Annotated in this window: 43 protein-coding genes, 1 tRNA gene and 1 other RNA gene; 10 read left to right on the top strand and 35 right to left on the bottom strand. The window is 42.0% G+C overall.

All coding sequences use genetic code 11. From position 1 onward, the window contains the following. Window positions 1-369: 369 nt before the first annotated feature. The 3 genes from ACTQWB_RS16820 to ACTQWB_RS16810 form a co-directional block, all read right to left on the bottom strand. A complete protein-coding gene (locus tag ACTQWB_RS16820; protein WP_441502584.1) occupies window positions 370-1,083 on the bottom strand; it encodes a CvpA family protein in 714 nt (237 codons plus the stop codon). A 10-nt stretch (window positions 1,084-1,093) separates the two neighbouring features. Continuing rightward, window positions 1,094-2,338 (bottom strand): DUF5711 family protein, encoded by a 1,245-nt coding sequence (locus ACTQWB_RS16815; protein WP_441502583.1) that lies wholly within the window; start codon window positions 2,336-2,338, stop codon window positions 1,094-1,096. A gap of 102 nt (window positions 2,339-2,440) precedes the next feature. Further along, complete coding sequence (locus ACTQWB_RS16810) at window positions 2,441-3,949, bottom strand: LysM peptidoglycan-binding domain-containing protein (protein ID WP_441502582.1); 1,509 nt, start codon at window positions 3,947-3,949, stop codon at window positions 2,441-2,443. 230 nt (window positions 3,950-4,179) lie between these two features. Here ACTQWB_RS16810 and yyaC point away from each other — a divergent pair, with 230 nt between their 5' ends. Continuing rightward, entirely contained in the window at window positions 4,180-4,713 is a 534-nt protein-coding gene (gene yyaC, locus ACTQWB_RS16805) for a spore protease YyaC (RefSeq protein WP_441502581.1), read from the top strand. A gap of 90 nt (window positions 4,714-4,803) precedes the next feature. On the opposite strand, the gene ACTQWB_RS16800 is transcribed toward yyaC, so the two are convergent. The 8 genes from ACTQWB_RS16800 to ACTQWB_RS16765 form a co-directional block, all read right to left on the bottom strand. After that, on the bottom strand, window positions 4,804-5,742 hold the full coding sequence (locus ACTQWB_RS16800; RefSeq protein ID WP_441502580.1) for a transketolase family protein: 939 nt from the start codon (window positions 5,740-5,742) through the stop codon (window positions 4,804-4,806). Next, entirely contained in the window at window positions 5,730-6,569 is an 840-nt protein-coding gene (locus ACTQWB_RS16795) for a transketolase (protein ID WP_441502579.1), read from the bottom strand. The genes ACTQWB_RS16800 and ACTQWB_RS16795 overlap by 13 nt, the downstream gene beginning before the upstream one ends. A gap of 74 nt (window positions 6,570-6,643) precedes the next feature. After that, the gene (fsa, locus tag ACTQWB_RS16790) at window positions 6,644-7,297 is read right to left on the bottom strand and encodes a fructose-6-phosphate aldolase (protein WP_441502578.1); all 654 of its coding nucleotides are present in this window, start codon (window positions 7,295-7,297) and stop codon (window positions 6,644-6,646) included. A 242-nt stretch (window positions 7,298-7,539) separates the two neighbouring features. Continuing rightward, window positions 7,540-8,673 carry a LacI family DNA-binding transcriptional regulator gene (locus ACTQWB_RS16785; protein WP_441502577.1) on the bottom strand — a complete coding sequence of 378 codons (1,134 nt, stop codon included), beginning with the start codon at window positions 8,671-8,673 and terminating at the stop codon, window positions 7,540-7,542. A gap of 124 nt (window positions 8,674-8,797) precedes the next feature. Continuing rightward, window positions 8,798-9,394 (bottom strand): recombination mediator RecR, encoded by a 597-nt coding sequence (recR, locus tag ACTQWB_RS16780; RefSeq protein WP_441502576.1) that lies wholly within the window; start codon window positions 9,392-9,394, stop codon window positions 8,798-8,800. Continuing rightward, a complete protein-coding gene (locus tag ACTQWB_RS16775; protein WP_021924790.1) occupies window positions 9,394-9,750 on the bottom strand; it encodes a YbaB/EbfC family nucleoid-associated protein in 357 nt (118 codons plus the stop codon). Before ACTQWB_RS16775 ends, recR begins: the two co-directional genes overlap by 1 nt. 45 nt (window positions 9,751-9,795) lie before the next feature. Continuing rightward, window positions 9,796-11,421: a DNA polymerase III subunit gamma/tau gene (dnaX, locus tag ACTQWB_RS16770; RefSeq protein ID WP_441502575.1), complete on the bottom strand. Its 1,626-nt coding sequence runs from the start codon at window positions 11,419-11,421 to the stop codon at window positions 9,796-9,798. 28 nt (window positions 11,422-11,449) lie between these two features. Further along, on the bottom strand, window positions 11,450-12,532 hold the full coding sequence (locus tag ACTQWB_RS16765; protein ID WP_441502574.1) for a 6-phosphofructokinase: 1,083 nt from the start codon (window positions 12,530-12,532) through the stop codon (window positions 11,450-11,452). A gap of 192 nt (window positions 12,533-12,724) precedes the next feature. Here ACTQWB_RS16765 and ffs point away from each other — a divergent pair. After that, an RNA gene (gene ffs, locus ACTQWB_RS16760) (signal recognition particle sRNA large type) lies at window positions 12,725-12,986 on the top strand. Window positions 12,987-13,180: 194 nt separating this feature from the next. On the opposite strand, the gene ACTQWB_RS16755 is transcribed toward ffs, so the two are convergent. The 4 genes from ACTQWB_RS16755 to ACTQWB_RS16740 all read right to left on the bottom strand — a co-directional run bounded on the left by ACTQWB_RS16755 (window position 13,181) and on the right by ACTQWB_RS16740 (window position 16,888). Next, window positions 13,181-13,618 carry a GatB/YqeY domain-containing protein gene (locus ACTQWB_RS16755; protein WP_441502573.1) on the bottom strand — a complete coding sequence of 146 codons (438 nt, stop codon included), beginning with the start codon at window positions 13,616-13,618 and terminating at the stop codon, window positions 13,181-13,183. Window positions 13,619-13,725: 107 nt separating this feature from the next. Next, entirely contained in the window at window positions 13,726-14,235 is a 510-nt protein-coding gene (gene tadA / locus ACTQWB_RS16750) for a tRNA adenosine(34) deaminase TadA (protein WP_441502572.1), read from the bottom strand. A 91-nt stretch (window positions 14,236-14,326) separates the two neighbouring features. Then, window positions 14,327-15,670 (bottom strand): MATE family efflux transporter, encoded by a 1,344-nt coding sequence (locus ACTQWB_RS16745; RefSeq protein ID WP_441502571.1) that lies wholly within the window; start codon window positions 15,668-15,670, stop codon window positions 14,327-14,329. 93 nt (window positions 15,671-15,763) lie between these two features. After that, on the bottom strand, window positions 15,764-16,888 hold the full coding sequence (locus ACTQWB_RS16740; RefSeq protein ID WP_441502570.1) for a DUF6128 domain-containing protein: 1,125 nt from the start codon (window positions 16,886-16,888) through the stop codon (window positions 15,764-15,766). A 222-nt stretch (window positions 16,889-17,110) separates the two neighbouring features. Between ACTQWB_RS16740 and ACTQWB_RS16735 the strand changes: the two genes are divergently transcribed. Then, window positions 17,111-17,184: transfer RNA gene (locus ACTQWB_RS16735), tRNA-Pro, on the top strand. Between the two features lie 287 nt (window positions 17,185-17,471). Here the strand turns inward: ACTQWB_RS16735 and ACTQWB_RS16730 are convergent. The 5 genes from ACTQWB_RS16730 to ACTQWB_RS16710 form a co-directional block, all read right to left on the bottom strand. Further along, window positions 17,472-17,963 carry a hypothetical protein gene (locus ACTQWB_RS16730; RefSeq protein WP_441502569.1) on the bottom strand — a complete coding sequence of 164 codons (492 nt, stop codon included), beginning with the start codon at window positions 17,961-17,963 and terminating at the stop codon, window positions 17,472-17,474. 71 nt (window positions 17,964-18,034) lie between these two features. Further along, a complete protein-coding gene (locus ACTQWB_RS16725) occupies window positions 18,035-18,739 on the bottom strand; it encodes an Ig-like domain-containing protein (protein WP_441502568.1) in 705 nt (234 codons plus the stop codon). A gap of 284 nt (window positions 18,740-19,023) precedes the next feature. Continuing rightward, entirely contained in the window at window positions 19,024-19,443 is a 420-nt protein-coding gene (locus tag ACTQWB_RS16720; RefSeq protein ID WP_441502567.1) for a DUF1284 domain-containing protein, read from the bottom strand. After that, complete coding sequence (locus ACTQWB_RS16715) at window positions 19,427-19,984, bottom strand: biotin transporter BioY (RefSeq protein WP_441502566.1); 558 nt, start codon at window positions 19,982-19,984, stop codon at window positions 19,427-19,429. Before ACTQWB_RS16715 ends, ACTQWB_RS16720 begins: the two co-directional genes overlap by 17 nt. Before the next feature lie 282 nt (window positions 19,985-20,266). Beyond that, window positions 20,267-21,259, bottom strand: a complete 993-nt coding sequence (locus ACTQWB_RS16710) for an Rpn family recombination-promoting nuclease/putative transposase (protein WP_441502565.1) — start codon at window positions 21,257-21,259, stop codon at window positions 20,267-20,269. Window positions 21,260-21,432: 173 nt separating this feature from the next. On the opposite strand from ACTQWB_RS16710, the gene pduB reads away from it, so the two are divergent. Next, on the top strand, window positions 21,433-22,146 hold the full coding sequence (pduB, locus tag ACTQWB_RS16705; protein WP_441502564.1) for a microcompartment protein PduB: 714 nt from the start codon (window positions 21,433-21,435) through the stop codon (window positions 22,144-22,146). Window positions 22,147-22,246: 100 nt separating this feature from the next. On the opposite strand, the gene ACTQWB_RS16700 is transcribed toward pduB, so the two are convergent. The 4 genes from ACTQWB_RS16700 to ACTQWB_RS16685 form a co-directional block, all read right to left on the bottom strand. Beyond that, window positions 22,247-23,509 carry a PcsB-like coiled-coil domain-containing protein gene (locus ACTQWB_RS16700; RefSeq protein ID WP_441502563.1) on the bottom strand — a complete coding sequence of 421 codons (1,263 nt, stop codon included), beginning with the start codon at window positions 23,507-23,509 and terminating at the stop codon, window positions 22,247-22,249. A gap of 278 nt (window positions 23,510-23,787) precedes the next feature. Then, window positions 23,788-24,060, bottom strand: a complete 273-nt coding sequence (spoVG, locus tag ACTQWB_RS16695) for a septation regulator SpoVG (RefSeq protein ID WP_441502562.1) — start codon at window positions 24,058-24,060, stop codon at window positions 23,788-23,790. Window positions 24,061-24,116: 56 nt separating this feature from the next. Then, a complete protein-coding gene (gene glgD / locus ACTQWB_RS16690; protein ID WP_441502561.1) occupies window positions 24,117-25,235 on the bottom strand; it encodes a glucose-1-phosphate adenylyltransferase subunit GlgD in 1,119 nt (372 codons plus the stop codon). Next, window positions 25,232-26,509 (bottom strand): glucose-1-phosphate adenylyltransferase, encoded by a 1,278-nt coding sequence (locus ACTQWB_RS16685; RefSeq protein WP_441502560.1) that lies wholly within the window; start codon window positions 26,507-26,509, stop codon window positions 25,232-25,234. Before ACTQWB_RS16685 ends, glgD begins: the two co-directional genes overlap by 4 nt. 291 nt (window positions 26,510-26,800) lie before the next feature. On the opposite strand from ACTQWB_RS16685, the gene murC reads away from it, so the two are divergent. The 5 genes from murC (at window position 26,801) to ACTQWB_RS16660 (ending at window position 32,203) form a co-directional block, all read left to right on the top strand. Then, complete coding sequence (murC, locus tag ACTQWB_RS16680; protein WP_441502559.1) at window positions 26,801-28,180, top strand: UDP-N-acetylmuramate--L-alanine ligase; 1,380 nt, start codon at window positions 26,801-26,803, stop codon at window positions 28,178-28,180. Window positions 28,181-28,710: 530 nt separating this feature from the next. Further along, entirely contained in the window at window positions 28,711-29,787 is a 1,077-nt protein-coding gene (locus ACTQWB_RS16675; RefSeq protein WP_441502558.1) for a DnaD domain protein, read from the top strand. A 49-nt stretch (window positions 29,788-29,836) separates the two neighbouring features. Next, on the top strand, window positions 29,837-30,823 hold the full coding sequence (locus ACTQWB_RS16670) for an ATP-binding protein (protein WP_441502557.1): 987 nt from the start codon (window positions 29,837-29,839) through the stop codon (window positions 30,821-30,823). Window positions 30,824-30,826: 3 nt separating this feature from the next. Beyond that, window positions 30,827-32,002 (top strand): ribose-phosphate pyrophosphokinase, encoded by a 1,176-nt coding sequence (locus ACTQWB_RS16665; protein ID WP_441502556.1) that lies wholly within the window; start codon window positions 30,827-30,829, stop codon window positions 32,000-32,002. Between the two features lie 153 nt (window positions 32,003-32,155). Next, window positions 32,156-32,203: a hypothetical protein gene (locus ACTQWB_RS16660; RefSeq protein ID WP_441502586.1), complete on the top strand. Its 48-nt coding sequence runs from the start codon at window positions 32,156-32,158 to the stop codon at window positions 32,201-32,203. Here ACTQWB_RS16660 and ACTQWB_RS16655 read toward each other — a convergent pair. The 9 genes from ACTQWB_RS16655 to ACTQWB_RS16615 form a co-directional block, all read right to left on the bottom strand. After that, window positions 32,190-33,677, bottom strand: a complete 1,488-nt coding sequence (locus ACTQWB_RS16655; RefSeq protein WP_441502555.1) for an ATP-binding protein — start codon at window positions 33,675-33,677, stop codon at window positions 32,190-32,192. The two genes, ACTQWB_RS16660 and ACTQWB_RS16655, sit on opposite strands and share 14 nt — an antisense overlap. Before the next feature lie 19 nt (window positions 33,678-33,696). Further along, window positions 33,697-34,755 carry a metallophosphoesterase family protein gene (locus ACTQWB_RS16650; protein ID WP_441502554.1) on the bottom strand — a complete coding sequence of 353 codons (1,059 nt, stop codon included), beginning with the start codon at window positions 34,753-34,755 and terminating at the stop codon, window positions 33,697-33,699. Between the two features lie 14 nt (window positions 34,756-34,769). Beyond that, window positions 34,770-36,161: an asparagine--tRNA ligase gene (gene asnS / locus ACTQWB_RS16645; protein ID WP_441502553.1), complete on the bottom strand. Its 1,392-nt coding sequence runs from the start codon at window positions 36,159-36,161 to the stop codon at window positions 34,770-34,772. A gap of 256 nt (window positions 36,162-36,417) precedes the next feature. After that, window positions 36,418-37,917: an InlB B-repeat-containing protein gene (locus ACTQWB_RS16640; protein WP_441502552.1), complete on the bottom strand. Its 1,500-nt coding sequence runs from the start codon at window positions 37,915-37,917 to the stop codon at window positions 36,418-36,420. A 152-nt stretch (window positions 37,918-38,069) separates the two neighbouring features. Then, window positions 38,070-39,560, bottom strand: a complete 1,491-nt coding sequence (gene galT, locus ACTQWB_RS16635) for a UDP-glucose--hexose-1-phosphate uridylyltransferase (protein WP_441502551.1) — start codon at window positions 39,558-39,560, stop codon at window positions 38,070-38,072. Between the two features lie 49 nt (window positions 39,561-39,609). Continuing rightward, a complete protein-coding gene (locus ACTQWB_RS16630) occupies window positions 39,610-42,069 on the bottom strand; it encodes a hypothetical protein (protein WP_441502550.1) in 2,460 nt (819 codons plus the stop codon). An 11-nt stretch (window positions 42,070-42,080) separates the two neighbouring features. Beyond that, window positions 42,081-43,292: a class I SAM-dependent methyltransferase gene (locus ACTQWB_RS16625; RefSeq protein WP_441502549.1), complete on the bottom strand. Its 1,212-nt coding sequence runs from the start codon at window positions 43,290-43,292 to the stop codon at window positions 42,081-42,083. Between the two features lie 145 nt (window positions 43,293-43,437). Beyond that, entirely contained in the window at window positions 43,438-43,812 is a 375-nt protein-coding gene (locus ACTQWB_RS16620; RefSeq protein ID WP_441502548.1) for a hypothetical protein, read from the bottom strand. A 64-nt stretch (window positions 43,813-43,876) separates the two neighbouring features. After that, entirely contained in the window at window positions 43,877-44,578 is a 702-nt protein-coding gene (locus ACTQWB_RS16615) for a 5'-methylthioadenosine/adenosylhomocysteine nucleosidase (protein WP_441502547.1), read from the bottom strand. A 185-nt stretch (window positions 44,579-44,763) separates the two neighbouring features. Here ACTQWB_RS16615 and ACTQWB_RS16610 point away from each other — a divergent pair, with 185 nt between their 5' ends. Then, on the top strand, window positions 44,764-45,006 hold the full coding sequence (locus tag ACTQWB_RS16610) for a TIGR03905 family TSCPD domain-containing protein (RefSeq protein ID WP_021925966.1): 243 nt from the start codon (window positions 44,764-44,766) through the stop codon (window positions 45,004-45,006). A gap of 117 nt (window positions 45,007-45,123) precedes the next feature. On the opposite strand, the gene ACTQWB_RS16605 is transcribed toward ACTQWB_RS16610, so the two are convergent. Together ACTQWB_RS16605 and ACTQWB_RS16600 are read right to left on the bottom strand one after the other, a co-directional pair. After that, window positions 45,124-46,740, bottom strand: coding sequence for an MBL fold metallo-hydrolase RNA specificity domain-containing protein (locus ACTQWB_RS16605; RefSeq protein ID WP_441502546.1), 1,617 nt, complete (start codon window positions 46,738-46,740; stop codon window positions 45,124-45,126). A gap of 78 nt (window positions 46,741-46,818) precedes the next feature. Continuing rightward, the gene (locus ACTQWB_RS16600) at window positions 46,819-47,364 is read right to left on the bottom strand and encodes a hypothetical protein (RefSeq protein ID WP_441502545.1); all 546 of its coding nucleotides are present in this window, start codon (window positions 47,362-47,364) and stop codon (window positions 46,819-46,821) included. Between the last annotated feature and the right edge of the window lie 132 nt (window positions 47,365-47,496).

The following is a 47,496-nucleotide window of genomic DNA, read 5'->3' as shown; positions in this document are numbered from 1 at the left end:
AGCTTAGTTATCTCTCGTCATTACTGTTTTAAAAGTTTCATTCGAAAATGAATTGTATAAAGAAATTTTCGAGAATCGTATGTGTTTCACTGTTTAGTTATCAAGGTTGTTTATCTGTTGTTGTCTGTTCGACAGCTTGTTTATATTACCATAAGCTTTTTCGTTTGTCAACAACTTTTTTTATTTTCTTTTGATTTCTTTTTCATTTTCCCAAAAAGAAATCCCGCTTCCTTTGAAGCGAGATTTAGTATATCATTGGATTTTATATTCGTCAACCCTTTTTTTAATATTTTTTTAATTTTCTGCACTTTTTTCACGTTTTCACATTTTTTCAATTCAACACACCCTACGGGCAAACCATTTATTATACTACATTCCGTAAAACACACTCATAAATACCTTCACAAATATATTTTGGTCATACAGGAAATTCAAAAATGTATCCTGCTGTACCAGTACCATTCCCTGCTTTCCCAGTGAAGTATCACATAATAGAGTTAATATAAGAAGGGCAATCCAGATAAAGATCACACATTTCAGCCCGCCTACTGCTCCTCCTGCGATTTTGTTAATCCCATGGATGACAGGAAGTTTGGTCAAAACATTTAATATATATCCTAATAATCTAATCACAATCACTGATAAAATATAAGAAAAAAGGAAGGATATACCATTTACCGCCATTACTGCCAAAGAATGCGCAATATATTCCGAAAAAGTGCTTACAGCAAGATAGCGATACGTTTCAACAGTGTTATCCTTTTCCAGGGTAGTCTTTAATAGTTCTGGAATTTCCATATTTTCCAGAATCTGTGTCTGTTCTTCTTTGTCCGGAGTTTTCTTTCCTTCTGTCTGCTCCGTTACCATATCCTTGCATTTTTCCTGGATCACGGTATAAACAGGTGTATACTCTTTCACAAATGTATTCACATACGGATTAATCACCCAGACCAGAAGAAAGGATAAGATCATAAAAAATGCAGACACCACTTCTTTCACAAATCCTTTTCTGAATCCTATAATACAAGCAGCGCAGATCAGTACAATTCCAACAATCCCAAGCCAGGTCCAGCTTATATTCATTTTCTTCTCCTTAACTGAGCTTTATCACATTTACACCTGTATCCAGGACAAGCAGATACTTATTCCATCCTAATTTGAAGAAATCCTTCACAGTTCCATCAACGCTTCCAAAATATTTTTCCGTACCATTCTGATTCAGGACGCAAAGCTGGGAGCTATTATACATGATTATATAATCATCGCTCATTCTGATCGTAGAATATGGAATATTAAAATCCTTACTAAATTTCAGCTTGCCATCAGAAGAATACACCTCCATAGTGTACTGCTTATCCTTACTGTCATTTTTAAATACCAGGCCTATATTATTTTCATCACAAAATGTACTGACAATTTCCTTTTCAACCTGGATAGTCTTTAGTTCCTTCGGAATCTGACGGCCGGAATATAATGTAAATCCATCATCTCTAAGCGCAACAGCATTGCTTCCAAGGTATTGAATCTGCGGAACAACCACACCATCATATGTATAACCGCTTACGATCCTGTCATCTTCGTTCTGTCCCACTTCGCCAAAGTTATAAAAGGCCACATAACTGGTAGTCTCACTGCTATCTACAAATTGATACGCTACCATCATTACCACGCCATTATCAGCCACGGCAACATCCATAGGATAGCCAGGATCCTGTATATTTGTCTGATTCTCAGCAATCAGGCTTCCATCAAGATTATAAAAATTGATCCAGGTATGGTCTCCCCCATCCAGAATTGCTGCTGCCATTCCATTTTTGGATACTTTTGCTTTGACAATGCTATATGAAGTTGAAACAGTTCCTGTAATACCGTTTTTATCCAGAAAAACCATGGATGTACCATCTTTATCCGCTATAACCGCGCAGTCACCACACACGTCAGCTACCGGATTCTGCATATCATAAGTCTGGCTCCATACAGTCTCCAATTTATTATTTACAAGAGAAACCTCGTCTGAACTATAGCGCAGGATTTTTCCTGAAAGATTTATATACTGTGTCGATACTGTATCCTCCTGCTCACTGGAGACCTGTATCTTGTAACTGCGATAGCTTCTTTTTTCCATGAAAAGAAAGCCTGCCAAAACAACAATCGCAGCTGCCAGTATCACAGCAACTGGTTTCAGCACAGCTTTCCTTTTATGCATTGCTACTTTAATCTTTTTTCTTACAGCTTCATTTCCCTGTGCACCTGTCTGAGCTTTTTCCAGGCGGTGTTTCTCTGCCAGCAGACGTTTCCGCCGCAGTTTCTTTTTGATATTTTTAAATGTGTTTGCCATATTTTACCTTGCCTTGTATTTATTATGATAGTCAGCACTACGCGCTAGAATGCTATCCATATTCGCCCTATCATTCTGTTTGTTCGATTATACCACATTCAATCAAGGTAATACAATCATTTGCCCCGGATAAATCACCTGGTTTTCCGTTAAATTGTTTAAACGACAGATTTCTTCGATGGCATCCATATTTCCATAATGTGACAGGCTGATCTGATACAAGGTATCGCCTGGCTTGATCACATAAGTTTCATGTACAGAATCTGAGGATGCCTGTGTCGTATCCTGTTTTCTTATTTTTCTTTCGTCTGCCTCTTGCGGAAAATTTTCTGCTGTTTCATTCTGAAGTGCACTATCATTTGAATTGTTATTTTCCTGGCTACTGTCTGAATTATCGTTTCCCCAGTTCGTATTTTCTGCGTTTGTATTTTCCGAGTTGACACTTTCCAATGCAGTATTTTCTGAATCAGTGTTTTTTGAATTAGCGCCCTCTGCATTAGCACTTTCCAAACTACCATTTTCCGAACTAGCACTTTCTAAACTATCGTTTTCCAAACTACCGCTTTCTTCCTGGCCGCCATTTCCCATATTGTCATTTTCTGAATCTGTCATTTCTGTTGCCCCTGCATTTTCATCAGATCCGCTATTATCCAGCTGAAGCGAAGCATTCTTATTGTTATCTGCTATTTCGTTTTTCTTTGTCCCTTCTGCCTCTTCCTGCATTATTTCCGGCGTTACCGAAATATTTTTTTCAGACATAACAGTGACCGCATAATCTTGTTCTGGTATTCCCCCTGTATCTTTGTAATTCCTGTAAAAACCTGCGCCTACCGCAAGCACAGCAAGCACCAGACTGGCAGTTGCTGCATATGAAAAAACAGAGGTATGCTCCATCTCTTCCTGGGGCTTTTCCTCTGTCTTCTCTGGTTTCTTTGTTTTCTTGTTTTTAATGATCTTCCGGAAAGAAACGACAGCCTCATCCGTTACCTTTTCCGTAAGTTCCGGCGCAAACTCTTTATTTTTTTCAATCATGTACTCCTGCATAAGAGGATTCTTTTCGTAGTAAATGTAATACCCTCTCTGTCTGATCATCAGGCCATTCTCATAGAAGAAAAAGGCTTCTTCTTTTTCTGCAGGTTCCATGAGCATAAGCACTTTCTCGCCTCCAAAATATCGAAGATGTATTTTGCTCAGCAATTCATCCATTTCCATATACATCTGAGGACGTGAAAAAAACCAGCCTGTTATTTCCTGTCCTGGAAAATATTTTGCCTGGTTTTCCTGTATTTTCATCCAAACCTTTTCCGAAAAATCAATGTGATCCGGTGCAGCTTCCATATCTTCTACCTGAAGCGCTCCCCTGATAAAAAGATAGGTGATTCCGTCATTCCATTTCGTTTCACCGGTAAAAACAGCCGCACAGCCTTGTTCTTTTTTTAAACTGATCTCACTTTGGGTCAGACGTATCAGAAATGTATAAACATAATCTTCTATATAGATGCGTATATTCCCAGTTGTCAGCCCGACCTGACGTATATTTCTCGGTAAAGTAAATACATTTTCCCCATTTTCAGTCTCTTTTTTCTCATCCTTGTAAATAATTTCAATCATACTCACTCCCCCTTCGGGTATGAGAATAGCACACTGGAAATGCAGATTTTAGCGTAATATAAGACCTGTTTCACAGAATTTAACGACAGTTTCTGCAAAAAAGTGCCTGTCTGTCAAGCAATACGTTTTCCTTTTTTCAGATAACAACATCGGTGCATATTTTACCAAGATATGGGATAAGATGGATTATAGCAGTTCATCATATTGTAAAACAAAACAGGAGAAAGCTTATGCCCTTTTATGTGAATACGAAAAATCCTGATTCATCTAAAGAAATCGCACGGCTTCTGGAGAAATGCATAAAGCGTCATAAAAAGGACTGGTCAGAAATTGTATTTTTGTGTATTGGAAGCGATAGGGTAACCGGCGATTGTCTCGGCCCCTATGTTGGATACCGTTTAAGCAAATACCAGCTTCCCGGAGTCTTCGTCTACGGAACCTTAAATCAACCTGTTCACGCTGTCAATCTGTACGATATAACGGATTTTATTGCAAAAGAGCATCCATTTGCCCTTGTAATTGCCATTGATGCATCCTTGGGAGACAAAAAACATTTAGGATATGTAACTATTGGAAATGGGGCTCTTTATCCTGGTGCTGCAGTCCAGAAGGATTTACCGCCAGTTGGGGATATTTATATTACTGGAATCGTAAATATTGCCGGAATTCTGGAATACCTGACTTTACAGACAACAAGACTGTCAACTGTGATTTCTCTGGCAGATATTATTACCCAGGGAATACTTGGAAATTTTTCCGCTTAAAAAATACAGCAGCCGGAAATAGAAATTTCCAACTGCTGCACATTTTATCGTTTATACAATCTTAATATTCAGACAATACCACGATTCAGATCAGATAAATGCTTTGATCTGTTTGTAGATTCCAGCCGCATCAAGGCCATATTTCTCAAGAAGAGCAACAGCCGGGCCGGACTCGCCATAAACATCATTAATACCAATACGTTTAACCGGTACCGGAGCCTTCTCAGCAAGGCACTCGCATACAGCGCCGCCAAGACCACCAATAATGGAATGCTCTTCAACTGTGACAACTTTGCCTGTTTCTTTGGCTGCTGCCACTACCAGTTCCTCATCAAGAGGTTTGATCGTATGGATATTGATAACTTTTGCTTCAATTCCTTCCTCAGCAAGCTTAGCAGCTGCTTCCAGGGATGGAGCTACGCAAAGTCCGTTTGCAATAATAGTAAGGTCCTTGCCCTCGCGGAGAACGATACCTTTACCGAGTTCAAATTTATAATCTGGATTATCATTAATAACCGGAACAGCAAGACGGCCAAATCTCATGTAAACAGGTCCTACGTGCTCGTAAGCTGCTTCTACCATTGCTTTTGCTTCAATATCATCAGACGGGCATGCAACAACCATTCCAGGAATTGTACGCATAAGCGCAAAATCCTCACAGCACTGATGCGTCGCACCATCCTCACCAACGGAAATTCCGCCGTGGGTAGCACCGATCTTAACGTTCAGTTTCGGATATCCAACAGAGTTACGAACCTGCTCAAAAGCACGTCCTGCAGCAAACATTGCAAATGTACTTGCAAATGGTACTTTACCTGTTGTTGCAAGTCCGGCTGCAATTCCCATCATGTTGCACTCTGCGATACCGCAGTCAATGTGACGCTCTGGGAATGCTTTCTTAAAGATACCAGTCTGGGTAGCTGCAGCAAGGTCAGCGTCCAGAACAACCAGATCATCATGTTTCTTTCCAAGTTCTACAAGAGCATTACCATAACTTGCTCTGGTGGCAATCTTCTTTACTTCTGACATAATGCTTCACCTACCTTTTCCAAATCTGCCATAGCCTGTGCGTATTCTTCATCATTCGGAGCTTTTCCGTGCCAGCCAACCTGGTTCTCCATGAAGGATACTCCTTTACCTTTTACGGTTTTCATAATAATTGCAGTCGGCATTCCTTTGGTAGCCTTTGCCTCATCAAAAGCAGCACGTAACTGTGCCATATCATTTCCATCTGTCACATTGATCACATGGAAATTGAATGCTTCAAATTTCTTATCGATAGGATATGGAGAGCATACATCTTCAATCTTACCATCGATCTGAAGGCCATTATTGTCAACGATCACTACAAGATTATCCAGCTTTCTTGCGCCGGCGAACATAGCAGCTTCCCATACCTGGCCTTCCTGGATCTCACCATCTCCAAGAAGTGTATAAACGCGATAGCTGTCACCAGATAATTTAGCAGAAAGTGCCATTCCAACTGCTGCAGAAATTCCCTGTCCAAGAGAACCACTTGACATATCAACACCTGGAATATGTTTCATATCCGGATGTCCCTGAAGATAAGATCCAAGATGACGAAGTGTTACCAGATCTTCTTTCGGGAAATAGCCTCTCTGTGCAAGTACAGAGTACAGTCCCGGTGCAGTATGACCTTTGGAAAGGACAAAACGGTCGCGGTCTGCTTTCTTCGGATCCTTAGGATCGATATTCATTTCCTCAAAATAAAGATATGTAAATACATCTGCTGCAGATAAAGATCCGCCCGGATGGCCGGCTTTAGCAGCATGAAGTGCAGTAACGATGCCCTTGCGGACTTCGTTTGCAGTTTTCTGAAGCTCTAAATTCTCCATTATCAATTCTCCTTATAATTTTCCATGATATGCGAATTACGACCGGTTTGTGCCTTAGCAATTCTGTCTATCAATTATTCACCAAATACAGCTTTGTAATCATTCTGGAATTTTACGATACCAGCATCTGTCAGCGGATGGTGGATCATCTGCTCAAGTACTTTAAATGGTACAGTAGCAATATCAGCACCTGCAAGAGCACACTGTGTTACATGCATTGGATGACGAACACTTGCAGCAATGATCTCTGTGTCAATTCCTGCAACAGCAAACATATCAGCAATCTGGCGGATAAGCTCAACACCGTCTGTAGAGATGTCATCCAGTCTTCCAAGGAATGGAGATACATATGTAGCGCCAGCTCTTGCTGCAAGAAGTGCCTGGTTAGCACTGAAGATCAGAGTTACATTTGTTTTGATTCCTTCTTTGGAAAGAACTTTTACTGCTTTAAGTCCTTCAGCTGTCATAGGAATCTTAACTACCATGTTCGGATGGATCTTAGCGATCTCACGTCCCTCACGGATCATGCCTTCTGCATCTGTTGTAGTAGCTTTAACCTCGCCGCTGATCGGTCCGTCAACGATTTCTGTGATTTCTTTGATTACTTCATTGAAATCTCTTCCCTCTTTTGCGATCAGGGATGGGTTTGTGGTTACTCCGCAGATGATTCCCATATCGTTAGCTGCTTTAATATCCTCAACTTTTGCTGTGTCAATAAAAAATTTCATTATTTTTTCCTCCTGAATGAATGGTTTCGCTTTATTTGCTTTCATTATACCAGACTTCATTTACAGGTCAAGGCGTCCAGATTTTATTAATAAATTTTCAATTAATAATTTTATTATTTATTAATTCTTTTAAACCTTTTTGCCTTTCTATTAATCAAATTCTCACAGTATTTATGGACTTTTCCAGTGTTTTCCAAACATGTTTTCCCAGAATTTATTACTAATAATTTCAATCAAATTATTTATTTAATCTTATTTTCATCTGTTTTTTCCAGTACAGGATCAGGTCTGTCTGTTCTTGCATAGCCTGTGGTTTTGCGCACAATGATCTTAGGATTATACTCAATATTATATACGCTGGTCGGACGGATTCCCTCCCCAAAGCGGATGCCTGTATCAATCTTACGGATAATGATATCGCAGGCATCTCTGCCCTTCAGATCAACAAAGTGATCAATTGTCGTAAGGGATACCCGGCGGATACCTGAATAAAATATATTATCACATCCGATCACAGATACATCCTTAGGCACACGCAGTCTGGCATCCTGAAGGGCGTCTACTGCGCCGATTGCCATCATATCATTCTGTCCTGCGATAGCTGTAAACCTGCCGCCATCCTCCAAAAGAGATTTCGTCAGTGCATACCCCATGGAATATTCCGAATCCGTACGGGGATTCCGGCGGTCAACCGACTCATCTGCGGCCTTAATGATCACATGCCCGGAAAGACCAGCTTTTTCAAATTCGCGGACAAAACCATCCACACGCTTGGAGCGCTGCCACTGCCTTCTGGTAAGAGGCGGCGTGATAAATGCCACATCCCGGTGTCCCAGGTCAAGCAGATGTCTTGCCATCAGGCGGCCAACCTCTGTATTATCCTGGTTGATTGCATCTACTGTACTGATTTTCTCTTTGTTACTGATAATGACCAGAGGAATACTCCGCGCCATCTCCTCCACCTGACTGATATAATCCGGGTGGGGATTACAGGCGTAAATAATTCCCTGCGGTGCCATTGCCCGGATCATCCGCAGATATTTTTCCTCCAGTCTTGCATCACGCTGGGTATTACAGATAAAGACTCCATAGCCCCTCTCATTTGCTACTGCCTCAATTCCCTGAAGAAGCAGTACATAATAAGGGCTGGTAATGGTCGGGCAAAAGACAACAATCAGTTTTTCCTTTTTGTTCTCTTTTTTATTTTTGTGGCCCGGAAGCTGATACCCCAGTTCTCTGGCTGCATTTTCCACCTTTTCCACAGTTTCTCTGGAAAAAGAGACATTGTACTTATGGTTCAGTACCATGGAGACCGTCGCCTGGGATACCCCTGCCTTTTCTGCCACATCGGACGAAGTTATCTTTTTTCTTGCCACAAAAATCACCACCCTGCCAGTTTAAATTTCCCACAAAATATTCAAACATATCCTAACGCCAGTTTAAAAAACCATTCCCAGACTGTGTTTCAAACACGTTCTGAAAATTTTTTTCGAACGGGTATTACAGTTCCACACGCCCCTCCAGTGCACGAAGCAACGTAACCTCATCAATATACTCCAGGTCACCGCCTACTGGCACACCGCTGGCAATCCGGCTGACCTTGATTCCAGTAGGTTTGATCAGCTTACTGATGTACATCGCCGTAGTTTCTCCCTCCAGACTGGAGTTCGTGGCAATGATCACTTCCTTTACATCTCCCTGAAGCCGCATGATCAGCTCTTTCAGTTTGATATCATCCGGGCCGATTCCCAGCATAGGGGAAATGGCGCCGTGAAGCACATGATAAACGCCTTCAAATTTGCCTGTTTTTTCATAGGCTGCAAGATCCCTGGTATTCTCCACTACCATGATCGTGCTGTGATCCCGCTTAGGATTGCTGCAGATCGGGCACATTTCCCTGTCCGTAAGGGTATAGCAGCACTTGCAGTACTGCACATTTGTCCTGGCATCCGTAATGGCCGCTGTAAGCTGCTGTACCTGCTCCTTGGGCATATTCATAATATGAAAAGCCAGACGCTGGGCAGATTTCGCACCAATTCCGGGAAGATGAGAAAGCTGCTCGATCAGTTTATTAATATGACTGCTGTAGTATTCCATCAGAATGGAAGACCTCCGCCAAGTCCGCCAAGACCACCTGTAAGCTTAGACATTACAGCCTGATTCTCCTGCTCAACTTTGCGAAGTGCTTCGTTGGTCGCTGCAACGATAAGATCCTCCAGCATTTCAATATCATCTGGATCTACTACTTCCTCTGCAAGCTTCACTTTCGTCACTTCTCTCTTACCAGAAATGGTTACTTCCACAGCTCCGCCGCCTGCAGCTGCTGTGAATTCTTTCTCTTCAAGAGCTTTCTGGTTTTCTTCCATCTGGCGCTGCATTTTCTGCGCCTGCTTCATAAGGTTGTTCATGTTTCCCGGCATACCCATGCCAGGAAATCCTCCACGCTTTGCCATTACAAAGTCCTCCTTTAATTTATTTTGCAAATACGATTGATCTTTTTATTCCTCTGTGTCATCAGGATCCTCTTCCACAACAATATCCATATGGATATTCTCGCGGAGAGCCTGATCTACAGTAATCTGGGCAAGATTGGTATGGTTGTGCTCTTTTGCCACTACCATCTTAAGTTCTACACTCTTGCCAGTCTGAGCCAGAATGATATTCTTCAGTTCTTCCTCAGCTTCCGGATTATCCACATAGGATTTTCCAAGGAAATCCTGGAATTCCACATAAAGAACCGGTTCCCCTGTCTGACCATTGTATTTTGGAATTGCTTTCTGGAGCATCTGTTTAAAAATGCCGCTGGTCTGGCCTACGATTACTTTCCAGCTGGCTACGATTTTCTGAAGATCTTCCGGTGCCGCCTTTTCCGGCTTCCTGGTCTGCCCATCCTCTGGTACACCTCCACCGGAAATAGCAGTACCTTCCATTCCACCGGTTCCCGGCTGTACAAATACCTGCTGTACAGGTCTTTCATCCATGCGCTGCTCCAGTACGCGGAGACGGTCCAGAACCGAATCCAGATTGGTCTCCATTGCCGGACGGCACAGCTTGATCAATGCGATTTCTACCAGAACACGCTTCTGGGTGGAATAGCGTATCTGGCTGGACAGGTCAGAAAAAATACGGATGTAGCGCATCAATGTCTCTACATCCACCATCTCACTTTCTTCTTTGAGAAGCTTCAGATTCTCCGATGATACATCTATCGCTTCCTCTGGATTCTCAGAGGTCTTCACCAGGAGAAGATTACGCATGTACCAGGTGAAATCCCCTACAAACTGTCCCAGCTCTCTTCCACCTACGATCAGATCCTCCAGAGTACGGATTGCTCCCGTCACATCTCCCTGGATTACTTTACGCAAAAGCTTACTGAACACTTCCGTATCCACAGCGCCAAGTACTTCCAGCACTTTATCATAAGTCAGTGTCTGTCCCAGGTAAAAAGCGATACACTGATCCAGGAGACTTAAAGCATCTCGCATGGAGCCATCTCCGGCTTTCGCCACATAGCGTACAGCCTTCTCCTCTGCATCTACTTTCTCAATCTTTAAAAGCTCATCCAGTCTTGCAGCAATGGTATCAATAGAAATACGATGAAAATCATAACGCTGGCATCTGGATAAAATAGTAATCGGTATCTTGTGAGCCTCTGTGGTCGCAAGAATGAAGATAACATAAGACGGAGGTTCCTCCAGTGTTTTCAGAAGAGCATTAAACGCTCCTGTAGAAAGCATGTGAACCTCGTCGATAATGTATACCTTATAGTTTCCTTCTGTAGGGCGGTAGGCCACCTCCTCACGGATCTCACGGATATTATCAACGCCGTTATTGGACGCCGCATCTATCTCGATCACATTCATGGAGGTGCCGGCCTGTATCGCCTTACACATTTCGCATTCGCCACAGGGGCTTCCATTTACCGGATGCTGGCAGTTTACTGCTTTTGCCAGTATTTTTGCAACGGTCGTCTTACCGGTTCCTCTGGTGCCGCAGAACAGATAAGCGTGACCTATACGGTTATGTTTGATCTGATTGGTCAGAGTGGTCACAATGTGATCCTGTCCTTTGACATCATCGAAATTATCCGGTCTGAACTTCCGGTATAGAGCGGTATAGCTCATTTATGGAAACTCCTTTCTAAGAGCCAGATCAGTCGCCGAAGCTGATACCGATCTGTTTGGCTGCCTTGACAGTCTGATCCTTAGGAGAAACCATCTTCAGCTTGCCGGCACATTCTTCAAGAGGTACTCTCTTGATCTTGCCATTTACAATGCCGATCATGATGCCATATTCTCCATCCAGGATTGCTTCTGCGGCGCCTGCTCCGATTCTGGTGGAAAGCACACGGTCATATGCACATGGTGCTCCTCCACGCTGTGTGTGTCCAGGAACTGTGATTCTTACTTCGGAACCAAGTCTCTGGGTAATCTGGTCTGCGATTTCATAAGATACGGAAGGATACTTCTTCGCACGGTCTTCCAGCTTCTTCTTATAATCTTTCTTGGAAAGCAATGCGTCTTCTTTGGAGATTGCTCCCTCAGCTACTGCAAGGATCGTGAAGCGCTTGCCAGCTTTGGATCTCTTCTGGATAGCCGCAACAACTTTCTCGATGTCATACGGAATTTCCGGAATCAGGATAATATCTGCTCCGCCAGCGATTCCTGCGTGTAAAGTAAGGCTTCCTACTTTATGACCCATAACTTCTACAATAAATACACGGCCATGGGAAGCTGCTGTAGTATGAATGCAGTCGATTGCATTGGTCGCAATATTTACTGCGCTCTGGAAACCAAATGTCATATCGGTTCCCCAGATATCATTATCGATCGTCTTCGGCAGATGAATGATATTCAGCCCTTCTTCTCTTAAAAGATTGGCTGTCTTCTGGGTTCCATTTCCACCAAGAATTACCAGGCAATCCAGACAGAGCTTATAATAAGTCTGCTTCATAGCCTCAACCTTATCCAGTCCATTTGCATCTGGTACACGCATAAGCTTAAACGGCTGTCTGGAAGTACCAAGGATCGTTCCACCCTGTGTAAGGATTCCGGAAAAGTCCTTAGATGTAAGCATACGGTATTTGCCGTAGATCAATCCTTTGTATCCATCATCAAAGCCGTAAACCTCCAGATCATCGATGCTGTTCGTCAGTCCCTTTACAACTCCACGCATGGTGGCATTCAGGGCCTGGCAGTCACCGCCGCTTGTTAATAAGCCGATTCTTTTAATCATAGTACCCTCCATTTCTGTGTCTTTGGCAAGTGTTACACCAGTAGCACACACATTTAATGCTTGGCTTTAATTATATAATATTTCGTTGGCTGGCACAACAAGGAATTTGAATCTGGCAGAAAATGAATTGTTGATGAATCGGTTTCCGACAAATCTATTGACAAATCAGCTTTCTTCTATTATAATTAAATTCCGCGCAGCCGGGGAGATAGCGGTGCCCTGTACCTGCAATCCGCTACAGCAGGGGTGATGCCAATCTGAGGCTTGTATCTTGTGGAGCTGCCCTTTATAAGTGGCGTTGACGTTTGGGTCTTACGCAACAGGACTCTACGAACCGTGTCAGGACAGGAATGTAGCAGCACTAAGTAGAATCTCCTGTGTGCCGTGAGGGTGCCTGGGCTGAGTTAACTGTAGAGGTAACGTCTGTGAGACCATTCCGAGGTGCGGCGCGCGTAATAAGATAATTGTGGAACGTCTGATGAGGACGTTCTTTTTTTGTATTTACAGATTTTCCCATTGCATAAGAGAGAATCCTGCCCGGCAGGGCTTTTTATGTAATAGGAGATTCCAACAGAATTTCCTATTACATAAAAAAAGGCATATACCGCAATCCAGAAATCCATTGCAATATATGCCTGAGCAATCTGATTATTTACACAGCTCCGCTACTACCTGATTGATCACCTTGCCATCAGCCTTTCCTTTCAGCTCTGGCATGATCGTTTTCATAATCTGACCTTTGTTTCCGGATGCAATAAGCTCTGCATGTTTCTCCTGCAGATAAGCTTTGATTTCGGAAGCATCCATCAGCTTCGGCGCATATTTGGCAATTACATCATATCTTGCCTGATACTCGTCTCTCAGATCCTGTCTGGATTCCGGACAGGTATCGATCTGCTCTTTCACAGATTTCAGTTCCTTCAGGATCACACGGTCAACCAGTTCACTGCTGATGTCATCACGGCAGCCTTCGTCGATTGCTACTTTCTTCACAGCTGAAATCAGGGAAGAAACTGCGTCCTTTGTTACTTTATCCTTTGCTTTCATGGCTGCTACCATGTCTTTTCTTAATGCTTCAAGTTCCATTGTGATTTTCCTCCTGTCATTTTCCACTTTCGATTCTGCCTCTTATTTTCCTGATAAAGCGGTAAAATTTCTGTGGACAATTCTTACATTTGCTCCTTATCATACCACTATTTTTCTAAATTTCCAACCTGCGCGGCCAAAGATTTTTTCAGCATTTTCTTCTTTTCCCGCAATTCCCGGAAGAAATCGGAAAGCATAATGGAGCACTCCTCCTGTAAAACGCCACGGATTACCTCCACCTTGTGGTTGAATCCATCCATTTCCAAAAGATTTAATACCGAGCCTGCACATCCTGCCTTGGGATTCATGCTGCCGATCACTACACGGTCAATCCGCGACTGCATAAGTGCCCCGGCACACATCTGACATGGCTCTAATGTCACATACATGGTGCAGCCCTCAAGGCGCCAGTCTCCAAGCTTTTTGCTGGCTTTTTTGATTGCATTTAATTCCGCATGGGAAAGAGTATTCTTGTCTGTATTTCTCCGGTTATAGCCCCGTGCAATGATCTTTCCGTCGCAGACGATCACACAGCCAATGGGAACCTCTTCCAGCACTCTGGCCTTTTTCGCCTGACGGATTGCTTCTTTCATATATCGTTCCTGATCTGTAAGCATATATTTTTATACTTCCTTATCTTTGTATTATGTAACTGTTTACAGCCGCACTGGTGAAACAAAACGCCCTCTGGAGATTGTCTTTGTACTGTTACGATGTTTCCCGTATATTCCGCATCTTTTTCCAATAGTATACAACTCCCACAATGTCTGCAAGAGCCCATCCGATTGGAACAGACACCCAGATTCCCGTCACACCAATAGCTGGTACTGCAGATAAAGTATATGCAAGCACGACTCTGGTTCCAAGGGAAAGGATCGTCAGGATCACAGACATCCCTGGCATTTTCACAGCACGGTAATAACCGTACAACAGGAAAAGAAGTCCGATTCCAAAATAAAATGCACCTTCAATCCTAAGATATCCCATGCCAATTGCTATAATTTCCCTTTCAGAAGCTTTCACAAAGATTCCCATAAGCGGTTCTGCAAAGGCGCAGACTGCCGCACTGATCACCATGCAAAATACAAATGCAGTCGTCACTGCACTTTTTATACCCTGGGAAATTCTTTTTTCCTGCTTTGCCCCATAGTTCTGGGCTATAAAAGTAGAAAAAGCATTTCCAAAATCCTGTACTGGCATATAGGCAAAAGAGTCGATTTTCACAGCTGCCGCGAATGCTGCCATAACTGCTGTTCCGAAGCTGTTTACCCTTCCCTGTACCATCAGGATTCCAAAGTTCATGATAGACTGCTGCAGACAGGTAAGAAAAGATAACTGGGCAATCTCTCCCAGAATCTTTTTATCAAAATGCATTTCTTCTCTGGAAATGCGAAATTCCGGAAAGTACATTAAAGTGTACACTGTAATCCCAATGCCAGACACGAATTGTGCAAGTACAGTCGCACCTGCAGCTCCGGCCACACCCCATTGAAATCCAAGAACAAACAGCAGATCCAGCCCAATATTCAGTACAGTGGATACTGCAAGAAAAATCAACGGAATCACCGAATTTCCCACAGCTCGAAGAAGTGCGGCAAAATAATTATATAAAAAAGTTGCACTGATTCCTACGAAAATAATCAACAGATATGTCCGCATATAGGGAACCACTTCTGCCGGAACCTGAAGGACTTTCAATATCAACGGCTGAAAGGCATATACTGCAATGTTGATAACCACTGTCATAGCCGCGATCAACCCAAAGGAATGAAGGATTCCCTCTTTTAGACGCTTCTCATCTTTTTGCCCGAAGCGGATGGAGAATACGGCACCGCTTCCCATACACATTCCGATCAGAATTGACGTAAGAAATGTCATAAGAGTATAAGACGAACCAACTGCTGCAAGTGCATTGGCGCCTAAATACCTTCCCACGATCAGTGTGTCGGCAATATTATAACATTGCTGCAAAAGGTTTCCAGCCATCAAGGGCAAAGCAAACAGAAGCAGATTTCCTGTAATGCTGCCTCTTGTCAGATCTCTTTGTTTCATTTTTCTTTTTCCTCATCCGTAACACATATATTTCCAATGAATGCTTCTATTATAGGCAGTCTGCGGATGGATGTCAATTTCCAGCTGCTCCATTCAGCTGATAACTGTACCAGTACAAGCGGGCGGATCAATTGCCCGGTACCAGTAACCGCCTCTGCCTTTTTTCACTTTGATATAGCTGCTTTCTTTGAAGCAGGAAAAGCCGAACATGCCGGCCATGAACTGTTCCTGCTGGTCATAGCTTCCCGGCACACCAAGTATGTATCTTCCGTTTTGTTTCCGGCACAAAAGGATGTGCCCGAAATTATAGTAACCATATTGCAAGAATCGGTTATTGCGCATGGCACATTGGCGTCTCGGAAAATGGACCAGATCCTGAGGGGTAATTTGCCAGCACTGCTGCAGGTCTCCATCGGAAAATGGGCAGAAAGGCTTTCCGAAAGGTAGTGTAGCCTGCTCTTTTTCGCATTCTGCTTCCTGTGCTCTCATCTCATCTTCTTTTTCCGGAATTTCTTCTGGGGCTGGCGGGATTTTCACTGGGGCTTCCTGTTCCACAGTGGCTTTACTTTCTGCTATTTGTTCTGTTGTTTTCTCTGGTTCTGGGATTTTCTCCGATTCTGAATTTTTCTCCAGCTCTGTGGCTACTATTTTTTCCCTTTTTGTTTCTGTTGTCCCCTCTGTTTCTCTTCTAATTTCATTTTCTGTTTTTATTTCTGTCTTTTCTTCTTTCTCTGTAGCTACAGGTGCTTCCGCGATTTTTCTTATTTCTGACGTTTTTTCTTTCTCTGCGATCTCTTCCTTCCCATATTCTTTTTTCGCAGACAGACCTATCTCTTTAAAATTTTCCGGTCGTATTGCCTGGTCATCCCATTCAGTTCCAAAAAATCCACCTGTTTGGGTAATCAGAATCATACCACCCATTTTTCCAAGAGGCGTTCCCGAACCGCCCATATCCGTCCCGTCAGTTTCCACCTGGCAATCAATCTTGTTTTTTTCTGTATTGCAATCTCCTATCTGAATTCCATTTATAAGGCCGTCTTTTCTCACAAATCCGTATATTTTACACTTGTCACCTGCTGCCAGTCCGGCTACCTGAAGATGAATCTCAATCGTACAGACTCTTTCCCGGACTTCTACCTTCATAAATCCACAATTTTTTTCTTTTTTTCCTTTTTTGTATTCATATACATATGCGATAAACCGCCGATATCCAGCCAAATGACACCCTCCCTGTTTGTTCATACACTTGCTTCATTAATGTATATGAACGACTGGGATTTTCATTCATAAAATATGACATGTATTTTCTCCACAAAACCATAGCAGAAGTGCTCCCCTAAATAATTGAATCCATTTAACTTTGTGATTTTAATTTTTAATTTTTTTCATTTTTGTGTTGACAAACCATCACAACCTATGTATAATATCACTTGTCGTTGACGAAGTGTGGCTCAGTTTGGTAGAGCGCTGCGTTCGGGACGCAGAGGTCGTGGGTTCGAATCCCGTCACTTCGACTACTTGGCAGGGGCGCCGAAAGCTTTGAGGAATCAAGGTTTTCGGTGTTTTTTTATGCTTGTAAATAGTGTGCTTGAAATAGCTAAAAAATGACTGGTCACGAATTTGGTCACGAATTTTTTATACACATGCAGTTATTATAAAAGGGAACCCAAAGGTTCCCTTTTGTAACTACTTATTATTGACGCGGAATTGGATATTGTGCACCCATCTTCCAGTCTTTTGAGAAATCAAGTGTTGAATACGCAGCAATATTTGACAGATTATTGTTTTCAACTTTTTCAACTCATGTATACTGACTTTCTGGCGCTCCAGTCTCTGATGCTGAGTTCAAATAATAACAATCAACAATATACCCTTCCGCTACATGTTCACAAATTCCAAAACGAGCTTTTCCTACATTTACACAATTTTTTACAATAGAATCATAGTAATAATTATATCCTATTATACCGCTGCGATTACCTATATCTCCTGCATTTAAAGAATTGTAAATTTTTCCGCATTGGCAGTAACCTGCAATTCCGCCAATACCCTTATAGTCATTATATAAGTTATCAGAATAATTCTGTACAACTTTTCCATAATTTATAACATAATTTATTATTCCTGCATAATTATACCCAACAATTCCTCCAACAGAGTAAGCTCCTTCTATCGTACCATAATTTGTACATTTTTCAACAATTCCATAGGATACAAAACAGATTCCACCACTTTGAGCGCTACGAAATTGATCATTTCCCAAAATATCTTTGTAATAACCATTGGCACTCACATTTGCATAATTCACACAGTGCGAAATTGTTTTATTATTTTCTATTACTAATCCAGCCGCACAGCCTCCCTCTACAACAGATAATATCCGCTAAGATCAATATCTTTTCCCAGTACATAAGTTCTCCCCTTTGAATCTGACGCAAGAATATCACTTAACTGCTTTGCAGTCGTAATAACTGTAGAATTATCTGTTGGTTTATTCGGATTAGCAGCTGGAGTTGCTCCCTTCACAGTCACCTTGCAGCTTGCTTTCTTCTTGCTTCCATCTTTAGCAGTTGCCGTGATGGTGATAGTTCCGCTCTTTCTTCCAGTCACTACACCTTTCGCGGAAACAATTGCAACAGAGGTATTGCTGCTTTTCCATGTAACATTTTTGTTATTCGCAGTTGCCGGACCAACTGTGGCTTTTAAAGTTACACTCTTTCCTACGGTTATATTTGCTGACTTTTTATTCAGTTTTACACTTGTCACTGGCTGCTTTACGGTAACCTTGCAGGTAAGTTTGCTTTTTCCATATTTCGCAGTAATTACCGCAGTTCCTTTTTTCTTAGCTTTTATAACGCCTTTTGAAGATACTGTTGCTACGTTCTTTTTACTGCTTGTCGAGGTGATTTTCCCTTTGGTTCCACTGGCTTTCAATGTGTAGCTTTTTCCCACATTAAGGGAAAGACTCTTTTTGTTCAGCTTGGCCGCACTGACTGATACTGGCATGGCAGCCAGGCTTACCAGGAAGCACATTAACAGCAGTACAGATAATTTTTTAATCTTTTTCATACGCATTGCTCCTTTCGTATGTGATATTAAATTTTGGACAATTTTCACAAAATTCGTACATTTGATTATATATATATCTGTGTATTTTATGTCAATATGCTCGTTGCATAGTCTTACATTGTCAGTCTTTCCGACCGAGATAGTTATTGTTCACTGGCAATTCTTCACAATCAAATAATTCTCTTTATGCAAAAGAACCGGATTTCCGCAAGATGCTGAATATCCGGTTCTTTATTGCATAATAAAAGGTCTGTCGTCCCGTCCAAAGTGCTTTTTTCAATACATCATTTACTTTCCCACCTGCTGGGCTGTTCCTGACAGATCCGATTCCACTGGCAGTCCCCGCAGATTTCTTCACGTTTTCCTGTGGATATGATTTTTTGCTGTACTGCATCTGTAAATTCATAGAAAGCAAGCATCTGCCCTTCTTTTAGTCCACATTCATCCAGTACTGCCGTGTCATATCGCCTCACTTTCTCTGCTGCTTCGCAGATTCCCTCACAATTGTTGGGACAGGCGGAACATATTTCATCTGTTTGCATGACCAGACGTACATCTGCACCTTCGGTAAAAAGATCCAGCATTTCCTGCATATGGGCTGTAAATCCATTACTGTATCCATTTCCGATAAAAAACGCCAGGCACATCCCGTGATGAGGGCGAATGGGATATGTCTGACGTTCTTTCTTACTGAATCGGGACAATTTTGCGTACCCTTCTGGACAAAATAAATGCCAGCGCAATTTTCACAAGATCAGGAATGATAAACGGAATGACGCACCAGCCCAGTACGGTTCCAAGTCCAACAGCTCCTGTTGTCCGTGTATATACGATCATAAACCAGATTGTTCCCATTGCATAGCAGACGATCAGGCCAACTACCATAGAGATAATCTGGACTACAGGCTTCTTGCCCCAGAGGGACTCCATAGCCCACATTACCAGCGCGGAGAAAAGAAATCCGATAATGTAACCACCGGTGTTGTTAAGAAGGATTCCAAGCCCTCCGGAAAATCCTGCAAATACAGGAACGCCGATAGCTCCCAGCAGAATGTAAACCAGAACAGCCAGGCTGCCTCTTTTTCCACCAAGTACGCCAACAGCCATAAATACACCAAATGTCTGTAAGGTAAATGGTACTGTCATTGGAATGGAAATCCAGGAACAGATTGCGATCAGTACGGCAAAAATGGCTATGTATGCCATGTCGTAAGTTTTTGTCTTTGTTGCGGTTACGGTACTCATACTCTCCTCCTTGGGTAAATATTATTTTTGTCAGATACAATCTAACATAGCCCGCTTCAATTGTCAACCTATTATTTATTTTTGGTTTACATTCTGTTTTTTCTCAATTACCTGCAAGAATTAATTAACGGCTTTTCTATTTATCTCTAAAATTCAGCTAACTGCCCACTTTTCATATTTTCATTTCCGTATACAAAATACAGGCAATTCCTTTTGGAGGAACTGCCTGCACAATGATCAGCTGTAATATCTTTTACTATGGTTTGTTTCCATTCCAGCTTTTTACTGAATTCTGTTTTTTTGCATTTGCGCAAGTTGCTGCTTTAAACGTTGAATTTCCTCTTCTGCTCTATTCGCACGCTCTTCTGCCCTATCCGCGCGCTCCTTTTCTCTCTGCGTATTTCGTCTTTCAGCCTGGATGTCCATTTTTTCCATATTTTCAAATAAATATCCCATTCCACAACCTCCAATCTCGCCCATTAATTCTCTCGCATCCTCACTGGGCACATTCATTTTCATTAGTAAAGACCATAAGATATCCCTGTAAATTTCCTTTATTTCCTCAGGTGCATTTCCATAAATGGAATTAACAAGTTGTTCCGATACTTTACAGAATTCTTCATAGTCTTTTGGCGTTTGTATTTTATTAATCAGCATGACCAGCGACATTTCATCGTGTTTCTTACTGAGCTCCTCATTTGTGTATTCATTGACACTTACTACCTGATAAGTAAAATCCGGAATATATTTTTCCATCTGCTCCGCAAATTCAATCCGATCTTTCAAATGAAGATCTGCAGTCCAACGTTTCGCCCCTTCGTAATACACAATAGGAATAATCAGAGGGTATCGGAAGGACTTTCGTTTACTGCTTTCCTTCACTTTCTTATCCTGGCTTTTCTTATACTCCTGCCAAATGGCAGTCATATAACGTAGAAGCTGCATCGCTACATCATAATCGATATCACTTTTGTGCTCGATCAACGAAATTACATAGACCTCTCTTTCCAGTGTTCCATCGGTTTTGCGAATATATACTTTCTTTATCGTATCCGACTCATACTCAACACCTAAAAACGCACGATATTTCCGCGAAACATCCTCAATATCTTCCGGCTGTACATTAGCAAACAGTGAAATATTCGTATAATTTCTCAAGAACTGACTTGTCAGCCTGTCGTTTTTGAATATTTCACGGCTGTTTACATCTCTTACATGTTGTTCTGGATAGTAAACAATGTCTTTTTTTCTTTTGCTCTGTGTTTTTCTGCTCATTTTTCCTCCTTTATGGTGGAAACTTTCCACAGGACAAAAGATATTTACACAATCATCTTAGCATTTTAAATGTTGAAATACAATAAAATCACATATATTTTTCCCGGAAGAACTTCCCAAATCAGCCCAATCATGCTAAACTTAAGAAAAGTAATGCTACGGAGGTTTTTCTCATGGATGTGCACAGCATCAGTACCAGCTGCACCCGCACAGAGTTTGTAGGGACGGCAGTTCTGGATACCATCGGACTTGTAATTTCAGGAGTGGACGATACTCTTTTAAAAGAAATGAATATAGGAACCCGCTATCACACATTGGGACTTTTCAGCTCCCGGACAGGTGCTGCGGGACAGATCACAGCCGTTGATGACGCGGTGAAAGCTACCGGCACAGAAGTTCTTTCCATTGAATTTCCACGTGATACCAAGGGCTGGGGTGGACATGGCAACTATATTGTGATTGGTGGCAATGATGTTTCCGACGTACGCCATGCTATCTCACTGGCATTGGAACTGACGAACAAATATGCCGGCGAATTATACATCAGTGAATCTGGTCATCTGGAATTTGCTTTTTCTGCAAATGCCGGCGGTGCCCTTGCCATGGCATTCAATGCCGTTCCAGGGGAAGCTTTTGGATTCATGGCGGGCTCTCCTGCTGCCATCGGACTCGTAATGGCAGATACGGCAATGAAGGCATCTGCCGTCCATATCACCCGCTATATGACACCAAGTGTAGGCACCAGCCATTCCAATGAGGTAATCCTTGCTATCTCCGGCGATGCCAGCGCAGTAAAAGAAGCGGTACTGCAGGCACGTCAGATCGGACTGGAATTACTGATCGGAATGGGAAGCTATCCGGAAATTCCAGGGACTCCTTATTTATAAAATCAAGCCCCGCTATTATCAGGGAAAATAAAAACACTCAACAGCTTAAAAGGCTTTCTTTTACAGGCAAAACCTTCTAAGCTGTTGAGTGTTTTTTTATTTAATTCAATCTATAAACCTCAGCGCTCTGTAATCCAAATGCCAATGCCTCAGAATGGCTTCCACAATAGATATCCACATGACCATAAGGTGTTCCAAGATCCTCTACTGTATAAACAGTTCCATTGATCAGAAGCTGTGTGCCAAATGGAACCCCCGCCATGGCAACGGTTCTTCCAGCAGTTGGAACAGTTCCACTGGCGGTAAGGTTACCTGCAGTTCCACAGCACTGTGCACAATTGCAGTATGCTGTCAGAGTAAAAGTTCCAAGATAGGTTCCCTGTGAAGAACTTCCTGTACTTCCAGAAGTATCTTCTGTATTTCCGCTGTCACCTTCGGACTCTGCGTAAGAATCATCAGAAGCCCCACTTTCCTCTGTCGTGTCGTCTGCACTATAATCTCCATCCGACTCGCTGTATTCTCCGCTATCAGACTCACTATACTCTGCATCAGTGCCTCCATTCTCAGAGGAACTACTATCTGTTGCAGCCTCCTGCGCAGCTTCCGCTGCTGCCTGCTCAGCCTCTGCAACCTGCAGAAGATCATAAATGCTGCTGTCTGCACTGTCAATCTGTGTATTCAGCGCATTAATCTCATCCTGGCTGGCACTGATCTGATAAATATAAGACTGGATATTCTCACTGGTACTTGCAGTCAGTGCCTGCACCTCCTGCTGTTTGGCCGATTTTTCTTCCAGAAGAGCATCTATATTCTTCGCCTCTTCTTCTGCCTGCTCCTCCTGGGCTTTAATATCTGCCTGAAGCGCTTTATATTTCGCAAGCATATCTCTGTCATACTGGGAAATCTGGGCGATATTCTCAGCACGGTTCAAAAACTGTGCCAGATCCTCTGAAGATAAAAGCAATTCTAACATGGAAGCACTTCCATTCTCATACATATATACGATACGTTTCTTCATATCTTCGTACTGCTTATCAGATGTGGCCTTCGCTTCTTCCAGCTGGTTCTCCAGGGTTTTCAGCTGTTCCTCTTTCTGGGCGGCCTGGATTGCCAGATCCGATACACTGTTGGTAAGCTCTGTATACTGGCCATTCAGCTCCTCAAGGTAGCTCTCAAGCTCCTGCTTCTTACTGGTAAGAGACGCCATATTCGCCTGCTCCTGGTCCAGCGCCGTCTGGGCAGCATCTCTCTGGGCCTGTGCATCTGCGATCTGCTCTTCGGTGGAAGAAGCAAATACAGCCGCTGGCGCTGATACCATCATCATACCGGTTAAAAGCAATGTCAAAACTCTTTTTAATCTCATCTATGTAAACACCTCATTATCTTTTTCGTAGGTCAAGTATAACATATTTTGTAATTTTTTCAACACTTTTATTTAATTTTTGTAATATTTATGTAATATTTATTTTTTTGAAATGTGATTATGGAGTGCGATCCTGCCCGGCAGGGCTTTTTATGCTATAGGGAATTCCAACGGAATTTCCTATAGCATAAAAACACCCCGCATTCCGTGAATCTCTCCACAAAATGCAGGGTGTAAGAACCTCTTTTAACCAATCTGTATAACTACTATTCTATTCCTTATACAGCTGCCTCTTCAGCTGCAGCTTCCTTATATTTCTCGAGAATGATCGTCTGGATCTTGTCACGAGTGGAAGAATTGATCGGATGGGCAATATCACGGTATTCCCCATCAGTTGCTTTACGGCTTGGCATTGCGATGAAAAGACCTTTCTCTCCTTCGATCACCTTGATATCATGTACTACAAATTCTTCATCAATGGTGATGGAAACTACGGCTTTCATCTTTCCCTCCTTCGCAACCTTTCTCACCCGTACATCTGTAATGTTCATTTTTGCGGCCCCTTTCCTCTTAATCGCATTTCCTGCGCTTTAAGTCTTTTTGTATATTACAAGCTATATCTCTCATTTTTCTCCACAACGATCTTCACTTCTCCATCGCCGCTGTAGTAGGAATTGGCCCGGATCGTATCCCGGCTCTCAACAATACAATTCTCGATATGTGTATTATCCCCCAGATATACATCATTCAAAATCACAGAATTCTTAATCACACAGTTGTTTCCAACATAAACATCCTTAAACAGAACAGAGTTCTCAACAACACCATTCACAATGCATCCACTGGAAATCAGGCTGTTCTTCACCTCTGCGCCAGGATTGTATTTTGCCGGTGGAAGGTCATCGATCTTCGTCTTAATGCCCGGCTCCTGCTTGAAGAAATAGTTGCGGATCTCTGGTTTCAGGAAATCCATATTGGTTTTATAATAGGATTCAACTGTGGAAATATTGCTCCAATAGCTGTCAATCTTATATCCGTAGATTCTCTTAAGATTCTTATAACGGATCAGAATATCCTTAACGAAATCATTGCGGCCTTCCTGTGCAGCTTTCTCGATCAGCTCGATCAGCTGTCTTCTTCTGATCACATAAATACCGGTAGAAATCGTATTATACGGGGAAACCATCGGTTTCTCCTCAAATTCCTCGATTCTGCAGTCCTCATTCATGCGGAGTACTCCGAAACGCTCCACCTCTGAAGGATCCGGACAGGTTGTACACACAACTGTGATATCTGCACGCTTCGCAATGTGATATTCCAGCACCTTATTATAATCCATTTTATAAATACAATCGCCGGACGCAATGACAACATATGGTTCATGGCTGTTCTTCAGGAAGCTTAAGTTCTGATAGATCGCATCTGCAGTTCCCTGGTACCAGAAACCATTTTCTTTGGTGATAGTAGGCGTAAATACGAAAAGACCGCCCTGCTTTCTTCCGAAATCCCACCATTTGGAAGAACTTAAATGCTCATTCAGGGAACGGGCATTGTACTGGGTCAGTACCGCAACCTTCTGGATACGGGAATTCGCCATATTACTCAGGGCAAAATCAATACTTCTGTAGCTTCCGGCGATGGGCATTGCTGCAATCGCCCTCTTATCTGATAATTCTCTCATGCGGTTATTGTTGCCGCCTGCCAAAATAATTCCAATTGCTCTCATGCTTTGTCACCGTCCTTTGCTGCAATTACCTGTCCGCTTTCCAGGATACCGTCCGGGTAATCTGCCGGAGTGGTAACACCGGAAATCGCTGTGTTCTTTCCAATCTTAACATTGTCCGGAATCACAGAGCCTTCTCCTATGGTCGCAATGCCAAATGCATATACAGCAGGTTTCTTTACATTCGGTGCTTCCTCGCCGCAGCCAAGCACCACATCATTACCAATGGTAACATCCTCTGCCACGATTGCCTTGTCCATATCTACGTTCTCACCAATGGTTGTATTACGCATGATAATCGAATTTTTGATCACGCTGCCCTTGCCAATTACAACATTCGGTCCTATTACAGAATTATGTATCTCGCCATATATTTCAGATCCTTCACCGATCAGACATCTGTCCAGTACAGCATCCTCTGAAATATACTGTGGCTGAATGATATCACCCTTGGTATAAATCTTCCAGAATTCCTCATAGAGATTAAATTCCGGAATGATATCAATGAGCTCCATATTTGCTTCCCAGTAAGAACCAAGTGTCCCGACATCTTTCCAATAGCCATTGTATTCATAGGCGAAAAGACGCTGTCCTTTGTCTTTACAATAAGGAAGGATATGTTTACCAAAATCACAGCTCTGCTGATCCTTCAAGGCATAAAGCGCTTCCTTCAGAACCGGCCAGCTGAAAATATAAATTCCCATAGAAGCAAGATTGCTGCTTGGGTGCTCTGGTTTCTCCTCAAATTCGGTCACACGGAAGGTCTCATCCGTTACCATGATACCGAAACGGCTTGCTTCCTCGATTGGCACAGGCATACAGGCAATGGTAACATCTGCCTTATTTGCCTTGTGGAAGTCAAGCATCACCTCGTAATCCATCTTATATATATGATCTCCGGAAAGGATAAGCACATAATCAGGATTGTACTGCTCCATATACGCCATATTCTGGAAAATGGCATTGGCTGTTCCTGTGTACCACTCACTGTTTGTGCTCTTCTCATAAGGTGGAAGTACGGTCACACCGCCTTCATTTCTGTCCAGGTCCCACGGAACACCGATACCGATATGGGTATTCAGTCTCAGAGGCTGATACTGTGTCAGAACTCCAACTGTATCAATTCCTGAATTAATACAGTTACTTAACGGAAAGTCGATGATACGGTATTTTCCTCCAAAAGCAACTGCTGGTTTGGCCACTTTTTCTGTCAGTACCCCAAGTCTGCTGCCTTGGCCGCCGGCTAAGAGCATGGCAATCATTTCTTTTTTAATCATGCTATCACCTCTTGTTGTCGTTATGATTTATTATTATACCATACTTCTCTTATTTAGTGAACATTTTTTACAAAATAATTGGCGTCATTTTACTTTTTTTATCGTTATTGTACATGTTTTTTCGACAAACTTTAAAGTGCCTTTGTTATTTTTTATTCATTTTGTACAGTGTTAAAGAAATACTTTGTTTCACATATAGCTCGCCCAAAGAAATACTTTGCATTTTTCCCGGTTCGGGGTATAATAAATGAAAATAATGATAAAAACATCACTTTGATTAAGGAGATTATTATGTATCAGATAGACTTTCATAAACCGCTTCATATCCATTTTATCGGTATTGGCGGAATCAGCATGAGTGGACTGGCTGAGATTCTTCTTGGAGAAGATTTCAAGGTTTCCGGCTCCGATTCCAAAGAGAGCCCCCTTACCGATTCCCTTACGAAGAAAGGCGCACGTATTTTCTACGGACAGCGTGCTTCCAATATTACCGATGATGTAGAGCTTGTTGTTTACACTGCAGCCATTCATCCAGACAACCCGGAGTATGCCTGTGCAGTGGAAAAAGGCATTCCAATGCTTACCAGGGCACAGCTTCTTGGCCAGATCATGCGTAACTACGACACTCCGATCGCAGTCTCCGGTACCCATGGAAAAACAACCACTACTTCCATGATTTCCCAGATTCTTCTGGAAGCAGGCGCAGATCCCACCATCAGTGTTGGCGGAATCCTCCCTTCCATTGGTGGAAACATCCGCGTAGGCCAGTCTGAAACCTTTATCACAGAAGCCTGCGAGTATACCAACAGCTTTTTAAGCTTTTTCCCAAAGATCAGTGTCATCTTAAACATTGATGCGGATCATCTGGACTTTTTTAAGGACATCGATGACATCCGTCATTCTTTCCGCAAATTTGCCCAGCTGCTTCCTGCTGACGGAGCCCTGATCATCAACGCAGATACTCCTCACTATGAAGACATTATCAAAGATCTTCCATGTGAGGTGATTACATACGGCCTTGAGCATGACGCTCAGTATCAGGCTGCCGATATTACTTATGACAAATATGGACATGCTTCCTTCACAGTTCTGAAGGATGGCAAAAAGACCGGAAGCTTTTATCTGAAGGTTCCGGGCAGCCACAATGTTTCCAATGCACTGGCAGCGATCGCACTGGCCAGACTTCTTCAGATTCCGGACGAAACAATTGTCAAAGGACTGGGAAGCTTTACTGGTACAGACCGTCGTTTCCAATATAAAGGGGAAGTAGCAGGCGTTACCATCGTAGATGATTATGCCCATCATCCAACTGAGATCCAGGCCACCTTAAATGCTGCCCACAATTATCCTCACAAGAAACTGTGGTGCGTATTCCAGCCTCACACCTACACACGTACCAAGGCATTGCTTCCGGAGTTTGCACAGGCTCTTAAGCTGGCAGACCATGTAGTACTGGCTGATATCTATGCAGCAAGAGAGACTGATAATCTGGGAATCTCCTCACAGGATCTACAGGCAAGAATCCAGGAACTGGGTACTCCATGTGAGTATTTCCCTACTTTTGATGAAATCGAAAATTTCCTGCTGAATAATTGCGAAACAGGAGACCTTCTGATCACAATGGGTGCTGGCGATGTTGTAAAAATCGGTGAACAGCTGCTTGGCAAATAATCTGTGACATCTGTTGCCTTTGGTATCTTTTACAACTTTTTGCATCTTTTGCAACAATCTGCGGTATTTGCAACTTTTTGCAGTTTTACATCGGCGACTGTCATGGCTTTTTAAAGCCTGACAGCCGCCGTTTTTTATTTTGCACCAGTTCCTTTTTTTCAGACATATCCTAAAATTTTATCCACACACACACAAGCTTGTAAATACAAGTATTTTGGAAGTTATCCACATTATCCACATGCTTATGCACATTTTCACATCAGGTTCCATGTGGATTCTTATGTGTATAAAGTGCTTAACATAATATTACGACACCGCTCGACAAAAATCACAGTTTTTCTTTAATTTTCTGCATTTTCCTGGTTTCCCATAAATATTATGCGCAACTGGGTTTCCACATTATCCACATTATCCACATTGTAATCCACACACAGTCGCTGATATCCACCGCCCAAAATCTGCTATTCTCTTTTAAAAAATGTTGTGCTATAATGCAAGCATCAAACTGGATGTCCCAAAGGAGAATCCCCATGATCAAGTTACATAGCACAGGGCTTAATGATGCCACTGTTTTATCCAATATTTTTATTGACCGTTTTATGCCAAAGGCTAACGGTGAATTTGTAAAAGTATATATTTACCTGCTTCGCATGCTGGGCAGACCAGGCGCTGCTTTTGGGCTTTCCCAGATGGCAGACTCTCTGTTCTGCACAGAGGGGGACATTCTCCGCGCGCTAAAATACTGGGAGAGCGAAAATCTGGTCACACTTTCATATGAAGATAATGCTCTGGCAGGGATTACTTTAAGGACGCCCTGGAATGAGGATGACGTCCTTGCCGCAGTGGCACCGCAGCAGACAGATGAAGCTGATTCGGCGGCTGAATCTGTTTCTAACGTTCCTTCCACCAGTCCTCTTTCCGAGGTCAAGCCCCTTACTCCGGACCGGGTGAAAGAGCTGAAGCAGAACGAGGATATCATCCAACTTCTTTATATTGCCGAGCAGTACCTTGGTAAAACCCTCACGCCTACAGAGACACGCAAGATTCTGTTTTTCTATGATGAACTGCATATGTCCGTGGATCTGATCGATTATCTGATTGAATACTGTGTGGGACGTGACCACCGCAGCATCCGTTACATAGAGACAGTGGCTATGGCCTGGAGGGAAGAAGGAATCACCACAGTTGAGATGGCCAAGGATTCCACATCCCGCTACAGCAAAGAATATTTTTCCGTTCTGAAAGCCATGGGCATCACGAACCGTAATCCTTCCGATGTGGAAATTTCCCTGATCAATACCTGGACGAAGGATTATGGCTTTACAATGGAGCTGATTCAGGAAGCCTGCTCCCGTACTGTCCTGCAGACCGGACAGCCAAGTTTCCCATATGCAGATAAGATTTTGCAGCGCTGGAAGGATAAAAATATCCGTACCCTGGAGGATGTACGTCTCCAGGATGCCCAGCACCAGAAGCGCAAGCTGGAAAAGTCTGTTAGTAAACCAGCACAGCAAAAATCTGCTGCACCTAACCGTTTTAATAATTTCCATCAGAGAGATTATGATTTTGCAGAATATGAGAAGAAACTGCTCAATAAACCGAATTAACCCTGTCATTTATAGAACAAACATGTTTTAACTGGAAGGAGAATTTTTAATGCCCTTACAGAATTACCAATATGATACGATCATGCGTGAATATAACCGCCGGCAGGCCCGCAACCGGCGTCGGCAGGAGGAGCATCAGACTGAGGCCTATGAGAAGCTTCCACGTCTCAGGGAAATTGATGAGGAGGTTGCCACATTAAGTGCGAGGAAAGCACGCGCCCTGATCAGCCGCCAGGAAACTGGTATAGAGGATCTACGCAATGATATTGCACTGCTTTCCCAGGAGCGCACTGCTCTTTTGTTGTCAGCCGGCTATCCGGCTGATTATCTGGAGATGACATATACCTGCCCGCTTTGCCAGGATACCGGCTATATCGGCAGCCAGAAGTGCTCCTGTTTCAAGAAAGCTGAGATAGAACTTCTGTACACACAGTCAAATTTGAAAGAAATTCTTGAAAAAGAGAACTTTGACCACTTTTCATTTGACTTTTATTCTGATACAATAACAAATGATTCAACGGGACTGACCGAACGTGAGACTGCGCGCCGTGCTTATCATCTTGCGAAGGACTTTATTGCTGACTTTGATAATTCCTTCCAGAATCTTTTTTTCTATGGCGATACAGGCGTGGGTAAGACCTTTCTTTCCCACTGCATTGCTCATGATCTTCTGGACAGTGCACATTGTGTACTGTATTTTTCTGCATTTGAGCTTTTTGATTTTCTTGCAAGCTCTGCTTTTTCCAGAGGCGGTGATGCCCCTGATGATGAACCGATTTTTGACTGTGACCTGCTGATCATTGATGATCTGGGCACAGAGCTTACTAACAGCTTTGTATCCTCACAGCTTTTCCTGTGTATCAATGAGCGGATCATGCGCAAGAAATCTACAATCATTTCCACAAACCTGAAACTGGAAGATTTCTCAGCAACTTATTCTGAGAGAACCTTTTCCCGTATTGCCAGCAACTATCAGATGACCAAGCTTGTGGGAAAAGATATCCGCATTCAGAAAATTTTTTTAGGAGGAAAGTAAAGAATGGCACAAGAAGAATTGACTACACTTCCCGTTGGAAGACTGGGATTAGTTCCTTTGGAAAGCTGCAAGAGCCTTGGGCAGAAGGTCGATGAATGGCTCGTTCGGTGGCGTAAGGAGCGTGAGCATTCAGAATCAGATTCTTTCGCCTTTGAAGGATACAAAAGAGATTCCTACACGATCAAAGTTCAGAACCCGCGTTTCGGTTCCGGTGAAGGCAAATGCGTGATCACTGAATCAGTCCGGGGTGATGATATTTATATTCTTGTAGATGTATGTAACTATAATATCTCTTACCCTATCGGCAAATATACGAACCTGATGTCTCCTGATGATCACTACCAGGATCTGAAGCGTGTGATTGCAGCGATCGGTGGAAAAGCCCGCCGTGTGAATGTAATTATGCCATATCTTTATGAAGGCCGTCAGAGCAAGCGTATCGGAAGAGAGTCTCTTGACTGCGCGACCGCCCTTCATGAACTGATCAATATGGGTGTTGAAAACATTATCACTTTCGACGCACATGATCCACAGATCCAGAATGCTACACCGCTTCATGGATTCGAGACAGTCCAGCCTTCCTATCAGTTTATCAAGGCTCTTCTGAATCATGAGCAGGGACTTCATATTGACAATGAGCACTTCATGATCATCAGCCCGGATGAGGGCAGCATGAGCCGTGCTATTTATCTTGCTAATATTCTCGGTGTTGACATGGGTATGTATTACAAACGTCTTGATTATTCCAAGAATGTAGATGGCAGGCACCCTATCGCTGCTTATGAGTTCCTTGGACCAAACGTAGCAGGCAAGGATATGATCCTTATTGACGATATGATTTCTTCCGGAGATACTATCCTTAAGATTGCTTCTCTTTTGAAGGAAAGAGGTGCCGGCAGAATTTTCCTCTGCTCCACTTTCGGTCTGTTTACAGATAATCTTAAAAAGTTTGATGAAGCATATGCCGCAGGCGTATTTGACAGGCTTCTTACTACAAACATGGTATACCAGTCTGATGAGCTTCTTGCAAAACCATATTACATTTCCTGTGATATGAGCAAATACATTGCACTGATCATCGATACTCTGAATCATGATATGTCTGTAAGCCATCTTCTGAATCCGGTTGACAGAATCAAGCGCTGTGTAAACAAATATATGGCTCAGTATGAGAAATAAGAATTAAAGACTAGGAAGGGCTGACACGATTGTTTGTGTCAGCCCTTTTTTGTTAAAACTTCCAATAAACCAATTATCTTTCATTTTGCCAAAAGCTTTGCCATGTTCTAGCTACGCCAACCAAATTTAGGCAAAATTTCCGCAAAATGGGGCGTGCAGATTGCAGGAATGATTTTTCAAACACGCTCTAGTTTGCAGTAATAAGCACTACCTGCCTGGACTGCTTTTTCAGCCATCTTTCCACCCGTCCAAGCAGTTCTTTATTAGTTCCACTAAAAATATCGTCCAGTACTACCGGAAGCACTTCCTCAACTGCAAACAATTCGCTTGCTGCCATTCCAATAGAGAAATACAGAAGCTCCAGTTCTTCACTGTCCAGATTTTCAGCTTTTATGGTTCCAGTTTCTGTAACAAGCTCAATGCTTTGCCCCTCATCTCCATAGAACTCCATATATTTTCCATTTGTAAGCTCTCGGAAGATTCTGGAAGCCCGTATCCGTATCTTTCTGCCTTTCTTCAGATAAATATCCCGTGATAACATTTCGATTGTATCCAATGCCAGGGTAAGGGCCTGTGTTTCCATATCCTCTGAGGTAGGCAGTGCCGTCTCTGCCTCATATTCCTGATACTCACTCTGCAGATTCGTAAATGCAGTCAGCTTCTCTTCATAGCTTCCATTGATGTCTTCCCTGCTAGATTTCAGTTTTTCCTGTTGCGACTGCAAATGCACTTTTTTCTTCTTTTGCTTTATAAATTCCGTCCGCAGTTTTCTTCTTGCAGAAAGCGTATAGATTACAGTTGCTATTGCTGCGAGGACACACACATCCATCCCTATTTTAGACATTTCATCGATTAGCTGGAATCTTCCAATAATACCCACAATTCCAACAATAATAGCCAAAAGCCCAGCAATCACCATTCCAAGATTCTTTTTCTCTATGGCCTGCAATTGCGTTTCAATTACTGCCGCTTCTTCTTTTCCGGCTGTAGAATGGATTTCTGCCTGTTCCTTGGCAACCTGTCCCTTTTGACCGCGCAGACTGTCCAGTTCATTTTCCAGAATTTCCAACTTACCGGCAAGGATTTCTTTTTCCTTTTGAACTGTTTTCTGGCTGCGTTCCTTCTGCGTAAGATATCCCTTCCGCCACATTTTCAACATCTGTTCTGATCTTCCAAGATCCACCAGCTGGTCAGCACTTTTACTAAGAATCATAAGTTTACTTTGAATCTCTTTTGCCTTTTCTGTTGGAGAAATACCGCCAAGAGGCTCTACCAGCATAACATTATCAAATATGGTTTCGCTGATTCCGCCAAGAAGCTTCTTCATTGGTTCCTCTTCCATATTCAGAAGTTTCTGGTCATCTTCACAGAACAGTTCACATTCCTCTGTTTCTATGCCAGATTTCCGTGTTAACCGGTAATTTTTTCCAGCAGCCTGAAACCATATTGTCCCGCCGTGTTCCTCTAATGGAGCAACATCGCTTCCCTCTGCCTGTAAACCATTCTTCCCCCTGCCTTCCTCTGGCATTCCAAAGAACATATTTTTTACAAAAATAAATACAGTATTTTTTTCAGCTTCATCCGCCTCATAGACCACATTCATTCCAGGAGATAATTCAATGGATTTATTATGAAGTCCACCAAAATCATTTATTAATATGCGTTTTAAAATCATATATTTTTGTTACCTCTTTTCAACTGGAATGTCTGGTTTCCAGCAATGCCTGCAGACCATAATAGAACGCCTTATCTTCCACTGTATTTCTGTTTTTTTCCAGAAAAAAGTGTATATAATCCCCTATCAATGTCCCGGCATACTTCTCCTGCAGCTCTTCCAGATCATACGCAGGTCTTGTCTCATCCAATACTTCCGTAATATTTCCAAAAGACTTTAACTTCTCCGGAATCAGAAAAAGTTCTGGTTTCCTTTTCCCCTGAAGGATTATCCTGTATATATTCAGACCACCTCTTCTGAATATCTCATCCTTCAATTTTTCCTCGATAGACAACTGGGTACTTTCCTCATTTACGGTAATCAGTAACTGGCTGTATGTCCTTACAGAAAACGGAACAAACCTGGTTCTTATTTTTCCATTTTCAATTCGTCCCTCAATGTAGCCATGTTCCCCGAAATCATTGTTTTTGACAGGTTCCAGCGCTCCACTGTAAGCAGCCATATCCCGGATCACATTTTGTGGTGTATGAAAATGGCCAAGTGCAATATAATCAAAGCCTGCACCAGCAAGTGCAGCCACATTCACAGGGCAATGTTTTTCATCCCCACCGTGGGCTAAAAGAATATGCACACCTTCTTTCTTAGCAGGACGCACGTCATCATACATGGGCTCTACAATTTCCGGATGCTCATAACTCATTCCATATACATATATGCCATCTTCCGGATTCTCCACACAGGTAACCCTTTCTTTCTCAAAAAAAGTAACATTAGGTGCCCAGGGAAAGCTTCTGTAAAAAGAATCCGCCTTCAGATAATCGCTGTCTCCAGCCATCAGGTAAATCCTGGTTTCTGGAATCCCTGAAAACAGCTCATTAACTTCCTTTAGTTCGTGCGGCAGTGGCTGGCGGTGAAACAGATCTCCGGCTATAAATAACAAATCCACCGGATTTTCGCGGATACCCGCAATAACCCGGCGGAATGTTTCCCAGATTTCATTCGCCCGCTTCTCACTCCATGGGCAGCCCCTGTCTGGAACCGCTCCAAGGTGTACATCTGCAAGATGAATAAATCTCATTCTTTTACCTCTTTTTATAAATCGCAGTTATTAACTGTTCTCGGGAATGGAATCACGTCGCGGATATTACCCATTCCTGTAAGATACATTACGCAACGCTCGAATCCAAGGCCGAATCCAGAATGACGTGTAGAACCGTATTTACGCAGATCAAGGTAGAAATCATAATCTTCTTCCTTCAGTCCAAGCTCGTCCATACGTGCTTTCAACTTGCCATAGTCATCCTCTCTCTGGCTTCCGCCGATGATCTCGCCAATTCCAGGAACCAGGCAGTCCATAGCAGCTACCGTCTTGCCATCCTCGTTTGCTTTCATATAGAAAGCTTTGATTTCTTTCGGATAGTCAGTAACAAAAATAGGTTTCTTGAAAATCTGTTCTGTCAGATAACGCTCATGCTCTGTCTGCAGATCACATCCCCAGGATACTTTATAATCAAATTTATCATTATTCTTCTCAAGCAGCTCGATTGCTTCTGTATAAGTAACACGGCCAAACTCTGAGTTTGCTACATGGTTCAGTCTGTCAAGAAGTCCCTTGTCTACGAAAGAATTAAAGAAATTCATTTCCTCCGGAGCATTCTCCAGAACGTAGCGGATCACATATTTCAACATGGACTCAGCCAGATTCATATTGTCCTCAAGATCAGCAAATGCACATTCTGGCTCGATCATCCAGAATTCGGCTGCATGACGTGTAGTATTGGAGTTCTCTGCACGGAAAGTTGGTCCAAATGTATATACATTACGGAATGCCTGTGCAAATGTCTCACAGTTCAGCTGGCCGCTTACTGTCAGATTTGTCTCTTTACCAAAGAAGTCCTGGGAATAATCAATGTTTCCTTTATCATCAGTAGGAATATTGTTCAGATCCATTGTAGTAACCTGGAACATTTCACCAGCGCCTTCACAGTCACTTCCAGTGATCAATGGTGTGTGTACATAAACGAAGCCTCTTTCCTGGAAGAATTTGTGGATCGCGTATGCACAAAGAGAACGTACACGGAATACAGCCTGGAATGTATTTGTTCTGGAACGGAGATGTGTGATTGTTCTCAGATATTCAAGGCTGTGACGTTTCTTCTGAAGGGGATAATCTGGTGCGGAAGCTCCCTCAACAGAAATCTCTGTAGCCTGAATCTCAAATGGCTGCTTCGCCTGCGGAGTCGCTACAAGAGTTCCCTTTACAATGATCGCAGCTCCTACATTCAGCTTGGAAATCTCAGCAAAATTATCCATTGTATCATGGTAAACAACCTGAAGTGTCTCAAAATATGTTCCATCATGAAGAACAATGAATCCAAATGTCTTGGAATCGCGTACGCTTCGTACCCAGCCACCGACTGTAATCTCCTGATCCAGGTATTTCTCACGCTCTCTATAAATCTCTTTTACTGTTGTAAGTTTCATAATTTAGTTCCTCTTTCTCCTCATTTTTCCAAACACTCGTTTCTCTATAGTATAGACTATTCCTCTTATTCGCGCAAGGATATTTTAATTGATTCGTGTATGATTCATGCATGATTTCTTGCAAAATTCTTTAACTGAAAAGAGATCCCGGCCCGCAAACATCCAGGCTGAGATCTCCTCTTTTGTAAATTCCGTAAGCTTTTATTTCGATGAGTTTTATCAGTTTTTATTTTTCAGTTTCTATCTTTTTCAGCTTTTAATGCGTAGTCAGGTAATCCAGACAATATTTAAATATCCGCTTATACGTCTTCGTAGTATAATGCAGACCATCATCTGTGGTCACATCCTGACCTCCACCTCCCAGATTCGTTCCATAACCGTTTCCAAGAAGGTAGGAATAGGTATCAATATATCCATAGGAACTGCTTAAGCCACTTTTCATAACAGAATTGAACTTGCGGATAACCTCTTCTTTTCTTATGGAATTTCTGCCTAAATACTCAATCGTCTTACTGTTAACCGGATTCACAGACATGATAAACAGCTTACAATTTTTCTTCTGAAGATTTCCAGCAATTTTCTGTAAATATTCTACATAATTGTACATATTTCCAGGATCGTTGACACCCAGGTTAAAAATTACAGCTGTTGGCCGTTGCACGGAATAACTTGATTCAGCAAGTTTGAGAATCGAATTGATTCCCTCCTGTTTCAGCCAGTCAAGCCCCTTTCCTTCCTGACACACAAAATCAATATCTCTTGTAATGCCAGAATCTGTACCAAATTGTCTCTGTAATGTAAGCTCCATACGGACAGTTCTGGAATCTCCCACAAATATTATGTGGTTATATCCCCTGCTGCCACTTCCATTTCCGATTCTCCATCCACTAGAGGCAATCAGATCAGAAGCCGTCAGTTCTTCCTCATAAGCTCGGTTAAATACAACTGCATAAAGCTTCAGGTTTCCATTTACCGTAATCGTATCTCCTGCTTCATAACGGGGTGCTGTTCTCTTACCAGGCTGGACATCCCATCCCATAAACGTGTATCCCGAAGCATTTCGTACAGATGGAAGTGTATAAGTGTTTCCAGAAGAAACACTTTCTGTCTTATAAACAGTACCATTGTTTTTGCAAAGAGTTACCGTAAATGCTTTGCTCGTTTTGTATACCGCATAAAGCTTCTGTGTTTTCTTGATCCGTACTTTCTGTCCTTCTGTATATGTAGCTTTTGATGCATTTTTGCTTGTACTCCATCCTAAAGCTTCATACCCATTTTTCACAGGAACCGACGGTAAAGTCATGTAGCTATTACGGGTAACCGATTTGTTCAATGACTTAAAACTGCTGTTGCTACTTCCATTGGAATTATAAAAGTAAACTTTATATACACCAACCTTTTTCCGGACTGCATACAGACTTATGTTCTTTTTCAGCCGGATTTTCTTACCTGCGGTATATACCGCTTTCGTCGCATTTTTCTTCGTAGACCACCCAAGATTCTGATAGCCTGTCACAGATGGAACTGCTGGCAGCTGAATCCTGGATCCCGCCTTCACCTTAACCCGAAGATCTGTATAAGAAGGCTTTCCGCTGGTATTCCAGAATCTGGCAGTAACATACTGGGTAGCAGCCTGCACGGTCTGTACACCACCAATGGTAGTCCCCTTCTCATTTCCTACAGACATTCCGGACACTACCAGCATAACCGTCAGCAAAATCCAGAAAATCGCACTTTTCTTTTTTTTATTTTCCATAGACACTCCTCTGCTTTTAAATGTCTCTCCTGTTCCCTTTAGTTTCAGTATAATAGAAAACCTTTTTTCTTTCAACCTTTAAACAAGTATTTTCACATTTTTGTTACATTTTTGTTACTGACATATTGCAAAGAAGCTGTTTTTCAACATTTTTACAGTACCTGGATAAAACGCATAAATGCATCTCTTCCCTCTTCCGTACATTTATAGACTCCTGCATCTTCCAGAACATGTACAAATACATTTCCAACCTCTTTATGCAGAACTTCTTCAATATTACTGCGGTCGAGATGATCATATTTCGGAAGAAATTCTTTTACCCATTCTGCATGCTTCTCAATTTTCTCATTGGATGCAACATCCTTTCCTTCCAGAATATAATCTGCCAGAAGCTCCAGCTCTTCTTTCAGTCTTGCCGGAAGAACAGCAAGTCCCATAACCTCGATCAGACCAATGTTTTCTTTCTTAATGTGATGATACTGGGCATGCGGATGATATACTCCAAGAGGATTCTCCTCTGTAGTAATATTATTTCTTAAAGTCAGATCCAGTTCATACATATCACCCTTTTTACGTGCAATCGGAGTAATGGTATTGTGTGGTTCCCCATCTGTCTCAGCAAAAATAAATGCATTCTCATCTGTATAACCTCTCCATACCTCCAGCACATGTGTCGCAAGATCTATCAGTCTCTTCTCATCTTTATGACGGATACGCAGTACAGAAAGCGGCCATTTTACAATGCCAGCCTCTACATCTTCATATCCTGGAATAGTTACATGTTTCTCAATTTCAGCTTTCGCCATTGCAAATGTATAATGTCCTCCCTGGAAATGGTCATGGCTGAGAATAGAACCGCCTACAATAGGAAGATCTGCATTGGAGCCAAGGAAATAATGCGGAAACAGCTTTACAAAATCAAACAGTTTAATAAAGGTATTCCGCTCGATTTTCATAGGTGTATGCTGGAAATTGAATACAATACAATGCTCATTATAATACACATATGGAGAATACTGCATTCCCCATGGGCTGTCATTAATTGTAATTGGAATAATTCTATGATTTTCCCTTGCCGGATGATTTGCACGGCCTGCATAGCCTTCGTTTTCCGGACAGAGCAGACATTTCGGATAACTGCTTGATTTTACAAGCTTTGCAGCTGCAATTGCTTTTGGATCCTTTTCCGGCTTGGAAAGGTTGATCGTAATATCCATAGTTCCATAAGGAGAATCCACAGTCCACTTCTGATCTTTCTTTACACGATAACGTCGGATATAGTCGCTATCCTGGCTCAATTTATAAAAATAATCTGTAGCTTTCTCCGGTGATTCCTCGTATTTCTCCCAAAAAGTCTTCTGTACCTGGGCCGGACGTGGCATGAGGCAATTCATTAATCTGGTATCAAACAAATCCCTGTAAACCACACTGTCCTGAATCAGTCCACGTGCTACAGCTTCATCAAGCAGCTCTTTCAGAACTTCTTCCAGATTAATGTCTGAATATTCTTCTGCTGGTTCCATGTATTCGTCTTCTTTAAAAACATCAAGAAGAAGATTTGTTGTGTAATTTTTCTCACAGGCAGGTGTTAATCCTGTTTCAATTCCATACTGTACCAGTTTTTTGATATTTTCGCTTAACATTTTTCTGTCCTTTCCTGTTACTTTATTTTATGCTCCCAATTGTTGCTTTTCAATTGTTGCTTTCATTTATGCTTTCTACATAACTGATAAAAATATTACCAGCCTTTTCAAACAGGTCCGTACTGTCATTCATACCATACGGGTAAGTTTCACCTTTTACCGGGTCATACAGATAGGTGTTATACTCATCATACCCAATGATCAATACACAGGTATTGTCTCCTGTTTTGGCTATCACAGGTCTCTGGGCACTGATCTCATATAATACACTGTCCAGGGTGCAGCCAGAAAGATTTATAACTGTTCCCTCTGCTCCAAGAGCCTCCTGCAAAGCAACTGTATCTGTAGATGCAGTCTTCATCGCTTCTGGAATATCCTCCAGGTTAAGTGTCAACTTGGTTTTCTTATTACCGCGTTCCCATACATACTGCTGTGCACGGTTCAATACCACGCCAGTCTGTTCATCAGCCCGTAATACTGCAAGTGCAGGATCTGTATAAATACCATCCAGACCACCTTTTGCGTAAACATAATAAACATTCTCATCTGGAACCTGGATATCCAGAACAACACGGTCATCACCTGCATTTTTCATTTTTGCATATACAACCAATGCATCCTGTATCTCCGGTGCCTCATCAAGTGACAGTCTTACCTGTGTTCCGGTTCTGTTATTGCTTACCAGTTCTATTGAAGCAATGCTTGCCGCAGCTTTTGTATTATTCAGAATATTATCTTTATTAACTAATTTATAACCTTTTTTTGACTTTTTAGACAGTTCAAATTCCATCATGGTATTTCCCATGGTCACATTGGTTATGTATAGTCCTTCCTGATGATATTCCTTTTTTAAGGTTCCGTCAAACCCCTCAATACGGATAGTATGAATACCTGTAGTCTCCCGCCCGTTACTGTCTGAGATACGATCTCCATCTACTACGATTCCGTACACAAGATCCTCATTCATAAAACCGGTTAACGTAAGTGTCTGTCCTTGCGACGGTGCAAGAGTTCTGGTTTCCAATGTTTCAAAATCTATTTCTTTTATATATCCTGCACTTTCACCATTCTGGATCACCCATGCAGCATGAGCTCCTGTGTCTGATACGGCAAATGCATCTGTCCGGATATCCTGATCCAGAACTTCGCTCTTTCCATCTGTAATATTTATTCTGTAAAGCTTCTGTGCAAATAATAAAAATAACGAATTATCTGTACTTACATATGATAAAGTCCCAAGATCTTCTTTCAGAAATTCATAGGACTCCGTAGACGGAATAAATACTTTTTCCTCCACAACATTCTGGTCATTGCTGTAATGATATACACATACCCCACAGTATCCTTCCCGTATTCCACGGTTCATATATCCGTACAGAACGAAATCAACATCTCCATTATCTTCCACGCGAATGATTTTTATATTATGCTCTAATCTCGCATCTCTGAAGTCCCCATCATTTTCTTTACGGAAACTGAATATTCTGGAAAACTTTCCATCATCCGGTGAATATGACCACAGATCTCCTTCCTGAACAAATGCGATAACCCCGGCATTTTCATTCATCATATATTCTACATTTCGGTCTCTTACGCCAAGAAGAAGGCCTTTATCCGAAATACTTATGGAACTTTCGCTAAATACCTGAGATGCACTCCTGTTGAAATCCAAAAGCATAATTCTGGTCTCAGTATAACGCATCCGGTAAAATTCTGTCACATCATAAATTTCCTGTTTTCCCTCTCCATTGGTTGCTACAATCTGATATTCCAGGGAAAGACTGGCTGTTGTTTCATTTATGTCCTTTACAACCGGAATACCTCTCCTGTAAATCTGGGGACTTAAATTTCCCCAGCTTATCTCTGCAAATGTAGAATTGATATTAACAGATGTATAATTCGTGGCACTTCCTGAATTATCTGGTTCCAGATAACTTGTCAGATCCTCTGCAGATGCCTTATCCATACATTTCTCATAAAAGCTTTGTACAAATTTTACATACTGTGCAGCGTTCACATTCGATCTTGATACCACACGTGTATAATAATACGCAGTTCCTTTATTTGTCTCCAGAGATATCTGCAGGGAATACTCCTGATTCATAAGAAGATCACTATTTATCTGGATCTTTGTTGTCAGATAGCTATCCTGTTTGTCAAGACTTTTCACTTTACGATTTTCAAGTACCTTGCTTCCATCTGAAGTACGGATTTCATACGAAAAGCTCTTCACCTTTGTATCATAAGGATTTATAACAAAAGATAATTCCCTGGATGTATCTAACGGAGTTACACTATCCCTGATAAAATCTGTTTGCATGGGCTGTGCATATCCATACATTCTGTTTGCGTAATTTCCATCAAAATCAACCATTATCTCCGGAAAAACCGGATCATTCATATCAGAGCGGTCATCCGTTGTCTCGCTATTCAGCAGAAAAGAGCTTCCTGCTACGCCGAGAACAAAAATAAACAGGAGAATCACTGCCCTGCGCAAAAATTTAATCATCTTTTCTCCCCTTAATTTTCTGAATGTACCTCCCCCTCTGGGTACAAAAGTCGTTCCAATGTGGGATTAATATGCAGCGAATCCATAAGATCCGCAGCTTTTTTCATATTCTTTTTGTTTCCAGTTTTCACAGCACGGATAAGAAGATTCTTCGGAGTATGTTCCATGTCTATAAATTCCAGAAGCTGTGTTTCATATCCCATACTTTCCAGAAGATTAGCCCGGATTCCATCTGTAACAAGCGCAGATATTCTCTCTTTGAGAATTCCATACTTCAAAACCGGCTCCAGCATTTCATTTCTGATCTGACGATTTACCTCATGCTGACAGCATGGCACTGATAAAATCACCTTTGCGCCCCATTCTACCGCCTTTGCTAGAGCATAGTCCGTCGCTGTATCACACGCATGAAGCGTTACTACCATATCTACCGCGGAAACGCCTTCGTAATCGGCAATATCTCCCTGATAAAAGTGTAATTTCTTATACCCATATTTTTCAGCAAGCTCATTACATTTTTTTATTACGTCCGTCTTCAGATCCAGGCCTATTATATTAACATCATAGCCTTTTAATTCTCTCAGATAGTAATACATGGCAAATGTAAGATAGGATTTCCCACACCCAAAATCCAGTATCGTTACCTCTCTCTGCTTTTCAAGCCTCGGAAGGATATCCTGAATAAATTCCAGGAACCGGTTAATCTGACGGAACTTGTCATATTTCTGGGTAATAACTTTCCCCTCTTTATTCATAACCCCAAGGTCAACCAGAAACGGTACCGGAATATTTTCCTTCAAAATATACTGCTTCACACGGTTATGCGCCAGTATCTGTGGATTCTTCCCCATCTTTCCCAGCATGTCTGTATTCTGCGCATCACTTTTCCCCAGTTCGTTTCCAGGATGACGTTTGGTCTTTATTGTCATCCTGCCTTTTTTACTCACCAGAACAGTTCCGTCCAGTGCCATCCCACTGGCCTGAAGTTGCAAAAAATTGTTCAGCAGCTCATTTTTCAGATAACTGATCAGTTCTTTCTTTGGGTAATTCTTGTGAAGTACTTTAGGTCCTACCGTTTCAGAAGCCTGGTAAACCACCTGTCCTTTAATTTCCACAGGACGTACCTTGATCTTTGAAGGTCCTTCTCCCTTGTTGCCGCTTAAGACAATCTGATTTAGCTGTTCATTTATCTGCTCTTCTAAATATTCATCTATTGTTTTCATAGTTTATTCTATCGTTTTCATATTATATTCTATTTTCTTTTATATTCTGTAATCCTATTTGCTCATTTTCGTAACTGTTCAGAGCCAGCCCTTAAATGGATTTTGTTAAAAAACCTCCTGGCTCTGAACAATTACACACTTTCTATCATCTGTAAAAAACCCCACGGCACCGTCTTCTCCGGCATCTTCTTCTGGATATTTCATGAAAAAGCAATACTTCCACCAAATCTCCCAAAAGGCCGTCTGACATTGCCTCTACATCGGACTCCTTTTTTACCTCATCCATGATTTTGGTTCCAAGATGATAGAGCATATACCGATCCGGATGCTCATCATACAATCTGCTGCCTTCGTAATCCAAAAGGTCGCATTCTTCTTCCACTTTTTCCTGAATTTTTCTTGCAGTCTCCGGATAATATGATTTCATCAGGGAAAATTCTTTCTCCTGCTCCATTTCCCCTCTGTAAATCATGGGATTTGCAAAGCTGGTGTAAAATGGATAAAAATCTTTATATATCATATCAGCATTCTGATTCCTTTTCCATTTCACTTTCAGTATATGCAACAGTGTTCCATCAGGTCAATTATGCCATTTTTGCCAGCATATTAAGAGTAAGATTCACACTGTGTATAGCAGCTGCTTTTTCAAATTCTCCGTAATCCATCTGTGCACTTCCATCAGCTTTGTCTGAAATAGCACGAATGACAAGGAATGGAATTTCATTCAGATATGCAGCCTGTCCAATAGCTGCGCCTTCCATTTCTGTCGCATATGCTGAAAATTCTGACACGATTCTATCCTTTACATCCTTATCACAGACAAACTGGTCTCCGGAAGCGATCCTGCCTTCAAATACCTGAATATCTGGATTCACTTCACGGCATACCTCGCCTGCAAGTTTGCGCAGCATCTCATCAGCCGGAAAGAAAAATACAGGCATCTGAGGAATCTGGCCTTTACGGTATCCAAATCCCGTAGCATCCATATCGTGCTGTACAACATCTGTAGAGAGCACAATATCCCCAATATTGATATCTTTATTCAGGCTTCCTGCAACCCCTGTATTTATAATTGCATCTACACAAAATACATCTGCCAGAATCTGTGCACAGATACCTGCATTTACCTTTCCGATTCCGGAACGGACTACAATCGCTTTCTTTCCGGCTAAAGTTCCCTCAAAAAATTCCATAGAAGCCTTTTTTATAATCCTGACATTCTCCATTTTTTCTTTCAGAATTGCAACTTCAACTTCCATTGCACCAATAATACCAATTGTCTTCATTAGGCATTCTCCTCTATTTTTATCTCTTATTTAAAAGTAAACTGATTCTTTCTCTGCCATTATACCAAAACTTCTTCCCATATCCAACTTAAATTTGGCATGGAAAGTTATATTATGTTCTGTTATAATAAGAACAGGTGCAAATATTTGTTTCCGACTTTATAAATACAATTGGAGGAAAAGCAATGGAATATAAAACAAAAGGTGTTTGCTCTATGGCAATCCAGTATGATCTTGATGATGAACAGAAGGTTCATAATGTGAAATTCATTGGTGGATGTTCTGGCAATACCCAGGGCGTTGCCAAACTTGTAGAAGGCATGCCAGCCAAAGAAGTAATCGCACGTCTGGAAGGAATCCAGTGTGGCCGCAGACCAACTTCATGTCCAGACCAGCTTGCTACTGCTTTAAAAGAAGCACTTTCATGATCATTTCCCCGGGATCTTAAGTCCCGGGGATTTTTATTCAACTATTTTTTATTATTCAACTATATTGATTCGTTCTGTATCCATTTTACTTTCTATACAGGTACAATTTTATCTCTTTCAAATATCATTTCTGTCCCATTTATCACATAAAGACTGCACATCCCGGGAAAATTTCTCCAGATCTTTATTTGGACATCCTTCATTTTTGCGGATAACTGACAACAGACGATATCCAAGGGCAAGAAGCTTTTCGTATACCCTCGCAGCTTTGGACGCTTTTTGAACAGTGGAAGTTTTCTCAATTTTAACGCCTTGTGCTTCATACAGGAATTCTCCTGTAGCCAGGTCAAACTCAGTTCCACTAAATGGAGCGTAGGCATCATATCCCAATTCATCGCGCAGTCTCGACGCAAACAATTCGGTCACCGTATCCTCACCATGAGTCACAAAAACCTTCTGCGGCTTTTCTTCAAATGCCTTTATCCAGTCAAGTAAGCCATTTACATCTGCATGCCCACTGATTCCAGGCATTCTGCTGATTTTAGCTGCGACATGCACGGGTTCACCAAAAAGCTTAATCTCCTGTGCTCCTTCCAAAAGCGCACGGCCCGCAGTTCCAACAGCCTGATATCCTACAAAAAGAATGGTACTATCCTCTCTCCACAGATTGTGTTTTAAATGGTGCTTGATTCTTCCGGCATCACACATTCCGCTGGCAGAAATAATAACTTTACTTTCTTCATCAAAATTGATTGCCCTTGAATCCTCGCTGGTTACTGATATCTTTAGCCCCGGAAAGCTAATAGGATTAATCCCTTTCCGGATAAGTTCCAGTGCCTCTTCATCGAAACAGTCATATTTATGATTTCCAAAAATATTAGTTGCTTCCACAGCAAGAGGACTATCTACAAAAACCTTAAAATTATCATGTCCATGTACCAGTCCTTCCGCCTTGATCTGGCGGATAAAATACAGCATCTCCTGTGTTCTTCCCACTGCAAAAGACGGAATCACAACATTGCCGCCTCTGTCAAAGGTCTCCTGAATAATATCCGCAAGAAGTTTTACATAATCCGGACGTTCCCCGTGGCTCCTGTCTCCATATGTGGATTCCATTACCACATAATCCGCTTTCTTAAAATAGACAGGGTCTTTTATCAAAGGCTGATTTTTATTTCCAATATCTCCAGAAAATACAATTGTCTTTTCTATACCATCTTCACAAATATTTACTTCTATGCTGCTGGAGCCCAGAAGATGACCTGCATCAATAAATCTTATCCGAAGACCCTCTCCAAGGATAATTCCCTTTTTATACGGACAGCCTACAAAATTATGAATTATCCCCATGGCATCTTCCATAGTATAAGCCGGAACAAATTCCGGTTTTCCCTGGCGTTTCGCCTTACGGTTACGCCATTCAGCCTCAAACATCTGGATATGGGCACTGTCACGAAGCATAATATCACACAGATTGCAGGTAGCTTCTGTGGCATAAACCGGTCCCTTAAAGCCTTTTGCATATATCGCCGGCAGATTACCAGAATGATCCATATGGGCATGTGTCAAAAGCACAAAATCCAAATCTCCCGGCGAAACAGGAATATCTTTATTCTCGTAATAGTTTGGCCCCTGCTCCATTCCACAATCTACAAGGAATTTTTTTCCGGCAGCTTCAAGATAATAACAGCTTCCGGTAACCTCATGAGTTGCTCCAATAAAAGTGATCTTCATACAGATTCCCCCTTTTACCCAGAACTATATTTTTATAGATGTTTAGTACCTATCTTCTAAAGGCTTTGCTCTGAACTATTATTTATTATCTATAATATGCTGAACAGTGCTCACAAACCTGGTAGAGTCTGCCTGACTTGCCATGCTTCCAGCCAGAATTCCTATTGCAGCCAATAAAGCAATTCCTGCCGTCATTCCCCATTTATACCAGGGCTTTCTCTCTTCGCTTTCAATTGAAAGCAATTTGTCACAGAACTCCGCTATAATATCACTATCTTTTTCGAGAATAGATACTTCTTTTCTCTCTTCCATTTCTGGCAATGTATCCTGATCCGCTTCCAGTGTCTCTCTCTGAAACTTTTCTGTTTCCTCCCATGCGCCCGGAAATCTTACGATTTCAGCGGATCTTATTTCTGCATCACTGTTCTCTTTTTCCTCGTCCAGCATTCCCTCAGCTTTTAGCCTTTTCAAAAAACGCTGGTAAGATTTATCTATCTCCTCCGAAGAAATTGGCGTATCGTCCTTCCTGTCTCCAAGAAGGCTCTCCTCTATCATTTTTGCTTCTCTGATCATTTCTGCTTCCAGCAGCTTATCTGCCTTCTCGTCTTTTATTTCTTTGTTCATATTTTCTCCCAGATTTTGCAACTGTTCAGAGCCAACTTCCAAAATGCTCTGCATTTCGTCGGTGCGGCGTATCTGCCAAATGGATTTTAACAGTTACCATATTTTCTTTTCTTGACAATTTCCCTTCATGGG

Origin of the sequence: Blautia sp. HCP3S3_H10_2 (genome assembly GCF_052122375.1) — a bacterium.
Lineage (GTDB): Bacteria > Bacillota > Clostridia > Lachnospirales > Lachnospiraceae > Blautia_A.
This window is presented reverse-complemented; position numbering and strand designations above follow the sequence as displayed.

Excerpts from the sequence above, each read along its gene's own strand:
- ACTQWB_RS16820 (WP_441502584.1), bottom strand. The coding sequence starts at position 1,083 with ATGAATATAAGCTGGACCTGGCTTGGGATTGTTGGAATTGTACTGATC.
- ACTQWB_RS16815 (WP_441502583.1), bottom strand. The coding sequence starts at position 2,338 with ATGGCAAACACATTTAAAAATATCAAAAAGAAACTGCGGCGGAAACGT.
- ACTQWB_RS16810 (WP_441502582.1), bottom strand. The coding sequence starts at position 3,949 with ATGATTGAAATTATTTACAAGGATGAGAAAAAAGAGACTGAAAATGGG.
- yyaC (WP_441502581.1), top strand. The coding sequence starts at position 4,180 with ATGCCCTTTTATGTGAATACGAAAAATCCTGATTCATCTAAAGAAATC.
- ACTQWB_RS16800 (WP_441502580.1), bottom strand. The coding sequence starts at position 5,742 with ATGTCAGAAGTAAAGAAGATTGCCACCAGAGCAAGTTATGGTAATGCT.
- ACTQWB_RS16795 (WP_441502579.1), bottom strand. The coding sequence starts at position 6,569 with ATGGAGAATTTAGAGCTTCAGAAAACTGCAAACGAAGTCCGCAAGGGC.
- fsa (WP_441502578.1), bottom strand. The coding sequence starts at position 7,297 with ATGAAATTTTTTATTGACACAGCAAAAGTTGAGGATATTAAAGCAGCT.
- recR (WP_441502576.1), bottom strand. The coding sequence starts at position 9,394 with ATGGAATACTACAGCAGTCATATTAATAAACTGATCGAGCAGCTTTCT.
- ACTQWB_RS16775 (WP_021924790.1), bottom strand. The coding sequence starts at position 9,750 with ATGGCAAAGCGTGGAGGATTTCCTGGCATGGGTATGCCGGGAAACATG.
- dnaX (WP_441502575.1), bottom strand. The coding sequence starts at position 11,421 with ATGAGCTATACCGCTCTATACCGGAAGTTCAGACCGGATAATTTCGAT.
- ACTQWB_RS16765 (WP_441502574.1), bottom strand. The coding sequence starts at position 12,532 with ATGATTAAAAGAATCGGCTTATTAACAAGCGGCGGTGACTGCCAGGCC.
- ACTQWB_RS16755 (WP_441502573.1), bottom strand. The coding sequence starts at position 13,618 with ATGGAACTTGAAGCATTAAGAAAAGACATGGTAGCAGCCATGAAAGCA.
- tadA (WP_441502572.1), bottom strand. The coding sequence starts at position 14,235 with ATGCTTACAGATCAGGAACGATATATGAAAGAAGCAATCCGTCAGGCG.
- ACTQWB_RS16745 (WP_441502571.1), bottom strand. The coding sequence starts at position 15,670 with ATGAAACAAAGAGATCTGACAAGAGGCAGCATTACAGGAAATCTGCTT.
- ACTQWB_RS16725 (WP_441502568.1), bottom strand. The coding sequence starts at position 18,739 with ATGAAAAAGATTAAAAAATTATCTGTACTGCTGTTAATGTGCTTCCTG.
- ACTQWB_RS16715 (WP_441502566.1), bottom strand. The coding sequence starts at position 19,984 with ATGAGTACCGTAACCGCAACAAAGACAAAAACTTACGACATGGCATAC.
- ACTQWB_RS16710 (WP_441502565.1), bottom strand. The coding sequence starts at position 21,259 with ATGAGCAGAAAAACACAGAGCAAAAGAAAAAAAGACATTGTTTACTAT.
- pduB (WP_441502564.1), top strand. The coding sequence starts at position 21,433 with ATGGATGTGCACAGCATCAGTACCAGCTGCACCCGCACAGAGTTTGTA.
- ACTQWB_RS16700 (WP_441502563.1), bottom strand. The coding sequence starts at position 23,509 with ATGAGATTAAAAAGAGTTTTGACATTGCTTTTAACCGGTATGATGATG.
- spoVG (WP_441502562.1), bottom strand. The coding sequence starts at position 24,060 with ATGAACATTACAGATGTACGGGTGAGAAAGGTTGCGAAGGAGGGAAAG.
- glgD (WP_441502561.1), bottom strand. The coding sequence starts at position 25,235 with ATGAGAGCAATTGGAATTATTTTGGCAGGCGGCAACAATAACCGCATG.
- ACTQWB_RS16685 (WP_441502560.1), bottom strand. The coding sequence starts at position 26,509 with ATGATTAAAAAAGAAATGATTGCCATGCTCTTAGCCGGCGGCCAAGGC.
- murC (WP_441502559.1), top strand. The coding sequence starts at position 26,801 with ATGTATCAGATAGACTTTCATAAACCGCTTCATATCCATTTTATCGGT.
- ACTQWB_RS16675 (WP_441502558.1), top strand. The coding sequence starts at position 28,711 with ATGATCAAGTTACATAGCACAGGGCTTAATGATGCCACTGTTTTATCC.
- ACTQWB_RS16670 (WP_441502557.1), top strand. The coding sequence starts at position 29,837 with ATGCCCTTACAGAATTACCAATATGATACGATCATGCGTGAATATAAC.
- ACTQWB_RS16665 (WP_441502556.1), top strand. The coding sequence starts at position 30,827 with ATGGCACAAGAAGAATTGACTACACTTCCCGTTGGAAGACTGGGATTA.
- ACTQWB_RS16655 (WP_441502555.1), bottom strand. The coding sequence starts at position 33,677 with ATGATTTTAAAACGCATATTAATAAATGATTTTGGTGGACTTCATAAT.
- ACTQWB_RS16650 (WP_441502554.1), bottom strand. The coding sequence starts at position 34,755 with ATGAGATTTATTCATCTTGCAGATGTACACCTTGGAGCGGTTCCAGAC.
- asnS (WP_441502553.1), bottom strand. The coding sequence starts at position 36,161 with ATGAAACTTACAACAGTAAAAGAGATTTATAGAGAGCGTGAGAAATAC.
- ACTQWB_RS16640 (WP_441502552.1), bottom strand. The coding sequence starts at position 37,917 with ATGGAAAATAAAAAAAAGAAAAGTGCGATTTTCTGGATTTTGCTGACG.
- galT (WP_441502551.1), bottom strand. The coding sequence starts at position 39,560 with ATGTTAAGCGAAAATATCAAAAAACTGGTACAGTATGGAATTGAAACA.
- ACTQWB_RS16630 (WP_441502550.1), bottom strand. The coding sequence starts at position 42,069 with ATGATTAAATTTTTGCGCAGGGCAGTGATTCTCCTGTTTATTTTTGTT.
- ACTQWB_RS16625 (WP_441502549.1), bottom strand. The coding sequence starts at position 43,292 with ATGAAAACAATAGATGAATATTTAGAAGAGCAGATAAATGAACAGCTA.
- ACTQWB_RS16620 (WP_441502548.1), bottom strand. The coding sequence starts at position 43,812 with ATGATATATAAAGATTTTTATCCATTTTACACCAGCTTTGCAAATCCC.
- ACTQWB_RS16615 (WP_441502547.1), bottom strand. The coding sequence starts at position 44,578 with ATGAAGACAATTGGTATTATTGGTGCAATGGAAGTTGAAGTTGCAATT.
- ACTQWB_RS16610 (WP_021925966.1), top strand. The coding sequence starts at position 44,764 with ATGGAATATAAAACAAAAGGTGTTTGCTCTATGGCAATCCAGTATGAT.
- ACTQWB_RS16605 (WP_441502546.1), bottom strand. The coding sequence starts at position 46,740 with ATGAAGATCACTTTTATTGGAGCAACTCATGAGGTTACCGGAAGCTGT.
- ACTQWB_RS16600 (WP_441502545.1), bottom strand. The coding sequence starts at position 47,364 with ATGAACAAAGAAATAAAAGACGAGAAGGCAGATAAGCTGCTGGAAGCA.